We start from the raw sequence: 56,880 nt of genomic DNA, 5'->3' as shown, positions 1-56,880 counted from the left end.
GACAATTGCTTGGCGGAAAGGAATACTGATATTTTTGTATTTGGAAATAACAATATATTCGAAAAAGGAGAGTGAAGAATGAAACGGATGTTCCTCATTTTAACTGCCTGCCTCATCACTAGCGCCGGGGTTCTGACGCTCAGACATTCTCATGTGTTAACCGGCGGCACAGCCGGCCTTTCTCTAAGCCTGACATACGTGTTTCATTCCTCGTTTGCTATGATCTTCTTTCTGATTAATATCCCGTTTTATGTCTTCTCTTTTATCAGAATGGGTGCCAGCTTCACTTTATCCACGTTATTTGCAGTAACAGCACTGACTCTTTTTACAAGCGCTGATCACTGGCTTCCGCCCGTCTCTTTTTCCCCGTTTGCCGGCGCGATTTGCGGCGGAGCATTGATCGGGTTCGGCCTGTCGCTCATGTTTTATCACCAGGCATCCCTTGGCGGCGCCAATATTATCGCTTTATTTATGCAAAAGCGATACGGGTGGAATCCGGGGACGGTTAATTTCGCCTTCGATTTCGCCGTTGTGCTGGCCGGCATTTTTTCCGTCGGTTTGCAAAAAGGCCTCTGCTCCATTCTGTCCATTGCCATCACGGGATTGGCTGTCGGCTTCTTTAAACATAAAATCAAAAGCAGCTACTCGCTGAAGCCAGATTTGCTCAAGAACTTTACTTCCGGCCAATCACAGGAAGCCTCCTCGTAAGCCTTTCCGCCCCGCGCGCGGAGAGGCTTTTTTCATAGAAAGGTTTAACGGTTAGAAATAAGAGGAAATACGAAGGTAATCGGATCGGATTGGAGAGGGGACAAATGCTGAAAAGGAGACTGGAGTTTTTCTTTTTATATATCATGCTCATCGGGGCATACGTCATATGGGTTTTTCCGGTTTCCAGGCTTGAGTTTTACGGAGGATTGCTTTGCTATGCCGGCATTATTTTGTTCAGCATTTATTCGTTAATCCTTGAAAATCGAACGTCACAGCACACGCTGTTATGGATACATATTCTAGTCTTTTTTCCGATCGCGGGCTACATGTTTTATCTGTTTTCCGGACAGCTGTATGTAAAAGGAAAGCTGTTTAAAACAAAACGAATGTACAACAGGGAGAAGCTTCGAAAGCAGTTTGACATGGAGGAAACGCCTGAAGTGACCGGATTGAAGGACAATCAGGAAAGGTTCTTTACCTATTCCATCAGGGCTTCACATATGAATATCAACACGAAAAGCAAGGTGAAGGTTTTGAAAAACGGGGAACAAACCTTTCCTGATATTTTCAAAGCGATGCGGAAAGCGGAATCTTATCTGCATATCGAATACTACATGTTCAAATCGGACATGCTTGGCCGCGGCATGATGGAGATTATGATGGAAAAGGCGCGTCAGGGTGTCGAGGTGCGGTTTTTATATGACGCTGCGGGCAGCATCAAATTGGCAGGAAGAGATATTATGAAAATGAAAAAAGCGGGCGTGGACATTGTTCCTTTTTCTCCGCTGAAATACGGGTTCTTCAATCAGAAATTGAATTTTCGAAATCACCGTAAAATCGTGATCATAGACGGGAAAATCGGCTTTGTCGGCGGATTGAATGTCGGGAAGGAATATATCAGCCGAGACCCGATTATCGGTTTTTGGAGGGACACTCATCTGCGGCTGGAAGGAGAAATTGTGCAAACGCTTCACGCCATCTTTATGCTGGATTGGGAATATGTCTCTAATGAAGTGTTAATTGATCAAAAAGAATACAATACGCCAGTCCCCGTGGAGGGCGGAGGCATTTATCAAATTGTTGCGACAGGGCCTGACATGAAGGAAAGCATGAGTGACCTCTACTATGAAATGATTTCTACAGCGCAGAAATCTGTGTGGATCGCCACGCCTTATTTTGTCCCGAATGAATCCATCCGCACGGCTTTGAAAGCCGCCGCGACAAAAGGGGTTCAGGTGCGGATTATGGTGCCGGAGACGAATGACAGCTTTTTAACGCAATACGCGTCGAGATCGTATTTCCCTGAGCTGCTTCTAGAAGGGATTGAGGTGTATTCCTATCAAAAAGGCTTCATGCATCAAAAAGTAATAATCATTGACGGCGATCTCGCCTCAGTCGGAACCGCAAACATGGATATGCGCAGCTTTCAGCTCAATTTTGAAGTGAACGTTTTCTTCACGGATGCCGAAGCGATCCGCACCCTGGAAGACCATTTCGAAGAGGATATGCTGGAAAGTGAGAAACTTAGCCCTGTCGGCTTTTATAAAAGAGGAATGGCCGACCGGACAAAGGAATCTGTTGCCCGTCTCTTTTCAAGTGTTCTGTAAGAAAAAAGAAATACTGTCTTTCAAAACAGCCAGTGTATAGTATAATTGAGAAATCTTATCAGTTATTAATGCATTGGGGGAAGATAGGGTGCTGCGGCAATTTTTTGCGTATTATAAACCATATAAAACATTGTTCTTTCTCGACTTTTTCTCGGCGATCGCAGGAGGCTTAATGGAGCTGAGTTTTCCTTTAATCGTCAATTATTTTATTGATACCCTGCTTCCGGGGAGAGACTGGGGCCTGATCATCGCGACCTCAATCGGATTGTTCGCGGTTTACGCGCTCAGCTCGGCTCTTCAATATGTCGTCACGTATTGGGGGCATATGCTCGGAATCAATATTGAAACCGATATGAGAAAGTCGCTATTTGACCATCTGCAAAAGCTGTCCTTCAAATTTTACGACAACAACAAGACGGGAACGTTAATGTCGAAGCTGACGAACGACTTAATGTACATCGGCGAAGTCGCCCATCACGGTCCAGAAGATTTGTTCATCGCCATTATGACGATTCTCGGGGCGTTCGGGGTTATGCTGTTTATCAACTGGCAGCTGGCATTGCTGACGTTTATGATCATGCCGATTGTCATTTGGCTTGCGCTTTACTTCAATAAAAAAATGACCAAAGCGTTTACGACGCTGAACAAGGATATCGGAGACTTCAGTGCGCGGGTAGAAAATAATATCGGCGGCATCCGGCTCGTTCAGGCGTTCGGCAATGAATCGTTTGAAAAAGAGCGCTTTGCTGTCAACAATCAGCGATTCCGCATCACTAAGCTGTCATCATATAAAATCATGGCGAAAAACGGCTCCATCAGCTATATGCTGACACGGTTTGTCACGCTGTTTGTCCTCTTGTGCGGTACGTGGTTTGTCATCCGAGGCTCCCTGTCATACGGAGAATTTGTGGCGTTTGTGCTATTAACGAATGTCCTGTTTCGGCCGATTGACAAAATTAACGCCATTATTGAAATGTATCCGCGGGGAATTGCCGGCTTTAAAAGCTACATGGAACTGATGGAGACAGAGCCGGATATTCAGGATTCCCCTGAGGCGAGAGACGTTTCCGGGCTGAAAGGTGATATCCGCTATCAGCATGTTTCGTTTGGCTATGATGAGAATCAACATGTTCTTCATGACATTAACCTGACCATTCGGGCAGGGGAAACGGTAGCGTTTGTCGGTCCGTCCGGAGCGGGGAAATCAACACTTTGCAGTCTGCTTCCGCGCTTTTATGAAGCGTCAGAAGGCGACATTGCCATTGACGGCATCAGCACTAAAGACATGACGCTGTCTTCCTTGCGCGGGCAGATTGGCGTTGTGCAGCAGGACGTTTTCTTATTCTCGGGCACACTGAGAGAGAATATTGCATATGGCCGTTTGGATGCATCGGAAGAGGAAATCTGGCAGGCTGTGAAGCAGGCTCACTTAGAAGAACTCGTCAATCACATGCCGGATGGATTGGACACTGTCATCGGAGAACGCGGCGTAAAACTTTCCGGCGGGCAAAAGCAGCGCCTTTCCATTGCGAGGATGTTCTTGAAAAATCCATCTATCCTGATTCTGGACGAGGCAACTTCCGCCCTTGATACAGAAACAGAAGCGGCGATCCAAAAGGCGCTTCAAGAATTGTCGGAGGGGCGCACGACGCTGGTGATCGCCCACAGACTGGCGACGATCAAACACGCGGACAGAATTGTCGTCGTGACAAAAAACGGTATCGAGGAACAAGGGCGGCATCAGGAACTGATCGAAGCCGGCGGTATTTACAGCAGACTGCATCATGCACAGTTCGGAGAGATGGTGCAGCAATAGGAGGAGAGTATGGATAGAAAAAATGTGCTGTACATAGCTGTTTCGTTAGACGGGATGATCGCGAGAGAGGATGGGAGCGTCGACTGGCTGGATGAATTTGAAGGCGAGGGTGATAACGGGTACAGTGAATTTTATCAGACTGTTGATACCGTCATATTAGGGCGGAGCACATACGAACACACCAAAATTCTCACACCCGATTTTCCGTATCAGGATAAAACATGCTACGTGTTTACGGAAACGCCCGACAGCTATCATGATAAACACGTGACGTTTATCGATGAAGACATCAAAGCGTTCACCGGCCGCTTAAAACAGCAAAAAGGCGTAAATATCTGGATCGCGGGCGGGGCAGAGCTGGTGAATACCTTTATGAAAGAGGATGCAGTCGACGAATTCATCATCACTGTCATTCCGGTTGTATTAGGGTGCGGCATTCCGCTGTTTCATGAGCAAAATACCGAAACAAAGCTGCGTTTAACCGATATAAAACGATTTGGACAGGCGGCGCAGCTGCATTATAAACGAGCATAAGAAAAAGGATAGACATCACTGTCTATCCTTTTTTATGTAAGTTAGAGCGCTTCTCTCTCAGCGGGCTCAATCATATTCTGAAACTTTTCAACCAGCTGAGACGCTTTTGTTCCTTCAACCACAATCAGATATTCTTTTTCGTTATGAGCCATACGGAACGTTTCCAGCTCGATTAAGCTTTTGATTTTGCACATCGTTTTCTTTGAGTAAATATAAACCTCGTGGCTTCCGGAATGGCACATTTTATATAGGTGAATCAAATTTCTTAAAGTAAATGCCTGTGCGGCTACTTTTAGAGACTTGATGTTTTTCATGTTCTTTCTCCTCCATTGATTCTTGTCTTATATAGCGTATGTTCCCAATGTGTACAAACTGTAAACCTGTTTTTGCACACTTATGATTTCCATTGCAGAGTGCCGCCGCCAATCCGTTTCACGCCGCGGATTGAGCTCAGTTCATCCATCAGCCGGAGAAGCGCCTTGTCCTTCTGTTTCGCCTCGATCATAAAATCAATATTGGTTCCCCATTGTCTGAAGCGCTCCAAAAGCGGCAGCAAGAAGTTGGCGTCTACATATTCCGCATGGCTGCGCACCGCTTGCTCCGATTTTGGAGAGGAAAGATGGACCTTCGGCTGCAATCCGATCCGCTGCCATGTGTTGATCATCCGGGGCAGTGCTTCATTCAGGTCTGCATGATCATCCGAGTTTGCGTAAAAATGATGAAAATCAAAGACAAACGGAACATTCTCTTGTTCACAGACCTGAAGCGTCTCTTCCGTGGTGTACGTTTTATCGTCATTTTCCAGCGTCATCCGCTGTTTGATCTCTTTCGGAAGCATTTTCATGTTTTGATGAAATTGTTTCAGAGCGTTTTCTTTGTTTCCGTAAGCGCCGCCGATATGGATGTTGATAACTGAGCGGTCTGCAATCCCCATCGCTTCAAGCATGCGGTAGTGATAAGCCATATCGGTTACTGCATTTGCTGTAATGGATTCCTTAGGGCTCGTAAACAGGGTAAACTGGTTAGGATGAAAGCTTGTGCGCAGATTGTATCTTTTCACGAGTTCTCCAATCTCACGGAACTCCTTGCGAAACGGCGTCACAAAGTCCCACATCACGTCAGGATGAGTGGCCAGCGGCACAATTGAGCTGGAAAAACGGTACAATGGAATATCGTGGCCGATGATATAGTGAAGGGTTCTCATGGTATTGCGCAAGTTGGCTTTCGTCACAGCCAAAAGGGCTTCTTTTCTCTCATTCTCGGGCAGCTTTGAATAACGGGCGAATGTCAGTGTTTTGGCGGGAGACGCATCCCAAAGGCTCATCGCATTTGAGACGAACCCGAATCTGAAAATCATAGGAACTCTCCTTTATAGAAAATAAGATAATGCTTTACCGAACCATTCCGCCGGTCGCTGCCTGAACGTGCGTTTTTTGAAATTTTCTTTTGTCAGCAGCTCCGACTTTTTAATATCCTCTTCAATCGTGGCATAGACTTCTTTTGTAAATGCAACATCATCAATTTCAACGTTTACCTCTTCATTTAAAAACAGGCTGCGCTGATCAAAATTGGCTGTGCCGATCATGCTGAAGTGATCGTCAATGATCAAGGCTTTCACATGATAAAATCCTTGGTAAAAACGGTAGATGAGACAGCCGGCATCCAGCAGGTCCGAATAATATGTAAAAGCAGCTTCTCTGACCAGCGGGTGATCTGATTTCATCGGCACAATCAATGTAACGTCTACACCGTTTTTTCTTGCTTTGACCAAAGCCTGCTGAAGCGGTTTAGTCGGAATATAATATGGCGTGCAAATCGTAATGCGCTCTTTCGCCTGTGCGATATTTGCCAAATACGTTTTTTCAAGAGAATAGCCGTCAGTCGCATAAATCTTATGAGGGATATTCCCTTGGGGAAGCTCAGGCCAAACATCCGGACCCAGTTCGGCTGATCCGGTATTTCGTTTCAGGTCGGCTGTAAAAAGCGTTTGAAGATCGCGGACACCTTCTCCCGTCATACGCAGATGATAATCCTCCCAATTGCCGAACTTCGCCTTTTTTCCAAGGTATTCCTCACCAATGTTAAACCCGCCGACATAGCCGACTTTTCCATCCATCACAGCAATTTTCCGGTGATTTCGTTTTTGTATATGAAAAAAGAAATAAGGGAAACGGGGCCGGTTTAAAAAATGAACGTGAACGCCGGCGTTTTTCATTGTCTCCAGCGCCGGTTTTTTAATTTTTTGGCTGCCCGACCAATCCAGAAGCAAATAAACCGATACGCCGGCCTGGGCTTTTGTTTTCAGCAGTGTGAACATATTGTGGCTGACCTCATCGTTTTTCATAATGAAAAACATCACGTGAACGGAAGAGACGGCATCGCGTATATCCTCCATCATCCGTTCAACAAGATCAGCGCCGCAGTGAATCAATTCGATATCACTTTTCTTTTTTGAAAAAACAGGCTCATACGCTTTCTTTCTGTATGCGGCGCGGCCCATAAAGATATCCAGCAGGATTAAAGCCAATAGTATGATGACAACGATGAGAATCACGAAAAATACCTTCATCCCGGCACTCCTTTCCGTAGTTGTAGGTAGTGTGCCCGAACAGCAGGAATTTAATTATTGACTGAACACTCATTCATTATTTATCATAAAGATAATCTAATACAGATTTTGGGGCAGGGGATCACGGTCTTCATCAGTAAAAAGGGGGAATTGGAATGAGCGGCTTTCTCATTGTCAATGCATTATTATTTCTGATTGTAACCGCTTACGCTGTTTATTTGTTTGTCTATTTGGTCAAAACAAGGCTTGCTTACATCAGGCTCGGCCAAAAGGAACAGTTCGATAAACGGATCAAGGAACGGCTTCAGGCCATATGGGTGAATGTATTCGGGCAGAAAAAACTGCTCAAGGATAAGAAAAGCGGCATCATTCACGTCATGTTTTTCTACGGCTTTATATTGGTTCAGTTCGGAGCGATTGACTTTATCATCAAAGGGCTGGTCCCGGATCGAAATCTGCCGCTTGGCCCGATCTATCCCGCCTTCACTTTTTTTCAGGAAATCGTTACGTTTCTGATCTTAATTGCGGTTGGCTGGGCATTTTACAGACGCTATATCGAAAAGCTCGTCAGGCTGAAACGAGGCTTTAAATCTGGACTTGTTCTCATTTTTATCGGCGGTTTAATGCTGACGGTTTTATTGGGGAACGCAATGAATCTGATCTGGCATAATCACGGGCTTTCTTGGAGCGAGCCGATCGCTTCAGGCATCGCGTTTTTGCTTGGCGGCGTCGGGGAGACGGGCGCCGCGGTGATTTTCTATATCGCATGGTGGGTGCACCTGCTGTTTTTACTGAGCTTTTTAGTGTATGTGCCGCAGTCAAAGCACGCTCATTTAATTGCCGGTCCTGCCAACGTCTTTTTCAACAGGCTTGAAGCGCCCGGAAAGCTCGAAAAAATTGATTTCACAGACGAAACGAAAGAAAGCTACGGAGCGGGAAAAATTGAGGATTTCAGGCAGTCCCAGTTGATTGATCTGTATGCGTGTGTCGAGTGCGGCCGCTGCACCAATATGTGCCCTGCGACTGGCACCGGAAAAATGCTGTCGCCGATGGATTTAATTTTACGCCTCAGGGACCACCTCACAGAAAAAGGCGCTGCCGTCACTTCGCGCTCGCCATGGGTGCCGGCTGCAGCATTCCGGCATACGAAAGGGAACCAGCTGGCTGCGGCAGCCTCAGGGAGCGGATCACAGGAAGCCGCCGCCGCGCTAGATTACAGTCCGAGCTTAATCGGCGATGTCATTACCGAAGAAGAAATTTGGGCCTGCACCACTTGCCGGAACTGTGAAGATCAGTGCCCCGTCATGAACGAGCATGTTGATAAAATCATTGATCTTCGCCGCTATCTCGTGCTGACTGAAGGAAAAATGGACAGTGACGCACAGCGGGCGATGACGAGTATTGAGCGGCAGGGAAATCCGTGGGGCCTCAACCGCAAGGAACGTGAAAATTGGCGCGACGCAGCCCCAGATGCCGATATTCCGACAGTAAAAGAATTAAAAAAAGAGGAAAAAGAATTCGAATATCTTTTCTGGGTCGGTTCCATGGGGTCGTACGACAACAGAAGCCAAAAGATCGCCATCTCCTTTGCAAGACTGCTGAACCAAGCAGGTGCGACCTTTGCGATCCTCGGCAACAAAGAAAAAAATTCAGGGGACACCCCGCGCCGCCTTGGAAATGAGTTTTTATTTCAAGAACTGGCCGAAAAGAATATCTCGGAATTTGAAAAAAATAATGTGAAAAAAATCGTTACGATTGATCCGCACGCATACAATTTATTTAAAAACGAATATCCTGATTTCGGCTTTGAAGGCGAAGTGTATCATCATACGGAAGTGCTGGCCGATCTGGTGAAGAGCGGGAAACTAAAACCGCAGCACCCAGTTCATGAAACGATCACCTTCCACGACTCATGCTACTTGGGACGGTACAACGAAGTCTATGATCCGCCGAGAGAGATTTTAAAAGCCATTCCGGGTGTGCGGCTTATTGAAATGGAGAGAAACCGGGAAACCGGCATGTGCTGCGGAGCTGGCGGAGGCTTAATGTGGATGGAGGAAGAGTCAGGCAACAGGATTAATGTCGCCAGAACAGAGCAAGCGCTGGCAGTCAATCCGTCGGTAATCAGCTCCGGCTGTCCGTACTGCCTCACGATGCTTGGGGACGGCACAAAGGCAAAAGAAGCGGAAGATCGAGTCAAAACGTATGACGTCGCGGAGCTTCTGGCTCAATCTGTCTTGGGCGCTGATATGACAATGGGGGAAAAGCGATGAATTTTTCATTAACAGAAGAACACGAAATGATTCGTAAATTGGTTCGTGATTTTGCGAAGCATGAGGTTGCACCCACAGCGGCAGAACGTGACGAACAAGAACGCTTCGATCGTGACCTGTTTCGGGAAATGGCGGACTTAGGATTAACAGGGATTCCGTGGCCTGAAGCTTACGGCGGAATCGGAAGTGACTACCTGGCTTATGTCATAGCGGTGGAGGAACTGTCAAAAGTCTGCGCCTCCACCGGCGTGACGCTTTCAGCCCATATCTCGCTTTGCGGCTGGCCGCTGTTTGCATTTGGCACAGAAGAACAAAAGGCAGCGTACTTAACACAGCTGGCCCTTGGGCAGAAAATCGGGGCTTTCGCTTTGACTGAAGCGGGCTCCGGTTCAGACGCCGGCGGGATGAAAACAACCGCTGAGCGAATCGGTGATGACTATGTATTAAACGGATCAAAAGTGTTTATTACAAACGGCGGCGCCGCTGATATTTATATTGTGTTTGCAGTCACTGACGCTGAGAAAAAGAAAAAAGGCATTTCCGCTTTTATTGTAGAAAAGGATTTCGAAGGATTTTTGACAGGCAAGAAAGAAAAGAAACTAGGCATCCGTTCTTCTCCGACAACAGAGATCATCTTCGAAGACTGTGTCGTTCCCGCAGAAAATCGTCTCGGTGAAGAAGGGGAAGGCTTCAAAATCGCGATGAAGACGCTTGACGGAGGAAGAAACGGCATTGCGGCGCAGGCTGTTGGCATCGCCCAGGGAGCGCTTGATGCGGCGCTTCAATACGCAAAAGAAAGAAAACAGTTCGGCAAATCGATCGCCGAGCAGCAGGGCATTGCTTTTAAACTTGCAGATATGGCGACAATGATAGAAGCTTCAAGGCTACTGACCTATCAGGCGGCATGGCTGGAATCGTCAGGCCTTCCATATGGAAAAGCCTCCGCTATGTCCAAACTGCTGGCGGGGGATACGGCGATGAAGGTGACGACCGAAGCTGTGCAGATTTTCGGCGGCTACGGATATACGAAGGATTATCCTGTTGAACGCTATATGCGCGACGCGAAAATTACGCAAATCTACGAAGGCACCCAAGAAATTCAAAGGCTGGTTATCTCCAGAATGCTCGCAGAATAAGGCAAAACATCTATCAGTCGGATCACTCTTGTAAAATTATTTAAATTAACGCTGTTAAGGGTAGCATATTCTGTTTTATTTTGTTTATAATGAGAGGTATGGTTTGTATAAGAACGATACAATATCGCTTTCATTATTGATAAAACAGATACATATAAGTAATAGAAAGGGAGTGTCCGACCTTGGGTATCAAACAATATTCACAGGAACAGCTAAAGGAAATGGCTTTAGTTGAAATCGCTCACGAATTATTTGAAGATCATAAAAAACCAGTTCCTTTTCAGGAGCTTTTAAATGAAATTGCATCATTGCTCGGCGTAAAAAAAGAAGAGCTTGGAGACCGCGTCGCACAATTTTATACAGATTTAAACATTGACGGCCGCTTCTTGGCGCTCTCTGACCAGACTTGGGGCCTTCGCAGCTGGTATCCGTACGATCAGCTTGATGAAGAAACACAGCCGACAGTTAAGGCGAAAAAGAAAAAAGCGAAAAAAGCTGTTGAAGAAGATCTTGATCTTGATGAATTTGAAGAGGTTGACGAAGACGACCTCGATTTGGCTGAGGTTGAGGAAGAACTTGATCTCGATGCGGATGAGTTTGACGATATCGATGAAGACGACGAAGACGAAGACGAGCTCGAAATTGATGATGATCTCATTGATGACGATGAGGAAGAAGAAGAAGATGATGACTATGATGAAGGCGATGAGGATAAAAAATAGTAAAAGAATTTCATCCTCAAATCGATCTTGACTTTCATAGTCGAACTATGTAGTATGTATTTTGGGCTCTTCAAAAACGAAGAGAGAACATAGAACGTTATGCTCCCTTTCAAGAAATTGAAAGGGAGCTTTCTTATTTTCACCCCTCATTTTTCTTATAAATCATTTAAAAGGCTAAATGATTTCCTATAAAACGGTACATTTTAAGAAATGTAGCTTAGAGCGAAGAGAGGAGCAAACGAAATGACGAAATATATTTTTGTAACCGGGGGAGTCGTATCCTCACTTGGAAAGGGTATTGTAGCAGCTTCATTAGGGCGTTTGCTGAAAAACCGCGGACTGAACGTCACCATTCAAAAATTCGATCCATACATCAACGTCGATCCGGGAACAATGAGCCCTTACCAGCACGGTGAAGTATTCGTAACAGATGACGGCGCTGAAACAGACTTAGACCTGGGCCACTATGAACGTTTTATCGACATCAACCTGAATAAATTCAGCAACGTAACAACAGGTAAAATCTATTCAACGGTTCTTAAAAAAGAACGCCGCGGAGATTACCTCGGTGGAACAGTGCAGGTTATTCCGCACATCACAAATGAATTGAAAGACCGCGTATACCGCGCGGGTAAAGAAACAAACGCGGATGTCGTAATTACAGAAATCGGCGGTACTGTCGGAGACATCGAATCCTTGCCATTCCTTGAAGCGATCCGCCAAATGAAGAGTGACATCGGCCGTGAAAACGTGATGTACATCCACTGTACACTTGTGCCTTACATTAAAGCTGCCGGCGAACTGAAAACAAAACCGACACAGCACAGCGTAAAAGAATTAAGAAGCCTGGGCATTCAGCCAAACATTATCGTTGTTCGTACAGAAATGCCGATTTCTCAAGATATGAAGGACAAAATCGCATTATTCTGCGACATTGATACAAAAGCGGTTATTGAATGTGAAGATGCGGACAACCTCTATTCCATCCCGCTTGAGCTTCAAAAACAAGGACTTGATAAGCTTGTTTGCCAGCACATGCAGCTGGAATGCAAAGAAGCGGAAATGTCCGAGTGGAAAGAGCTTGTAAACAAAGTCAGCAACCTGTCTCAAACGACCACAATCGGACTTGTCGGAAAATATGTTGAGCTGCCTGACGCTTACATCTCTGTCGTTGAATCACTTCGCCACGCGGGCTACGCGTTTGACACAGATGTAAAAGTGAAATGGATTAACGCTGAGGAAGTAACAGAAAGCAACATCGGAGAGCTTACTAGCGGCACAGACGGTATTATCGTACCGGGCGGCTTCGGTGACCGCGGTGTTGAAGGTAAAATCATTGCGACAAAACATGCGCGCGAAAACAACATTCCGTTCTTGGGCATTTGCTTAGGCATGCAGGTTGCATCTATTGAGTATGCCCGAAACGTATTAGGCTTAAAAGGCGCTCACTCTGCGGAAATTGATCCGTCAACTCAATACCCGATCATCGACCTTCTTCCTGAACAGAAGGATGTTGAAGATCTTGGGGGAACACTTCGTCTCGGCCTTTACCCTTGTAAGCTTGAAGAGGGCACGAAAGCATTTGAAGTGTATCAGGATGAAGTGGTGTACGAGCGTCACCGCCATCGTTATGAATTCAACAACGAATTCAGACAGCAAATGGAAGACCAAGGCTTCGTATTCTCAGGCACCAGCCCGGACGGACGCCTTGTTGAAATTATCGAGCTGAAAGACCATCCTTGGTTCGTGGCTTCTCAGTTCCACCCAGAGTTCAAGTCAAGACCGACAAGACCTCAGCCATTATTCAAAGGCTTTATCGGAGCGTCTGTTGAAGCTGCAAATCAGAAGTAATAAAAAAAGACTTGCCGTTTGTCAAAAGCGGACAAGTCTTTTTTATTTGTTTCCGGCAAGATACAGCATGTACAATAAGTGATTATGCATACTCTTGCAGAATTTCTTTTAATGTAAATGATAGAGCATGGTAGACATACAATGCTGTCATTAATGAAGGGAAGCCGTAACGGGTGCCGTCTTCATCGGGAACGAGCGGCATTTTCAGCTTCGAATCAATATGCACATCGCAATATTGTTCGATTCCGGCGCTGTCTTTGGCTGCCGGCGATACGCAAACGACTCCCGCGCCTTTTTCATAAAGCTCTTTCGCGAGCGCCTGTTCTTCATCTGTACCTGTCCCTGTGCAAAACATCAGCACCCTGTCGCTTTCTGTCACTTCATCGGCGTTGGCGGGAAACGCTTTGACAGAAGGAAGCGGCTCTTTGCCTTCGGTAGCCTCATATAAGACGCCCTGAAGCTCATTTGCCCCGTATATATATATGGAATGCCCGCTGACCACCGCTTGAGCAAGCAATCGCGCCCCATCTTCAATCGCGTCAGGTTCCTTATCCTGAATGCGGGAAAAAATACCTGTTAACTGTGTCGTAAATATTTTCAACATAAGTGAATCCTCCTTTATAACGTACAATAACAGTATACAACAAAAGAGAAAATGCTCAGAAAATGTCGTAAAGTAGACTATTATAATTAAAGGAAATAGGAAAATCAAACAGAATACATAAACTACTGCTTACTTTTGACGAAAATCATAATATTGGGGTGTAAAATGATGAATGAAAAAATTTTAATCGTTGATGATCAATACGGAATACGTATTTTGCTTAACGAAGTGTTCAATAAAGAGGGCTATCAGACATTTCAGGCTGCGAACGGCCTTCAAGCGCTTGATATTGTGACAAAAGAACGTCCGGACCTTGTCCTTCTGGATATGAAAATTCCCGGCATGGACGGAATTGAAATCTTAAAACGGATGAAAGTCATTGACGAAAACATCCGCGTGATCATCATGACGGCTTACGGAGAACTCGATATGATCCAGGAATCAAAGGAATTGGGCGCATTGACGCACTTTGCGAAGCCGTTTGACATCGACGAAATCAGAGACGCCGTCAAAAAATATCTGCCCCTGAAGTCTAACTGACAAAAAGAAGAAACAATTGAATGAGCTCATTGTGTTGCCGATTTGTCGAAAAGTTGGTATTCTAGTTATGGAGAAAAAGCGATCTGAGGATTTACATATGACAGCAAATTATGGGTCATGCTAGGGTGGAAAGCTTTTTTCGCTAGAAGACAATCAGGCTACATAAGGAGGACATTCGACATGCCTTTAGTTTCAATGACGGAAATGTTGAATACAGCTAAAGAAAAAGGTTATGCTGTAGGACAATTTAACTTAAACAACCTTGAGTTTACTCAAGCGATTTTACAAGCAGCTGAAGAAGAAAAATCTCCAGTGATCCTTGGTGTTTCCGAAGGTGCGGGACGCTACATGGGCGGCTTCAAAACAGTCGTAGCTATGGTAAAAGCACTAATGGAAGAGTACAAAGTGACAGTTCCTGTTGCGATCCACTTAGACCACGGTTCAAGCTTTGAATCTTGTGCGAAAGCGATTCATGCAGGTTTCACATCTGTAATGATCGACGCTTCTCACCATCCATTTGAAGAAAACGTAGCAACAACTTCTAAAGTTGTTGAGCTTGCTCATTTCCACGGAGTATCTGTAGAAGCTGAGCTAGGAACAGTCGGCGGACAAGAGGACGACGTTATCGCTGAAGGCGTAATCTACGCTGATCCTAAAGAGTGCCAAGAGCTTGTTGAGCGCACTGGCATCGACTGCCTTGCACCTGCATTAGGTTCTGTTCACGGTCCTTACAAAGGTGAGCCAAACCTTGGCTTCAAAGAAATGGAAGAGATCGGAAATTCAACTGGTCTTCCGCTCGTTCTTCACGGCGGTACTGGAATTCCGACTGCTGACATCAAAAAATCAATCTCACTTGGTACAGCTAAAATCAACGTAAATACTGAAAACCAAATTTCTTCTGCAAAAGCTGTTCGCGAAACGCTGGCAGCTAAGCCTGACGAGTACGATCCTCGTAAATACCTTGGACCTGCTCGCGAAGCGATTAAAGAAACTGTTATCGGTAAAATGCGTGAATTTGGTTCTTCAAACCAAGCTTAATTCAATTGGAACTTTTTATAACCGCCTGACAGCTTGACAGGCGGTTTTCCGTCTATCTTTAGAAAGCGCAATCATATTCACAGTTCTGAAAATTCTTACTCAGGGAGGCTTTTGTAAATGTTATTTTTTATTGATACAGCCAATATCGATGAGATTAAAGAAGCGTATGAATTGGGAGTTCTTGCCGGTGTAACAACGAATCCTAGTTTAGTAGCAAAAGAAGCTAACGTATCATTCCATGACCGCCTTCGTGAAATCACAGAAGTCGTTCCGGGCTCTGTAAGCGCGGAGGTTATTTCTCTGAAAGCTGAGGAAATGATCGAGGAAGGAAAAGAACTGGCGAAAATCGCTCCGAACATCACGGTGAAAATCCCGATGACGGCTGACGGTTTAAAAGCCGTAAAAGCACTTACTGACTTAAACATCAAAACAAATGTCACATTGATCTTCAATGCAAACCAAGCGCTTCTTGCTGCAAGAGCGGGCGCTACATATGTATCTCCATTCTTAGGCCGCTTAGATGATATCGGCCATAACGGGCTTGACCTGATTTCAGAAGTCAAGCAGATTTTTGATATCCACGGGCTTGATACGCAAATCATCGCGGCGTCAATCCGCCATCCTCAGCATGTAACTGAAGCTGCATTAAGAGGTGCTCATATCGGCACAATGCCGCTTAAAGTCATTTATCAGCTGACAAAGCACCCGTTAACAGACAAAGGAATCGAACAATTCCTGGCAGACTGGAACAAGTAATTCAAGCGGCGGCAAACAGAGTGTAGTGTTTGTTTGCCGCGGCCTTTGCTTTTCACCGTCCTGATCCAGCGGACCTTCAGATGCACGCCGCTTACAGAGAAGGAATCATTGGGCTGCAGAAGCTGATATCGGAATGAGGGTTGCGTGCTGCTTTTGCCGGATGACGAAGATGTCTCTTTAGCCGGCGGGTCTCTGACGATTTTTTTGAAACCTATGCCCCCGCAAAGCTTCGCTATTTTCTTCCTGATATTTTACAATGTGTTGTATTCTTTCTCTTCGAATTGGCTAGATTTTGGACATGAGCTTTATTTGCAGAGACAGAATAAAATGCCATTTTATTTAGCTCCGCAGCTATCTTCTTATGGAAGGAGACTATCATGGAAAAGTTGAATATTGCCGGCGGTGACTCGTTAAACGGTACAGTACACATCAGCGGCGCTAAAAACAGTGCTGTTGCATTAATACCAGCAACCATTTTGGCAAATTCCGAGGTGACAATAGAAGGGCTTCCTGAGATTTCAGATATTGAAACGCTGCGTGACCTGTTACAGGAAATCGGCGGCAATGTGCATTTTGAGAATGGGGATATGATTGTAGACCCCACATCAATGATCAGCATGCCGCTTCCTAACGGAAAAGTGAAAAAACTGCGCGCGTCGTATTATTTAATGGGGGCGATGCTCGGCCGCTTTAAACAGGCCGTCATCGGATTGCCTGGCGGCTGCCACCTGGGCCCCCGTCCGATTGACCAGCACATCAAGGGCTTCGAAGCGCTCGGAGCTGAAGTGACCAATGAACAGGGCGCGATTTATTTGCGTGCTGAAAGGCTGAGAGGCGCACGTATATATTTAGATGTCGTAAGCGTCGGGGCAACGATTAACATTATGCTTGCGGCTGTTTTGGCAGAAGGGAAAACCATCATCGAAAACGCTGCGAAAGAGCCGGAGATTATTGATGTCGCGACACTGCTCACCAGCATGGGCGCAAAAATCAAAGGCGCTGGAACCAACGTCATCCGAATCGATGGCGTAAAGGAACTGCACGGCTGCAAACATACGATCATCCCGGACAGAATTGAGGCCGGAACATTTATGATTGCCGGTGCCGCGATGGGCAAAGAGGTCATCATTGATAATGTCATCCCGACTCACCTTGAGTCCTTAACAGCAAAGCTGAGAGAAATGGGCTTTCACATTGAGACAAGCGACGACCAGCTACTCATTGTCGGAGGGCAGAAAAATCTTAAGCCGGTTGATGTAAAAACTCTGGTATACCCGGGCTTTCCGACTGATTTGCAGCAGCCGATGACAGCGCTTTTGACGAGAGCAAAAGGGACAAGCGTCGTGACTGACACCATCTATTCGGCGAGATTCAAGCATATTGATGAGCTGAGACGAATGGGCGCTAATATGAAGGTAGAGGGCAGATCCGCAATCATAACGGGACCTGTCGACCTTCAAGGCGCTAAGGTCAAGGCGAGCGATCTGCGGGCCGGAGCCTGTTTAGTGGTTGCCGGGCTGATGGCCGACGGCGTCACAGAAATTACAGGTCTGGAGCATATTGATCGCGGATACAGCAGCCTTGAGAAAAAACTCGAGGGTCTGGGAGCCACAATCTGGCGCGAGAGAATGACTGATGAAGAGATAGAACAGCTGCAAAATTCTTAATTGGTTATTTGCGAGAGGAGATCGTGTTGAGATGGAAAGAAGTTTATCAATGGAATTGGTTCGTGTGACTGAAGCTGCGGCATTAGCATCTGCAAGATGGATGGGCCGGGGAAAAAAAGACGAGGCTGATGAAGCAGCAACAAGCGCAATGAGAGACGTTTTTGATACAGTTCCGATGAAAGGAACTGTTGTGATCGGAGAAGGGGAAATGGACGAAGCACCGATGCTTTATATCGGGGAAAAACTCGGAAACGGGTACGGTCCGCGTGTCGATGTCGCCGTTGATCCTCTCGAAGGCACAAACATTTTGGCAAGCGGCGGCTGGAATGCGCTGACGGTTATTGCAGTTGCGGACCACGGCACGCTTTTAAACGCTCCAGATATGTATATGCAGAAAATCGCAGTGGGTCCGGAAGCAGTGGGCTGCATTGATATTGAAGCTCCAGTCATTGATAACCTTAAAGCGGTAGCAAAAGCGAAAAACAAAGACGTCGAGGACGTCGTTGCCACCATTTTAAACCGTGATAGACACGAAAAAATCATTTCCGAGCTTCGCGAGGCCGGCGCCAGAATCAAACTGATCAATGACGGGGATGTCGCAGGCGCCATCAACACGGCTTTCGACCACACAGGCGTAGACATCCTGTTCGGATCAGGCGGAGCTCCTGAAGGCGTCCTATCTGCTGTAGCGTTAAAAGCGCTGGGCGGAGAAATTATCGGTAAACTTCTTCCGCAAAGCGAGGAAGAAATCATACGCTGCAACAAAATGGGCCTTGATTTAAGCAAGGTGCTGCGTATGGAAGACCTTGTGAGAGGTGATGACGCGATTTTTGCGGCTACCGGCGTAACTGACGGCGAGCTGTTAAAAGGCGTTCAATTCAAAGGGTCTGTCGGCACGACTGAAAGCTTGGTCATCCGTGCGAAGTCAGGAACTGTCCGTTTCGTTGACGGCAGACACAGCCTGAAGAAAAAACCAAATCTCGTAATCCGTCCATAACAAAGAGAAAAAGCGGGTGTTGACCTGCTTTTCTTTTGCAAAAAAGAGACAACCCTATCAATTGCGTGTCAAAACCTTATTTCAGTTGAATAATTGTTTGAAATAAGGTAAAAATAAAGAGTGCTGCGATTTTTAACTGCGTAATTCCTTCTTTTAAGCACTAGGAAAGTTTCAATTTCTACCGCATACAGACGATATAAGTATTGATCTTCTCATGTTTTTGTCCTCGCTTCCTTCAAAACTCATTAAGACAATCCTTTTAACAAAAGCGCCGATCATGGGTGGAAGTGTTACCGATAGAAGTTCCTTTATGTTAAAAAAAGAATGTGCTTTGGCGGATGTTGTGCAAAAGCAGCAGATTACATGTGTAAAGTAAGATATTGACTATGAAAAGCGTGGTGTTTTTTATGAAAGACGTATCTATTTCCTCTTTGGAAAATATGAAATTGAAAGAGCTATATGAACTTGCAAGACATTATAAAATCTCCTACTACAGCAAACTGACAAAAAAAGAGCTGATTTTCGCCATTCTGAAAGCGAATGCAGAGCAGGAAGATCTTCTGTTTATGGAAGGTGTTCTTGAGATCATCCAATCAGAGGGATTTGGCTTCCTGAGACCGATCAACTATTCTCCAAGCTCTGAAGACATTTACATCTCAGCTTCACAAATCCGCCGTTTCGATTTACGGAACGGAGACAAAGTATCAGGCAAGGTTCGCCCGCCAAAAGAAAATGAGCGCTATTATGGACTTTTGCACGTTGAAGCGGTAAATGGAGATGATCCGGAGTCGGCAAAAGAGCGTGTTCACTTCCCAGCCCTTACCCCGCTTTATCCAGACCGCCATATGGTGCTTGAAACAAAACCGAATTTCTTGTCTACAAGAATTATGGATATGATGGCGCCGGTAGGCTTTGGCCAGCGCGGTTTGATTGTTGCGCCGCCGAAAGCCGGGAAAACGATGCTGCTGAAGGAAATCGCCAACAGCATTACAGCAAACCAGCCTGAAGCAGAGCTGATTGTGCTATTGATCGACGAAAGACCGGAAGAGGTTACAGACATTGAGCGTTCTGTTGCTGGGGATGTCGTCAGCTCAACGTTTGATGAAGTGCCGGAAAACCATATCAAAGTAGCCGAGCTTGTGCTTGAACGCGCTATGCGCCTCGTTGAACACAAGAAAGACGTCATTATCCTGATGGACAGTATCACACGTCTGGCCCGCGCCTACAACTTAGTGATTCCGCCGAGCGGAAGAACACTTTCCGGAGGGATTGACCCGGCAGCGTTCCACCGTCCGAAGCGTTTCTTCGGGGCGGCGAGAAATATCGAAGAGGGCGGAAGCTTAACGATCCTCGCCACTGCTCTTGTTGATACAGGATCCCGTATGGATGATGTAATCTATGAAGAGTTCAAAGGAACGGGCAACATGGAGCTTCATCTTGACCGCTCTCTGGCAGAACGCCGCATCTTCCCTGCCATCGATATTCGCCGTTCTGGAACGCGTAAGGAAGAGCTGCTTGTGCCTAAAGAGCATCTTGACCGTTTATGGTCTATCCGCAAAACGATGTCAGATTCGCCTGATTTCGCGGAAAAATTCATGAGAAAAATGAAAAAGACGAAAACAAACCAGGAATTTTTCGATATTCTCAATCAAGAATGGAAACAGGCAAATCTATCATCAGCCAGACGATAAAATCTATTTGCAAAAGAAGTAAATCACTGATATAATTTTCTCATATGCGTTTCGGACAATGCTCCGAAATAATAACTCTGTTTCCACACGGGATTCAGGGCGGAAGGAGATGGATACAATGAAAGCAGGAATTCATCCTAATTTCAAAAAAGCAACAGTTAAATGCGCTTGCGGAAATGAATTTGAAACAGGCTCAGTAAAAGAAGAGGTACGCGTTGAGATTTGCTCTGAATGCCACCCATTCTACACTGGCCGTCAAAAATTCGCTTCTGCTGATGGTCGTGTTGATCGCTTTAATAAAAAATACGGTCTTAAGTAATAATAGATTTTTCAACAGGCAAGAAGCACTTCTTGCCTGTTTTTTATATTGTCAAAAACACAGCTGGCAGAGAGAGGGGAGCAGAGCCAATGTACATAATGAAGCAAAGCGGGTGGCTGGAGCTGATTTGCGGCAGCATGTTCTCGGGAAAATCTGAAGAGCTGATCAGAAGAGTGAAGAGAGCAACTTATGCCAAGCAGGAGGTCAGGGTCTTTAAACCTGTGATTGACAATCGATACAGCGAGGATGCTGTTGTTTCCCATAATGGAACATCTATGACGAGCTATGCCATTTCTTCGGCTGAGGACATTTGGAATCATATCAGTGAGAGCACGGATGTGATTGCAGTGGACGAGGTTCAATTCTTCGATCGGTCAATCATTGGTGTTTTATCGTCTCTTGCCGATAAAGGCTACCGTGTGATCGCAGCGGGCCTTGATATGGATTTCAGAGGAGAGCCGTTCGGCGTTGTGCCGGATATTATGGCCATCGCTGAAAGTGTGACGAAGCTGCAGGCCGTCTGTTCCGTCTGCGGATCACCGGCAAGCAGAACACAGCGGCTCATTGACGGAAAGCCGGCTTCTTATGATGATCCGGTCATTCTGGTGGGTGCGTCCGAATCCTATGAAGCAAGATGCAGACATCATCACGAAGTCCCGGGAAAATCTAAAAACTAATACAAAACATGGGTAAAAAGATAGAAAGCACCGGCCGAAAAGCTGGTGTTTTTTTATATATTCTGATAACAACCAATTAAAAAATTTAATTAAGTGTATTAAAAAATTAAGTAATTTTCTTCCCTTGAATTTTGATTTTGACAGGCATAAAATAACTAACGTAATGTAAATAGTTTTGAGACATTGTTCGAATAATTGTCACAAAGTCGCATAAAGATCATGATCGGTTATTTTTAGATGAGTTATTACTTAACTTGGTTAACTATTTCAAGAAAGAAGGAGATTTGCTTGAATAACATTAAAAAAACTAAGGAAGGCCATTTAGAAACAACATTAAGAGGAAAAGAAGTTTTATCTATTCCTACTTTAAATAAAGGTGTTGCTTTTACATTAGAAGAAAGACAAGAACTTGGCTTAGAAGGACTTCTTCCGCCAACTGTACTTTCTCTTGATCAACAAGCAAAACGCGCATACGAGCAATTTAAAGCTCAGCCAGACCGCCTTCGTCAAAATGTTTACTTAAATGATCTTGCTAACCGCAATGAAGTTCTTTTCTATAAATTGCTGCAAAATCACCTTCGTGAAATGCTTCCTGTTGTGTACACACCAACAGTTGGTGAAGCAATTCAAGAATACAGCCATGAATACAGAAGACCTCAAGGTATCTACTTGTCAATCGACAACATTGACGGTATTGAAAAGGCTTTTGAAAACCTTCATGCGACAGCAGGCGATATTGATCTTATCGTTGCAACTGACTCTGAAAGTATCCTTGGTATCGGTGACTGGGGTGTAGGCGGTATTAACATCGCTATCGGTAAATTGGCTGTTTACACTGCTGCAGCTGGTATTGACCCTAGCCGTGTTATCCCTGTAGTGCTTGATGTCGGTACAAACAACGAAAAACTTTTAAATGATCCTTTATACATCGGTAACCATCATGAACGTATTTCAGATGAACGTTATGAAGAATTCGTTGATGCGTATGTAAAAGCTGCGCTTAAATTCTTCCCTAAAGCGCTTCTTCACTGGGAAGACTTTGGCAACAAAAACGCGCGCAATATCATGAAAAAATACAACAACGAAATCCTGACATTCAACGATGATATTCAAGGGACAGGCGCAATTACACTTGCTGGTGTGCTTGCTGCTATGAAGAAAACAGGCGCATCTATTAAAGATCAGCGTGTAGTTGTCTTCGGTGCAGGTTCAGCTGGTATCGGTATTGCTGACCAAATCCGTGACACAATGGTGCTTGCTGGATTATCTGAAGAAGAAGCAAACAAAGCGTTCTTCACACTTGATTACAGAGGCCTGTTAACAGACGATATGGAAGGCATCCTTGATTTCCAAAAACCTTACCTTCGCAGTGCAGCAGAAGTGAAAGACTGGAAACGTGATGAAAAAGGCCAAATTTCATTCGATGAAGTGGTTCGCCAAGCGAAACCAACAATCTTAATCGGTACTTCAGGGGTTTCAGGAGCGTTCACAGAGGAAATTGTGAAAGAGATGGCATCTCACGTAGACCGTCCGGTGATCATGCCGATGTCTAACCCGACTCACCTTGCAGAAGCTGTTCCTGAAGATCTGTTCAAATGGACTGACGGAAAAGTGCTTGTAGCAACAGGGAGCCCATTTGACAATGTGGAGTACAATGGCGTTTCTTATGAAATCGGACAATCTAACAACGCATTCGCATTCCCTGGTCTTGGCCTTGGTTCAATCGTAGCTGAAGCGCGTGTTATTACGCCTGCTATGTTTGCTGCAACAGCTGATGCGATTGCTGAAATGGTTGATTTTGAAACACCTGGAGCTGGATTGCTTCCAAGCATCGACAAGCTTCAAGAAGTATCTATCCAAGTTGCCATTGCTGTAGCTGAAGCAGCGATTAAAGACGGCGTAGCAAATCGTCAGCCTGAAGATGTAAAACAAGCTGTTCTTGATGCAATGTGGACACCTGAATACAAAAAAGTCATCGCAAAATAATTGAGCGTGTAATTTTTCTGTCCGAGGGAAAGCTTTGAATAAAGCTAAAGTATACGGACATAGGATTTGGAGGAGAATATTTTGAGCATCTTAGATATCTTAATCCTCCTGGCACCGATCTTCTTTGTTATCGTGCTGGGTTGGTTTGCAGGACATTTCGGAAGTTATGATGCCAAGTCGGCAAAAGGGGTAAGTACGTTAGTAACGAAATACGCACTTCCAGCTCACTTTATCGCTGGTATTTTGACAACTTCCAGAAGTGAATTTTTATCACAAGTTCCGTTAATGGTTTCTTTAATTATTGGTATCGTTGGATTTTATATCGTTATTCTATTGGTTTGCAGATTTGTGTTTAAATATGATTTAACGAATTCATCTGTATTTTCTTTGAACTCTGCACAGCCGACATTCGCATTTATGGGTATTCCTGTATTGGGAAGCTTGTTCGGTGCGCAAGAGGTTGCGATTCCGATCGCTGTAACAGGTATCGTTGTTAACGCGATTCTTGATCCGCTTGCGATCATTATTGCTACAGTGGGTGAGTCTTCTAAGAAAAACGAAGAGAGCGGGGACAGCTTCTGGAAGATGACAGGAAAATCAATCCTGCATGGCCTTTGTGAGCCGCTTGCAGCTGCTCCGTTAATCAGTATGATCTTAGTGCTGGTTTTCAATTTCACTCTTCCTGAGCTGGGTGTTAAAATGCTTGATCAGCTTGGAAGCACAACATCTGGTGTTGCTCTCTTTGCTGTCGGTGTTACCGTTGGTATTCGTAAAATCAAACTCAGCATTCCTGCTTTCGGTATTGCGTTACTCAAAGTTGCGGTTCAGCCTGCGTTAATGTTCCTGATTGCTCTTGCAGTCGGACTTCCAGCTGACCAAACAACAAAAGCGATCCTTCTTGTTGCATTCCCTGGTTCTGCCGTTGCAGCCATGATTGCGACTCGTTTTGAGAAACAAGAGGAAGAAACAGCGTCTGCGTTTGTGATCAGTGCGATTCTGTCATTGATTTCACTTCCAATTATTATTGCGCTTACTGCGTAATCTAAAAAGCTCCCTTTAAGGGGAGCTTTTTTACTTTACGTTTGAAATTTAAACAGTGACAGCAGCGGTTTTTTTCTTGTTTTTATGTTTTCGGAAGAAGCAGCAGTCTCAGGGGTCGGCTGAGCGGTGAATTCTTTCATTTGTGAGGTTAGTGATTGCAGATCAGCAAGAATGTCATCAATTTCTCTTCTGTGCTGCAGAAGCTGATAGGATACGCCTTCATCGGCTTTTTGTTTAAGCTGGCGTTCCAGTTCCTCAATTCTTGCCAGCAACCCGTTTTCATCCTGTTTTTGCTGTAATAAGGTGTCAAGCTTTTGTTCGAGCTGTTCGATTCTTTTCTCTGTGTCACTGTTTGTTTTTTGGACAAGGAAGCCTGTGCGCTTCTTATTGCTTTGCGGCACATTGATATCCTGAAGCGCCGTGCCTTCAGAAATTTGTTTTTGAACAGATTTCAGGACTTGCACATCTTCAGCCGTAAACGAATAGTGTCCGAGCTCGTTCCGTTCAGTCGGAAGGTTCAGCTGTTTCACCCACCGCTGCACTGTTTTTGCGGAGACGCCGAGTTCACTTGCTACCATATTTGTATTCATGATCCCATACCTCCTTTTTAGCTAGGTATTCGACCATGGGGAGCGGTTCCCTTCCTATTAGACAAAACAAGAAAAGATTCGGCAAAGAAAGTGGGCATCTCCCTTATTTCTTCAAAAACCGTTATTGCTCATACAGCTCTAACGGAAGCTGATCGGGATCAAAAAAGAAGGTGAACCGCTTGCCTGTCAGCGGATCTGTCCTGATCGGCTCTGTCTCGATTCCTTTTTCGTGAAGCTCCTGAACAGCCTGTTCTAAGCTGCTGACCGTAAAGGCAAGATGACGGAGCCCTGCACCTTCAGGACGGGTTTGGCGTGCGGGCGGATCAGGGAACGAAAACAGCTCAATGACGTAGGAGCCGTTAAGCGACAAATCCAGCTTGTAGGAGTCGCGCTCTTCTCGGTATGTTTCCTGTATCACCTGAAAACCGAGCTTATGTACGTAGAAAGCTTTCGACTTTTCATAATCTGAGCATATGATTGCAATATGATGTATGGATGTAAGCAATACGATCCCTCCTCTTTTTCAGTATAGCAGAGGAGGCTTTTTTAACTGGGATTGAAATGCTTTTGACTGGCGATAGTCCCTATACTATAATGAGAATGTTACGCACAGGAAAACAGAGGTGAAGACCGTGTTAGACCGTTTAAAGTCAATCGAAGAACGATATGAAAAATTAAATGAGCTTTTAAGCGATCCAGAAGTTGTCAACGATCCGAAAAAGCTTAGAGAATATTCGAAAGAGCAATCTGATATACAAGAAACAGTTGACGTATATAGACAATACAGAGATGCGTCAGAACAGCTGGCTGATGCAAAAGCGATGCTTGAGGATAAGCTTGATGCTGAGATGCGCGACATGGTGAAGGAAGAGATTTCTGAACTCCAGAAAGAAACGGAATCACTGTCAGAACGTCTGAAGGTGCTCCTGATCCCGAAAGACCCTAATGATGATAAAAACGTTATCATGGAGATCCGCGGAGCTGCAGGCGGAGATGAAGCCGCTTTATTTGCAGGCAACCTGTACAGAATGTATTCCCGCTATGCTGAGCTTCAAGGCTGGAAAACCGAGGTCATGGAAGCAAGTGTAACCGGTACGGGCGGCTACAAAGAGATCATCTTTATGATTACGGGCAGCGGCGCATATTCTAAACTCAAATATGAAAACGGCGCTCACCGTGTTCAGCGTGTTCCGGAAACAGAATCAGGCGGCCGTATTCATACTTCTACTGCAACAGTAGCATGTCTTCCTGAGGCCGAAGAGGTAGAGGTTGACATTCATGAGAAGGATATCCGTGTTGATACGTTTGCTTCAAGCGGACCGGGCGGACAAAGCGTGAACACGACAATGTCTGCCGTTCGTCTGACGCATTTGCCGACAGGCGTTGTCGTATCATGCCAGGATGAAAAATCTCAAATCAAAAACAAAGAAAAAGCAATGAAGGTTCTCCGTGCCAGAATCTACGATAAATTTCAGCAGGAAGCACAGGCTGAATATGATCAAACACGGAAATCGGCTGTCGGATCAGGTGACCGCTCTGAGCGTATCCGCACATACAACTTCCCGCAAAACCGTGTGACGGATCACAGAATCGGCCTGACCATTCAAAAGCTTGATCAGATTCTTGAAGGAAAACTTGACGAAGTGGTTGAAACACTGATTGTAGAAGATCAGGCAAGCAAGCTTCAGCAGGCGGATAGTTAAGATGAAGACGATATTTGAAGCCCTGAAATGGGCTTCTTCTTATTTAACGGAAGCGGGAAGAGAAGAAAATGCGGCTGAGCTGCTTTTGCTTTATGATACCGGAATGGATAGAAGCAAGCTGCTCGCCAGCCTGCAGGAACCGATCGGTGAAGATGAGCTGTATCGCTTTAAACGCCACGTCGATATGCACAAAGAAGGCGTACCGGTTCAGTACATTATCGGAATAGAGTTTTTTTACGGACGGGAATTTATGGTGAATGATGATGTACTGATCCCGCGTCCGGAAACGGAAGAGGTTGTCTGCCATCTTCTTGAGAAATATAGAAGTGTCTTTTCTGAACGAGAACAGCTCGAAGTGGTAGATGTCGGCACCGGCAGCGGCGCAATAGCCGTCACGCTTGCACTGGAAAACAACAACTTTTCTGTTTCAGCGATTGATATCTCCAAAGAGGCGCTGGACGTTGCTTCAGCCAATGCGGAAAAGCTCGGAGCGGAGGTGCATTTTCTTCAAGGCGACCTGCTTGAGCCCTTTATTAAGGCAGGAAAAAAAGCGGATATTATCGTCTCAAACCCTCCTTATATTTCTGAAGAAGAAATGGCCGATTTATCTGAGATTGTCCGTTTTCATGAACCTTTGCATGCCCTCACTGACGGCGGAGACGGGCTGAAATTTTATAAGCGGTTTATGGAAGCCATTCCGCTGGTCATGAAGAATACCGCGCTTGTCGTCTTTGAAATCGGGTGGAAGCAGGGCGCAGCTGTAAAAGAGCTGATTCTGCATGCGTTTAAGGATGCGGAAGTTGAAGTCCTGAAGGATATTAACGGAAAAGACAGAACCATATGCGCGGTAATTCATAAGAATAAATAAGCAGCTTGCTGGTGAGTTGAGATAAGAACGGGACCAGCAAGCTGTTTTAACACCAGCAAAGGGGATGTAAAAGATGAAAAAGGCCCTGACAGCAGGAATTTTACTTATTGCCATTGAAAGTATGGTGGGTTCTATTTTTGCGCAAGCCATTTCTTATGAATTCATTTTCGGCATTGCGTCTCTTGTTTTGATCGGGCTTGCCATTGTGACATCGGGTTTAGCTGTAAGCGGAAGCGACCAGCGGGCGAATTATCATTCAGAAACCAAAGAAGGCCGGACAGCCCGTTTGAAAATATCAGCTGCTTTCTTTGTTGCTGCCATACCTTCTATTCTATGTTATCTATTGACCGTTTTGATCTAATGAAAAAGGAAGCCCTTAGGAGGCTTCCTTTTTTTGCAGCAAAACAGAATCCCATATCCAGTAGACAACAGCTGTTAATACAGCGAAGATGTAAAAGGCTGTATTTTGAAGCAGGGATTGCCCGGAAGGCTGCAGCACACCAAAGATGATCGCGTTGGCGATAAACGCCGCGGCAAGATAATACAGCAAGTACAAAGGGCTGAACCGTTTTGGCTTTTTGTTCATCATGATCTGAAGCGGTAGCGCGAATAGTAAATAAGGAAATAAGAAATAAAAGGCCATTGTTACGAGAGCAGCTATAATAAAGGAATGAATGTAAATAATCGAATAAAGAACTGACATCGTGAACGCTGACAGCAGCACTGTGTAATTATATTTCATTTTAAACCTCCTAAAACACTATCGTACCATAAATTAGATTAAAAGCTTGCTAGATTTTTTTGCCGCTGCAGGTTTACTCCATACGTTCCTTGTCCATAATAGGGCTAGATACAAAGCACGGAGAGGAACGGTGGGGACCGATGAAAAAAACAGTTATCATTTGTATATATATGTTTCTTTTATTATCTGGGGCACTCGTAGGATTGGCGAAAGAAGAGACGGCACAGCAATCTGAAAATGAGCCGGTTGTCATTCCGGACGAGGCGATTCGCCTGAGAATATTGGCAAACAGCGATCGTGACGAGGACCAAGAATTAAAGCGTCATATCAGAGACGCCGTCAATAAAGAAATCACAACATGGGTCAAGGATATTACTTCTATTGAAGAAGCGCGGCGTTTGATCCGCTCAAAGCTGCCCGAGATCAAGGAAATTGCAAAAGAAACCATGGAAAAAGAAGACGCCAGTCAATCAATATCTGTTGATTTTGACAAAATCTCATTTCCGACAAAACTTTATGGCAGCATGGTATATCCTGCTGGAGAATACGAAGCCATTCTGATTACGCTTGGGAACGGTGAAGGCGCCAATTGGTGGTGCGTGTTATTCCCGCCGCTCTGCTTTCTTGATTTTTCGAATGGGGAAGCCGTAAAAGAACAAGAAGATCAAGAAGCCTCAAAAAAACAAACGGAAAAAGCGCTTGAGGACTTAACAGCCAAAGCGGAGAAAGCTGAAAAAGAAGATGAGAAAGAGAAAGAAGACAATACAGAAGTGAAATTCTTCGTTGTAGAATGGTTTTCCGATCTTTTTTCTTAATCACCAGGTCTAAAAATAGATTTGCCTCATAGATTGGAAGAAAGAACGCTGAAAACGGGGTGAACGAATGTTTTATCAACTGCGGGTGGCAAGGGAAAAGGACGGAGACATACTTGAGGAATTTTTAAAACAGGCCAAAACGAATCATGAGGGCGTAAAGGAAGGGTTCACCCAGTTTCTGATGCTGGAGGACAGCGAGAAAAACATAGCCGGCTGTCTGGGGATCGAAAAAATCAGCTGCGATCAAGCCCTGCTTCGCTCACTTGTGATATCGGACAAGCTTCACCAAGGTCATATTGTATCGCTCTTTCAAAGCATGGAGGTGCTTTGTGAAAAGCATGAGATTAAAACGGTATACTTGGTAGCCAATCAGCATTCTTCGGCTGATTTCCTGGGGGCCATAGGCTTTGAACGGGCGGAGAGTGTGCCGGAAGAGCTGTTTGCCTCGGATCACTTCTGTGAATCAAGGCAAGCGGAAGGGGCCGTCTTAATGAAAAAAACATCCGGATAAGTGAGATTTATACACAAACTTATCCACTTCTTTATATGCGTTGTCCACAATTTGTGGATAACGCTTGTTTTATTACAGGACATCTTTTATACTTTCAAAAGGATTACACGCGTAAAACGATCGTTTTATTGTTGTGAATAAGGAGTTTGGTCAGAAATGAAAACGAAAAGATGGTTTGTGGATGTAATGGACGAGTTATCCACAAATGATCCACAAATTGCACAAGCAGCTGCTTTGCTCCGGGGAAATGAGGTTGTCGCGTTTCCGACAGAAACTGTATATGGTCTCGGCGCAAATGCGAAAAGCACAGATGCTGTCAAAAAAATATATGAGGCGAAAGGGCGGCCGAGTGATAATCCACTGATTGTCCACATTGCGGATATCAGCCAGCTTGATGGTTTAACAGGCCCGGCGCCAGACAAGGCGAAAATATTAATGAAGCGCTTTTGGCCAGGGGCGCTTACACTGATTTTGCCTTGTAAACCTGGTGCGCTGTCACCCCGTGTAACAGCAGGGTTGGATACAGTGGCCGTCAGAATGCCTGATCATCCGCTGGCTCTGGCACTCATCCGTGCCGCGGGTCTCCCGATTGCAGCGCCGAGTGCTAATTTATCGGGCAAACCAAGCCCGACAAAGGCTGAACACGTGGCTCACGACTTGGATGGCCGCATAGCGGGATTGATGGATGGGGGATCTACGGGAATCGGTGTCGAATCAACCGTACTTTCATGTGCAGGAGAAACACCTGTGCTCCTTCGGCCGGGCGGCATTACAAAAGAACAAATAGAAGCCGAAATCGGACCGATTCTTGTGGATAAAGGGCTTGCCGATCAAAATGAGAAGCCGATTTCTCCGGGAATGAAATATACACATTACGCGCCGTCAGCGCCGCTTGTTATTTCTGAAGGAAGCCCTGAGCGCATTCAAACGCTTATTCAAGAATATCAGCAGGGCGGAAAACGGGTCGGCGTCCTGACGACAGAAGAAAATGCGGATTTTTATTCGGCTGACTATGTGAAGAGCTGCGGCAGAAGAGATCAGCTTGAAACAGTAGCGGCAGCCCTTTATGATGCATTGCGCAGTTTTGATGAAGAAAAGGTTGATTTTATTATTGCAGAATCGTTTCCTGACACAGGCGTCGGACTTGCTATTATGAACAGGCTGATGAAAGCAGCCGGAGGAAGAGTGATTCGCTGACACAGTCAGAAGTTCTAACCCCTTTTGGACACGCATAGGCTAAAAAAGCGGGCGTGTCCAAGGGGGTTATGTATGTGATGTCGGAGATGTTTATAGGCGAACTGATTACCTTAAGCATCATGGCGTTTGCTTTAGGTATGGATGCTTTTTCTGTCGGCCTCGGAATGGGCATGGTCAAACTCAGAAAAAAGCAGATCATCTATATTGGATTCATTATCGGTCTCTTTCACGTCATCATGCCTCTCGGAGGGATGGCGGCGGGAAATATGCTGTCAGGGCTCCTCGGCATGGTAGCCGTATATATCGGGGGTTCGCTGCTGTTTGTTCTCGGTGTTCAAATGGTGATCGCATCTTTTAAACAGTCAGAAGAACGTTTGATGTCACCGGCTGGGCCTGGCTTATTGTTATTTGCAGTCGGCGTCAGCCTCGATAGTTTCTCCGTCGGTCTGAGCCTTGGAATATACGGCTCGCATCCGCTTCTCACCGTTACCCTGTTTGGGCTTTTCAGCATGATTTTGACTTGGCTGGGCCTGCTGATCGGAAAGCAAGTGCAGTCCTGGCTCGGCTCATACAGTGAGGCGCTTGGGGGGACCATATTAATCGTATTTGGCCTTAAGCTGCTTTTGCCAATTTAATATCCCAATAAAAGAAACGCTGTCGCCGTTTCTTTTTTCTTCATATATAATAGAAAAAATAAGGGGTGACTGACATGAACATCATTTTTGTCTGTACTGGAAATACGTGCCGCAGTCCAATGGCTGAGGCGCTTTTTAAATCAATTGCAGAAGCGGAAGGGCTAGATGTCAGCGTCCGCTCGGCAGGCGTATTTGCCTCACCTAACGGGAAAGCGTCGCCTCACGCGGTCGAAGCGCTTTTTGAAAAGCGCATTGCCCTTAATCATGTTTCTTCGCCATTAACTGAAGAACATATGGAATCGGCAGATTTGGTTCTGGCAATGACCCACCAGCACAAACAGGTTATCGTCAGCCAATTCGAACGTTATCGTGATAAAGTGTTTACGCTAAAAGAATATGTGACAGGCAGCCGGGGCGATATTATAGACCCGTTTGGCGGCTCTGTTGAAATTTACAAAAAAACGAGAGATGAGCTTGAAGAGCTTCTTCGGCAGCTGGCAGAACGATTGAAAAATGACGGCAAATAACTTGTCAGAGAATCTGAAAACAGGTCATTTGCAAATCCTGCGTGAAGGAGTAGAATATAGTGAAAAGCACATCGATATGGTGTGAATCAATGAGCGGACAGGCTGCGCGGTCAACAAAGCGGGCGGGCCGCATCACACACGCTGGGAGGATAAGCTGATGAAAGTAGCCATAGCATCGGATCATGGCGGCGTTCACATTCGAAACGAAATCAAGGATCTAATGGACGAATTGCAAGTTGAATATATTGATATGGGCTGTGACTGCGGCGGCGGATCTGTCGATTATCCGGACTATGCTTTTCCGGTGGCCGAGAAAGTAGTAAACGGTGAAGTGGACAGAGGCATTTTAATTTGCGGGACAGGCATTGGCATGAGCATTTCCGCCAATAAAGTCAAAGGCATCCGCTGTGCGCTGGCACATGATACATTCAGTGCAAAGGCGACGAGAGAACATAACGATACTAATATCCTCGCAATGGGCGAACGGGTGATTGGACCCGGTTTGGCACGTGAAATTGCGAAAATCTGGCTGACCACTGAATTTACTGGCGGAAGACATCAAACCCGCATCGGAAAAATCTCGGACTATGAAGAGAAAAACCTGTAGGGGTGCTGCTCAATGAGTGAGATCACACAAACGTGGAAGACGATGCTGTCAGAGTTTCAGGACAAAGCGGGATTGAAAGAAAATCAGCTCTTTGTCCTTGGCTGCAGCACAAGCGAAGTGGCCGGCAGCCATATCGGCACATCGGGCAGTACAGACATCGCGGAAAGCATCTACAGCGGACTTGCAGAGCTGAAGGGAAAAACGGGAATCCATCTGGCGTTTCAATGCTGCGAGCATTTAAACAGAGCGCTTGTAGTGGAGGAAGAAACGGCCGAGCTGTTCAGGCTTCCGGCCGTTTCCGCTGTACCTGTTCCAAAAGCGGGCGGGGCGATGGCTTCTTATGCGTTTAAGCAAATGAAGTCTCCTGTTCTGGTAGAAACCATTCAGGCAGATGCCGGAATAGATATAGGCGACACGTTTATCGGCATGCACTTAAAGCCGGTTGCTGTTCCTGTACGCATTTCTCAGAACAGTCTCGGTGCTGCCCATGTGACATTGGCGCGCACAAGGCCAAAGCTGATCGGCGGAATGCGGGCAGTTTATGAGTGTGAATGAGAAAGGACTGCATGGGCCAGTCTTTTCTTTAATTTTCGCTGCTGAAATAAATTCCGAACTTTAAATTAAATTTAAGTTATAAATATTCGTTTTTGCCAATAAAATTTTCGTTTTTTTGAAAATAATCTTTTACATTGGCCTAAAAAACCATGTACAATAGTGGTGGTAAAAACAAAGAACAGGATACGGATAGGAGAGGATCTCGCTGATGAAACATTTACCTGCGCAAGACGAACAGGTGTTTAACGCCATTAAAAATGAGCGTGAACGCCAACAGACTAAGATCGAATTGATTGCTTCTGAAAACTTTGTAAGTGAAGCGGTTATGGAAGCACAAGGTTCTGTTTTAACAAACAAATATGCTGAAGGATATCCTGGCAAACGCTATTATGGCGGATGTGAGCACGTCGATGTCGTTGAAGATATCGCTCGTGACCGCGCGAAGGAAATCTTTGGAGCGGAGCATGTAAACGTTCAGCCTCATTCAGGCGCACAAGCAAACATGGCTGTCTATTTCACGATTTTGGAACAAGGCGATACTGTACTTGGGATGAACCTCTCCCACGGCGGTCATTTAACACACGGAAGTCCAGTTAACTTCAGCGGTGTTCAATATAACTTTGTTGAGTACGGCGTAGATAAAGAAACTCAACATATTGATTACGATGACGTGCGTGAAAAAGCCCTCGCTCACAAGCCTAAGCTAATCGTGGCAGGAGCAAGTGCGTATCCTCGTACAATCGACTTCAAGAAATTCCGTGAAATTGCTGATGAAGTCGGCGCTTACTTTATGGTGGATATGGCGCATATCGCAGGACTTGTTGCGGCAGGCCTTCATCCAAACCCGGTTCCTTACGCTGATTTCGTGACAACAACGACACATAAAACACTTCGCGGACCTCGCGGCGGTATGATCCTTTGCCGTGAAGAGTTCGGCAAGAAAATAGATAAGTCCATCTTCCCTGGCATTCAAGGCGGACCGCTGATGCACGTAATTGCCGCAAAAGCTGTTTCATTCGGCGAAGTATTGCGCGATGATTTCAAAACATACGCACAAAATGTGATTTCAAACGCGAAGCGTCTTGCAGAATCATTAACAAAAGAGGGCATTCAGCTCGTTTCCGGCGGAACTGACAACCACCTCATCCTGGTTGATCTTCGTTCTCTCGGACTGACAGGTAAGGTTGCAGAGCATGTGCTTGATGAAATCGGGATTACATCAAACAAAAACGCGATTCCATACGATCCTGAAAAACCGTTCGTAACAAGCGGTATCCGTCTCGGAACAGCTGCTGTGACAAGCCGCGGTTTTGACGGAGAGGCATTGGATGAAGTCGGTGCCATTATTGCGCTTGCATTGAAAAACCACGAAGATGAAGGAAAACTTGAAGAAGCAAGACAGCGCGTAGCTGCTCTGACTGGCAAGTTCCCTCTATATAAAGAATTAGATTACTAAGATTGAAAAACCCGCTCGGCCTTATGCCCGGCGGGTTTTTTGACGATGTCCTTGAAACTCAATGTCTTTTTTTGTAGAATCAATAGAAGTGTGAAATTGTCGATGGGACAATAAAAAAGGAGCTGAAACACAGTATGGGAAAGGTTTATGTATTTGATCATCCTTTAATTCAGCACAAGCTGACATATATTCGGAATGTAGAGACAGGCACGAAGGATTTTAGAGAGCTTGTAGACGAAGTAGCCACACTTATGGCGTTTGAAATTACCCGTGATCTCCCTCTAGAGGAAGTGGATATCAACACACCGGTTCAGACTGCGAAATCAAAAGTCATCTCAGGGAAAAAACTCGGGGTTGTTCCTATTCTCAGAGCAGGTTTAGGAATGGTTGAAGGCATCTTGAAACTGATCCCTGCGGCAAAAGTGGGACATGTCGGTCTGTACCGTGATCCTGAAACCTTAAAACCCGTGGAATACTATGTGAAGCTTCCTTCTGATGTGGAAGAGCGTGAATTCATCGTGGTTGACCCGATGCTGGCCACAGGCGGTTCCGCAGTTGAAGCGATTAACAGCCTGAAAAAACGCGGTGCGAAAAACATTCGTTTCATGTGTCTTGTAGCTGCGCCTGAAGGTGTGGAAGAATTGCAGAAGCATCATTCTGACGTGGATATTTACATAGCGGCGCTTGATGAAAAACTAAATGAAAAAGGTTATATCGTTCCGGGTCTCGGAGACGCAGGAGACCGTATGTTCGGAACAAAATAAAAAAGAAAACCCGCCAACGGGTTTTCTTTTTTGTTATCCAGTTATTTGCTATTCGGTGAATCTCTATACAATTATAGGTGAAAATGTGAACATTCTGTGGAGGCTTACAGTATAAAAAGTTTTTTAACTTTAAACAGATTGACACATGTTAGGGGCTATTGTATGCTAAACGAGGGTATTATGAGAAGGTTTTCATAGCTTTCATTATAGTCCTCATCCCCAATGTAAATCCTCCCAGAAAACCCGTTTTATGAGGATTTATTCAAGCGAATGAAACAGCATCCCTGCAAGGCTTGCGGATGAATGATTTTTTCGAACAGGCCCGTTTTGCCGGACAAAAAAGGTCTTCTACTAGGGTTAACCGCTGATTTTGCCGTATCCAAGAAATATATTATTTTTTCATCAGGAGACAGATAGTTGATGGACGATCCCAAGCTACAATTTAGCAGACAACGAAAATATCTATTGTTCATTTTGGCAGCGTATGTACTGGGTTATGGTTTAACAGCGTATAAAACCGTTTTTTTAGGCCTTATTCTGGGAACTGTTTTCAGTTTGTTTAATTTTTTACTGCTCGTCAGAAGAATGAATGCTTTTGACAGGGCCGTTGCGAAAGGCAAGTCCATACGATCCCTTGGGAGCGCAGCGCGGTGGTGCAATGCGATTCTTGCTGCGGCTGTCGCCTATAAATATCCCGAGCATTTTCATATGGCAAGTACAGTTATTGGATTAATGACAATTTATCCTGTCATTATGATAGATTCCTTTATCCAGCTTAAACGTTCATCAATGGAAGAGAGGTGAAAACCCTTTGAATCATGAATACAGAACTATTGAATTTCTAGGACTTACTTTTAATCTGACAAACATTCTGATGATTACTGTGGCGAGTGTGATCGTGTTATTGATTGCCATCCTTACCACAAGAACGCTTTCGATCCGTCCCGGAAAAGCCCAGAACTTTATGGAATGGATTGTTGATTTTGTCCGCAATATTATCGGCAGTACAATGGATTTGAAAACAGGGGCTAACTTCTTGGCACTTGGTGTCACATTGCTGATGTACATATTTGTGTCGAATATGCTGGGGCTGCCGTTCTCTGTCACAATCGGACATGAGCTCTGGTGGAAATCTCCGACAGCCGATCCTGCCATTACATTAACGCTTGCCGTAATGGTCGTCGCTTTAACCCATTATTATGGTGTAAAGATGAAAGGGCTCAAGGAATATTCCAAGGAGTATTTAAGACCTGTTCCGTTCATGCTCCCGATGAAAATCATAGAAGAGTTTGCGAATACGCTGACTCTCGGTTTGCGGCTTTACGGTAACATCTTCGCCGGTGAGATTCTTCTCGGCCTGCTTGCGGGATTAGCGACAAGCTTCTATTCGCAAAGCGTGGTTCTCGGACTTGTCGGTACAATCGGTGCCATTCTGCCGATGCTGGCATGGCAGGCATTCAGTTTATTTATAGGTGCCATCCAGGCGTTTATTTTTACGATGCTGACGATGGTGTACATGTCTCATAAAATCAGTAATGATCATTAAAACATTATATCCAAACGGATAACATTTTAAAGGAGGAACTTTTTCATGAATTTAATAGCAGCTGCGATTGCAATTGGTTTAGGCGCACTTGGTGCAGGTATTGGTAACGGTTTGATTGTTTCACGTACGGTAGAGGGGATCGCCCGTCAGCCGGAGGCAGGTAAAGAACTTAGAACGCTTATGTTCATGGGTATCGCATTAGTTGAGGCCCTTCCTATTATCGCTGTCGTTATCGCATTCTTAGCGTTCTTTGGCTAAGCATAAAAGCCTTATATGAACTAAAAATGGCGAAGATCATTCCAAGAGAACCTTCGCCATTGCTTTATGTCTGATAAGCATCCCGCCTTGCCGGCTGAAAAGAGACAAGTGCGGCTGCTGGATCAGCAAAGAAAAACCTGCAGAAGGGAGTTGCCGTAGTAGATGTCTCAATTACCACTTGAACTAGGACTGTCGTTTAACGGCGGAGATATCCTGTTCCAACTGTTAGCTATGTTAATTTTATTAGCGCTTCTGAAGAAATACGCTTTAGGGCCGCTATTAAACATAATGAAACAGCGTGAAGATCATATCGCTGGAGAAATTACGTCTGCTGAAGAAAAAAATAAAGAAGCGCAGCAGCTTATTGACGAGCAGCGCGCTATGTTAAAAGAAGCAAGACAGGAATCCCAAACGCTTATCGAAAACGCGAAGAAACTGGGAGAGAACCAAAAAGAAGAGATTATTCAGGCTGCGCGTGCAGAATCTGAACGTCTGAAAGAAGCAGCCAGAACTGAAATCGTGAAGGAAAAAGAACAGGCGGTTTCTGCTCTCCGTGAGCAAGTAGCGTCTCTTTCTGTCATGATTGCGTCGAAAGTGATCGAAAAAGAACTGGATGAACAGGCTCAAGAGAAATTGATCCAGGACTATCTTAAAGAGGTAGGAGAAAGCCGATGAGTGGATCAGCTGTCTCTAAACGATATGCATCAGCTCTTTTCGATATTGCCAATGAGTCCTCTCAGCTCAACCAGGTAGAAGAAGAGCTAAAAGTTGTAAAAGAAGTATTTCAAAATGAAAAAGCGCTAAATGATGTGTTAAACCATCCGAAGGTGCCGGGCGCAAAGAAAAAAGAACTCATCCAAAACGCTTTTGGATCTTTATCACAGTCCGTGCTCCATACGATTTTTCTTTTGATTGACCGTCACCGGGCATCAATTGTGCCTGATCTCACAGATGAGTTTGTGAAACTCGCAAACGAGGCCCGTCAAACAGAAGACGCGATTGTATATTCAGTTAAACCGCTGACGGATGCGGAAATTTCATCATTATCACAAGTGTTTGCAAAAAAAGCCGGAGTCGCTTCACTGAGAATCAGAAATGAAGTGCAGACGGATTTAATAGGCGGCATTAAAGTCCGCATTGGAAACCGGATTTTTGACGGCAGCGTAAGCGGAAAGCTTCAGCGCATTGAACGTCAACTTGCCGGGGAAAATCGATAGAAGGGGTGAAACCTAAGTGAGCATCAAAGCTGAAGAGATTAGCACGCTGATAAAACAGCAAATACAAAATTATCAATCTGAAATTGAAGTTCATGACGTAGGTACAGTCATCCAAGTCGGTGACGGTATCGCTCGTGTACACGGTCTTGACAACTGTATGGCCGGTGAACTTGTTGAATTTTCAAACGGCGTTTTGGGTATGGCTCAAAACCTTGAAGAATCAAACGTAGGTATCGTTATCTTAGGACCTTACACAGAGATCCGTGAAGGGGACGAAGTAAAAAGAACAGGCCGCATCATGGAGGTTCCTGTCGGTGAAGAATTAATCGGTCGTATTGTGAACCCGTTAGGTCAGCCGGTGGACGGACTTGGCCCGATCCTCACAAGCAAAACACGTCCGATCGAAAGCCAGGCACCTGGTGTTATGGACCGTAAATCCGTTCATGAACCGCTTCAAACTGGTATTAAAGCAATTGATGCACTGATTCCGATCGGCCGCGGCCAGCGTGAGCTGATCATCGGTGACCGTCAAACAGGTAAAACATCTGTTGCGATCGATTCGATCTTAAACCAAAAAGACCAAGACATGATCTGCGTATATGTAGCGATCGGTCAAAAAGAATCTACAGTCCGCGGCGTAGTAGAAACATTGCGTAAGCACGGCGCGCTTGATTATACAATTGTTGTAACGGCGTCTGCGTCACAGCCGGCACCGCTTCTGTACCTTGCTCCGTATGCAGGGGTTACAATGGCAGAAGAATTTATGTACAATGGCAAGCACGTTCTTGTTGTATACGATGATCTTTCTAAACAAGCGGCTGCTTACCGTGAGCTGTCCTTGCTTCTTCGCCGTCCGCCAGGCCGTGAAGCGTTCCCGGGGGATGTATTCTATCTTCATTCCCGTCTGCTTGAGCGTGCAGCAAAGCTTAGCGACGCGAAAGGCGCAGGATCAATTACAGCTCTGCCGTTCGTAGAAACTCAAGCTGGAGATATCTCAGCGTATATCCCGACAAACGTCATTTCCATCACCGACGGACAGATCTTCCTGCAATCTGATTTGTTCTTCTCAGGCGTACGCCCAGCGATCAACGCCGGATTGTCTGTATCACGTGTCGGCGGTTCCGCGCAAATCAAAGCGATGAAAAAAGTATCAGGAACATTGCGTCTTGATCTTGCATCATACCGTGAGCTGGAAGCATTCGCTCAATTCGGATCTGACCTCGACCAAGCGACTCAGGCGAAACTGAACCGCGGTGCGCGTACAGTTGAAGTGCTGAAGCAGGATCTGAATAAGCCGCTTCCGGTTGAAAAACAGGTAGCCATTCTTTATGCGCTGACAAAAGGATATCTTGATGATATTCCTGTAGCGGACATCAGACGTTTTGAAGAAGAGTACTACATGTACCTTGACCAAAACCATAAAGAGCTGCTTGACGGAATTGCAAAAACAGGGAACCTTCCTGCTGATGAAGACTTCGCTGCTGCAATCGAAGGCTTCAAACGCACATTTGCACCAAGCAACTAACTCGAATGCTGATGAGAGAAAAAGGTTCTCTTTTTCTCTCTTTTTACGCAAATGAAGAGAAAAGGTGGTGAAATCTTTGGCCTCATTACGCGATATTAAGTCAAGGATCACGTCAACGAAAAAAACGAGCCAGATTACAAAAGCCATGCAGATGGTATCTGCAGCTAAGCTGAATCGTGCTGAAAACAATGCAAAATCATTTGTGCCTTATATGGATAAGATCCAAGAGGTTGTATCAAATGTCGGAAAAGTATCCGGCAGCGCGAAACATCCGATGCTTCTCAGCAGAGAAGTGAAAAAGACGGCATACCTCGTCATTACATCTGACCGCGGTCTTGCTGGCGCTTTTAACAGTTCGGTTTTACGAAGTGCTTATCAGGCCATTCAAGAACGTCATCAGTCTAAGGAAGAGTATGCAGTGATCGTTATCGGACGAGTGGGCCGTGATTTCTTTAAAAAACGCGACATTCCGATCATTTCCGAGTTAACAGGACTTGGAGACGAAGTGTCGTTTTCAGAAATCAAGGACCTTGCCCGTCAAACGATTCAAATGTTTATAGACGGTGCATTTGATGAATTGCACCTTGTATATAACCATTATGTCAGCGCCATTTCTCAAGAAGTGACGGAGAAAAAACTTCTGCCGCTATCTGATTTGGGCGGCGGCGGAAAAAGAACGGCGTCTTATGAATTTGAACCGTCTGAAGAGGAGGTTCTGGAGGTTTTGCTTCCTCAATACGCAGAAAGCTTAATCTTCGGTGCGCTTCTTGACAGTAAAGCAAGTGAACATGCTGCAAGAATGACGGCGATGAAAAACGCGACAGACAATGCGAAGGATCTTATCGATTCACTTTCGCTTTCTTACAACCGCGCTCGCCAAGCAGCGATCACACAAGAAATTACGGAAATTGTCGGCGGAGCAGCCGCTTTAGAATAGAAAGATTTTGTCAGGAGGGATAGCGATGAAGAAAGGACGCGTTAGCCAGGTATTAGGACCAGTTGTCGACGTACGTTTTGAAGACGGTCACTTACCTGAAATATATAATGCGATTAAAATTTCACAGCCGGCTGGAAGTGAAAACGAAGTAGGTATTGATTTAACGCTTGAGGTCGCTCTTCATTTAGGCGATGACACAGTCCGTACAATCGCAATGGCATCTACGGATGGTGTTCAGCGCGGAATGGAAGCTGTCGATATGGGAGCGCCGATTTCAGTTCCGGTTGGTAATGTGACACTGGGCCGTGTATTTAACGTACTCGGAGAAAATATTGATTTAAATGAGCCGGTTCCTGCAGATGCGAAGAAGGACCCGATTCACAGACAGGCTCCTTCATTTGATCAGCTTTCAACAGAAGTTGAAATCCTTGAAACAGGAATTAAAGTTGTTGACTTGCTTGCTCCATATATCAAGGGCGGTAAGATCGGATTGTTCGGCGGTGCCGGTGTAGGTAAAACCGTATTAATCCAGGAATTGATCAACAACATCGCGCAAGAGCACGGCGGTATCTCTGTATTCGCCGGCGTAGGAGAGCGTACTCGTGAAGGGAACGACCTTTTCTACGAGATGAGCGACTCTGGCGTAATCAACAAAACAGCCATGGTATTCGGACAAATGAACGAGCCGCCGGGCGCACGTATGCGTGTTGCACTGACAGGTCTTACAATGGCTGAGCATTTCCGTGATGAGCAAGGACAGGACGTACTGTTCTTCATCGATAACATCTTCCGTTTCACACAAGCGGGTTCAGAGGTTTCTGCCCTTCTCGGCCGTATGCCTTCTGCGGTTGGTTATCAGCCGACGCTTGCAACTGAAATGGGTCAGCTTCAAGAGCGTATCACGTCTACAAACGTTGGATCCGTTACATCTATCCAGGCGATCTACGTGCCTGCCGATGACTACACTGACCCGGCGCCGGCAACGACGTTCGCTCACTTGGATGCGACAACAAACCTTGAGCGTAAGTTAACTGAGATGGGTATCTACCCTGCGGTTGATCCGTTGGCTTCTACATCACGCGCCCTCGCTCCAGAAATTGTCGGAGAAGAGCATTATGCGGTAGCCCGTGAAGTTCAATCAACGCTTCAGCGATACAAAGAGCTTCAGGATATCATTGCGATTCTCGGTATGGATGAATTGAGTGACGAAGATAAACTTGTCGTTCAACGCGCACGCCGCATTCAGTTCTTCCTTTCTCAAAACTTCCACGTGGCTGAACAGTTCACTGGACAAAAAGGTTCTTACGTGCCTGTAAAAGAAACGGTTCAAGGTTTCAAAGAAATCTTAGCCGGCAAATACGACCATCTTCCTGAAGATGCGTTCCGTCTTGTAGGCCGTATCGAAGAAGTTATTGAGAAAGCAAAAGAAATGGGTGTAGAAGTTTAAACTGGTCCTAGGAGGGTAAAAGCATGAAGACCGTTCAAGTCAATATCGTTACTCCCGACGGCCCAGTATACGATGCGAATATCGAAATGGTGAGTGTGAGAGCCGAAAGCGGCGATCTCGGTATTTTGCCAGGTCATATTCCAACCGTGGCTCCTCTTAAAATCGGCGCTGTTCGTCTGAAAAAAGACGGACAGACTGAATTGGTTGCCGTCAGCGGCGGATTTATAGAAGTACGTCCTGATCAGGTGACCATCCTTGCCCAAACTGCTGAGACAGCGGAAGGCATCGATAAAGAGCGCGCTGAAGCTGCACGTCAGCGGGCGCAGGAGCGTTTGAATTCTCAATCAGATGATACTGACATTCGTCGGGCTGAGCTTGCATTACAGCGGGCTTTGAACAGATTGGATGTAGCAGGGAAATAATAAAAAAATCCTTCTCATTAAGAGAAGGATTTTTTTATGACTGCACAAGAGAATCAAACAGTGACAGCAGCGGCTGACTCTCTTTTTGACGCAAGTATAAACGGTCACAGCAATTCACGGTATGCCATGATTTACGGTGCCTTCTAAAGCCCATTGTATAAGCCCCGTCTGTATACGGATAAGGCTTTACGATCCATTCGGCATCTTCGTGATGGGCAATCACACAATCTATAAGATAAACACTGATCATCTTCTCGAATTCTTCAATAGGAAGATTCCAATCAGCAAGCAAAAGCTCTTGTATGCTTTGAAAATAAAGATGTTCAAGTTCTTCGAGGCTTTCTCTCGTTTGGGTGAGAGAAATGTTATAAAACTGACACAATTCATTCAGTTCTTCAATCTGTGACTGTCTATAATCATAATAGAATGCAATTGCTTCCCATTCCTGCTCAAATACAGGCAAGTCCTCACCATATTGCTTTTCAGGCTGAAAAAATGAATGATTCATAATTGCCAGCTCCTTTCCAAAAAAGTATACCATGCAAAAGAGCCGCTGTTTAAGCGGGGATTAGCCCTAGTTTTGGATGAATATTCCGTTCTGTATAAAATGTATCATCTTTATCTCTTCTTCTTATATAATAAGAAAGGGTATAAAGCGGAGAATGGATGAAAGGAGTGCGTATAGATGAGTGTATTGGGACAGCAGGCTGCAATTGGCATTATCGTTCACTTGATTTTTATCGCGGTCACTTGGTGGGCGCTGCAAGCCGTCAATATTGATCCGTTAATCAGAAAAGGCAAAGTCCTGCAGGCAAGACTTCTAATGATTTTGCTGACCATTGCAATCGGAACGACTGTCGGAAACTTCTTTTTGGATTACCTTAATTATTCACAGCAGCTTCCCTATTTATTTTGATAGGTTATGATTGCCGAAAACATGGGAATGGCTGGGGAAGCGGGTTAAATCGCTTCCTGTAATCACGCGAGTTTTGACGAAGAATTCCACGTATGGCACCCCTTGCCTCCGGTAAAACTGGAGATTAGGGGGAGAGATCATAATGAAGAAAAAACAAGTAAGCTATGCTATTATAGTATCTGTTGTATTAAGTTTCGTCATTGCTGTTTTCCATACGATTCATGCGAGTGAGTTAACGCCATTAGCACAAATTGCAGAGGGAATGGAACGCCAGAATGTGTCAATTGATAAGTGGACTTTGCATGCAAAACAAAATATGTCTCTGACCGAAAAAGAATTTTATCAAAAAGTGCAACGTTTAAAATCAGAGTATCGTCAATATAATTGGGCACTTGCACAGGAAGACCAAATAGTAAAGGCCATTGGCACGTATACTGACAAAAAAAATCATACTTCTTTTAAACTGCAGCTTGTCACAACCCTCAAAAAACACAACCCAACTTCGTATTTATTATATGAGCAAATGAGTCTTGAGACACCGATTAGCTGGAATGATACATATGAACAGTTTGAACGGCAGGCACTCGGGATATTCCAAGAAAAAGTAGTTATTTTTACTTGTCTAAATGGTCATTTAGATGATAATATGGATATTGTTTTGCAAAAAAAAGCAAATCAGTTATTAAATGAATTTCAAGCAAGATCTGTTGAACATGTAGTTGAGCCAAGTTTCGTTTCTATTTCTGCGTATACAGATGAGTGGAAAGAGTCTATCATGACCTCAGAACATAAAATGAATTTGCAAATTGCACTTAGAAGTGCAGGAATGGGCGGAAAACATATCGTTACGGTTGGCACACCAATCGTTACGACTGAATATTAATATAGAGAATTTAGGGACGCGGAGGGGAATACCTTGGAAAAAATCATCGTCCGCGGCGGTCAAAAGTTAAACGGCACAGTCAAAGTTGAAGGCGCTAAAAATGCCGTTTTACCAGTTATCGCTGCATCTTTATTAGCAAGTGAAGAAAAAAGCGTAATTTGTGATGTACCTACGCTCTCCGATGTATATACAATTAATGAAGTGTTGCGTCATTTAGGAGCAGATGTGCATTTTGAGAATAATGAAGTCACTGTAAATGCTTCATACGCTTTGCAAACTGAAGCACCTTTTGAATATGTGCGTAAAATGCGTGCATCTGTGCTTGTCATGGGGCCGCTTCTTGCGCGTACAGGTCATGCAAGAGTAGCGCTTCCAGGCGGATGTGCAATTGGATCTAGACCAATAGACCAGCATTTAAAAGGCTTTGAAGCAATGGGCGCAGAAATTAAAGTCGGTAATGGCTTCATTGAAGCTGAAGTAAAAGGCCGTCTGCAAGGCGCAAAAATCTATCTGGATTTCCCAAGTGTGGGAGCAACAGAAAACCTGATTATGGCAGCTGCTTTAGCTGAAGGAACAACAACGCTTGAGAACGTGGCGAAAGAGCCTGAAATCGTTGATTTAGCAAACTATATCAACGGCATGGGCGGAAAAATCCGCGGAGCGGGCACCGGCACCATTAAAATTGAAGGAGTCGACAAGCTTCACGGCGTAAGACACCATATTATACCTGACCGTATTGAAGCGGGCACATTCATGGTTGCCGCTGCAATCACTGAAGGAAATGTTTTAGTTAAAGGAGCGGTTCCTGAACACCTCACTTCTTTAATCGCAAAAATGGAAGAGATGGGTGTTACGATTAAGGATGAAGGAGAAGGCCTTCGTGTGATCGGTCCGAAAGAACTGAAACCGATCGACATTAAAACAATGCCTCACCCTGGATTCCCGACTGATATGCAGTCACAAATGATGGCGCTTCTGCTTCGTGCAAGCGGCACAAGCATGATTACGGAAACTGTTTTTGAAAACCGTTTTATGCATGCGGAAGAATTCCGCCGTATGAATGGTGATATCAAGATTGAAGGTCGTTCTGTGATTATTAACGGCCCTGTACAGCTTCAAGGAGCTGAAGTTGCAGCTACTGACTTGCGTGCAGGCGCAGCGTTGATTCTTGCGGGGTTAGTGGCTGAAGGTCATACACGTGTTACTGAACTGAAACACTTAGACCGCGGTTATGTTGATTTCCATCAGAAGCTTGCCGGTCTTGGCGCAGACATCGAACGTGTAAACGATGAGTCTGCTTCTGAGCAAGAAAGCAAAGAAGTTGTCTCAGACTTAAACGCATAAAGGATTGAAAATCAGTATGTCATTCTGGCATACTGGTTTTTTATTTTTAGTGTATTATCATCATTATGCGCAAAATAGCAAAAAAGAATACGTAAATGACAAATAAAGTTTCTGTCCAAAAGGAGAGTCATATTAGCTTGTCCCTGCCCATAGACTAGACTAGAGTCGAATCCCGAGCAGGAGGCAGCTGAATATGAAACAATTCGCAATCACACTATCCGTACTATGTGCATTGATTCTCTTGGTCCCCACACTCTTAGTGATCCCGTTTCAGCATAATAAAGAAGCTGGGGCCAGAGGAGAATCAGGAAAGACAGCAGTCAACACGATACAAGAATCAAAAGGAGCGGAAACATTGAAAGCATCGCCTGTTTCTATTCCAGTCTATCGAACCGCCAATCAATCCGTAGAAGATATTCCGCTTGAAGAGTATGTCATCGGAGTCGTCGCCTCCGAAATGCCGGCTACCTTTGAACCTGAAGCGCTGAAGGCTCAGGCTCTCGCCGCAAGAACGTTTATTGTCAGACTAATGGTCTCAAATTCTGCAGTAGAGGCCCCTAAAGGCTCGCTGGTGGATGATACTCAGATGTTCCAGGTGTACAAAAGCAAAGCGGAGCTGAAGAAACAGTGGGGCGCAGATTATGAAGCAAATCTGAAAAAAATCACAGATGCGGTTGCCAGTACGCAAGGAAAAATCTTAACGTACAACAACCAGCCGATTGAAGCCTCCTTTTTCTCTACAAGCAACGGCTATACAGAAAATGCGGAAGCATATTGGACAAGTGCCATTCCTTATTTAAAAAGCGTCAAAAGCTCTTGGGATAAAAAGTCTCCGAAGTATAAGGCCACCAGAACCTTTACAGTGGCGCAATTTGAACAAAAGCTTGGCGTCCAGCTGAATGGGTCAAATACAATCGGAAAAATTACCGGAGAGACACCGGGCCATCAGGTGGCAACAGCCGTCATTAACGGCAAGACGCTGAAAGGAAGGGACATACGCGAAAAGCTTGGCCTCAATTCAGCTGATTTTGAATGGAAACGAAACGGAGACACCATTACCATCACCACAAAAGGCTTTGGCCACGGTGTGGGAATGAGCCAGTATGGAGCCAATTTTATGGCGAAAGAGGGCAAAACAGTTGATGAGATTGTGAAGTACTATTATCAAGGAACACAGGTTTCAACCGCCGATTCGTTTTTAAATAAATATATGGCGAAGAAATAAAAAGACGCTTCATAAAGCGTCTTTTTTGCCGTTTTTAAGCGTATATTCTGTTCCTTAGTCTATTTTTATGTAAGAGCGGTTAAAGACCTTCTAAAGGCCGCCTGCGTATTTTACAGCCTATATGATGATGAGGGAATCAGTTCCTTTTTCGTATTTGCTGACACTGAGATTGTGGTAAAGTAATCCACATTGATCGACAGACTTCGACAGACTCATATAACGAAAGGCGAAAGGCGGACAATCATGATTTTTCATCCTGCTGTTAGGCGGAAATCACTAATAAAAACAAAGGTTTCTATGCAAAAGTAAACAGCGGCAATGGGGAAGCCCGCCCTATTTATTTCTCTGTTTTTGTCGATTACGATTAGTTATGTTCAGCGTTGAACATCTGCACGCAGAAACAAACTTGAAAAGGGGCACGAACATGAAGAAAAGATTTTCACTGATCATGATGACAGGATTGCTATTTGGACTGACGTCACCTGCTTTTGCTGCTGAAAAAACAGAACCGAAGGCTGAAGCTCCGGCAAACGTGGCGGTTTTGCTAGATGCTAGCGGAAGCATGGCGAAAAGAATAGACGGTGTATCTAAATTTAATTCAGCCAAAAAAGAAATTTCAAAGTTTGCAAGCTCACTGCCTGCGGACACTCAAGTGAAAATGAGTGTGTTTGGTTCAGAAGGAAACAATAAGAATTCCGGAAAAGTTCAATCATGCGAAGCCATTCGCAACGTATACGGCTTCCAAAGCTTTAACGAACAGAGCTTCCTCAATTCTCTTAACACAATCGGGCCGACTGGCTGGACACCGATCGCAAAAGCGCTGAACGAGGCAAAATCTTCTTTCAATCAGCTTGATGCAAAAGGAGAAAAAGTCGTTTACCTGCTAACAGACGGGGAGGAAACATGCGGCGGCAACCCGATCAAAACAGCAAAAGAACTTCATAAAGACAACATCACAGTAAATGTCATTGGATTTGACTATAAAGAAGGGTATAAAGGCCAGCTGAACGCAATTGCTAAAGTCGGCGGCGGAGAATATTTCCCTGCTTATACGCAAAAAGATGTTGAGAAAATTTTCACTCAGCAATCACTGATGTTATCTAAATAAGAAAAAAGAGGCTGAAAGGTCAGCCTCTTTTTTGTTTTTAACAAAACGTTCAAAAGTAAGCAGCTGCCGGCCTGTAGCATAGTAGCAGATTTCAGCTTTTCTCTCCTGATCACGGAGAAGAAAGAATGAATGCTGTCACATTCTTTCTATATTTTTTGGGCGGAAATGGCTAAAAAGTATTGAGGTTTCCAGCGATTTTGAATAGAGAGCGAAAGGGAGATAAAAGGCAGCTTGCCCTATATCATTTTGTGGTTTCATATTCTAGCATAAAGAAGTATCCAACAAATGGTTGGAAAATATGATAAAGAAAGGAAGTTGAACATGAAAAAATTACTGACTGCCGGTATTATTGGACTGTTGACTGTCTCCATTGCGTCACCGTCTTTTGCCGCTGAGAAAAAAGCCGACACAAATGTAGCTGTCCTGTTTGATGGAAGCGGAAGTATGGTTCAAAAAACAGGAGGAGAACGAAAAATAGACATTGCCAAAAAATCTGTAAAGTCTTTTGCCGAGCTGCTTCCTGAGGATACAAATCTGATGCTTCGCGTCTTTGGGCATGCGGGAAACAATAAACTTTCCGGAAAGGCTCTTTCATGCAGCACAACAGAAACGATTTACGGCCTCCATCCATATGAAGGAACGCTCTTTGACCATTCATTAAGCGGCGTCAAACCGACCGGCTGGACGCCAATTGCCAAAGCGCTTTCAGATACCAGAAAAGAATTTGAAGCGTTTGATGCAGACGGGAAAAACGTGGTGTATTTAATCACTGACGGTGAAGAAACATGCGGCGGAAATCCTGCTGATGAAATTGAAAAGCTTCGTGAAGCGAATGTAGATACGATTGTAAATATCATCGGCTTCAACTTTGATGTGAAAGGGAACGCGGAAATGAAACAGGCGGCTGTTGCTGGCGGCGGAGAATATATTTCAGCTGACAGCGCGGAAGAATTTGAGCAGGCCTGGGAAAAAGAAGCACAAAAATTTACTGAGTAACCGAATGAAAAGGCGCTCCCCCAGGCGCCTTTTTCTATTGGTTTAAAAACAGGGCCGGCGGGAATGATACCCGTAAAAGGGGTGGAAAACATGAGATTGTTAGGACTGATATTCCTTATAGCCGCCGTGGCCTTTATATTGCTCGGTGTTTTTCTGAAACTGGCAGCTTTCTTTTTTGTCAGCATGCTCACTTTGATCGCAGCTCTTGTGCTGTTTATGATCCTGAAAAAGAATCAGCATAACCAAACGTAGAGTCCTTTAGAATGGGCTCTTTTTTTTATAACAGGATTCGACAAAATCTGAGGAGTGTGAAAAAATATAAAGGCAGGAACATTGCGGAGGGGAAGAGACATTGAACGATAAAGTAACTGCGGTCAGGGAGATATGGCGTTATGAACAAGGGGAAATGAGCAGGCAAACCGACCGGATGGTGACAGAATATCCGTTGACGGTGATGGTGAACGGCAGTGAGTTTGTCACGCTCGTTTGCACGCCGGAGCATATCAAAGAGCTCGTCATCGGATTTCTCGCATCTGAGGGCGTTATTCGATTTCAAAAAGAGATTAAAAGGTTTACAATAGATGAAAGTCTCGGTTTTGTGTATGTCGATCTCATTCATCCTGAGACATTGGATCAACAGGAATATACAAAACGGGTAATCGGCTCGTGCTGCGGAAAGGGCCGCCATTTTTATTTTCAGCAGGATGTCAAAACCGCCAAGACGGCTGTCAGCCAAATGAAGATTTCGCCTGAATCTTGTCTGGCGCTCATGAAAGACATGCAAAAAGGGAGCGGGACATTTCTGGAGACGGGAGGCGTGCATAATGCGGCGCTTTGCGATACGGAGAAAGTGCTTTTGATGCGCACAGATATCGGCCGTCACAACGCGCTTGATAAATTATACGGACATTGTCTGCTGAATGGGATGTCCGTCCGCGATAAACTGATTGTCTTCAGCGGAAGAATCTCATCAGAAGTGCTGTTAAAAGCGGCAAAAATCGGCGTGTCGATTGTGATTTCAAAATCGGCCCCGACAGAGCTTGCGATTCAAATGGCAGAAGAATTAAATATTACAGCGATCGGTTTTGTGAGAGACGGATCTTTTAATGTGTATACACATCCCGAGAGAATTGAGGGACAGGAGGGGCTGCAGCAATGAATACAGAATCTCGCCAGATGTTAGATAAAAGGAACAGACCGCTCAGAGACCTTCGCATTTCTGTTACAGACCGCTGCAACTTCCGATGCACGTACTGTATGCCAGCCGAGTTATTCGGCCCGGATTATCCTTTTTTAAAGAAAGAGGAGCTGCTTTCATTTGAGGAATTGGAACGGCTTGCGACGCTGTTTGTCACCAGGTTCGGAGTGGAGAAAATCCGCTTGACCGGCGGAGAGCCGCTCATGAGAAAGGACATGCCCGAATTAATCAAAAAATTGGCCCGCATTCCGGGTCTCCGTGATATTGCGATGACGACAAACGGGTCGCTGCTGCCTGTTTATGCCGAGAAGCTCAAAGAAGCCGGCTTGAAACGGGTGACCATCAGCCTTGATTCATTAGAGGACGAGCGCTTTAAAATGATCAACGGGCGAGGGGTTTCTGTCAGCAAGGTGCTTGAAGGCATTGAAGCGGCGAAACAAGCAGGGCTCGGCGTTAAAATCAACATGGTCGTCCAAAGGGGCGTCAATGAAAAAGATATCCTGCCTATGGCGCGGTATTTTAAAGAAAAAGGGCATATCTTGAGATTCATCGAATTTATGGACGTCGGCAACACCAACCAATGGGAAAAGAAAGACGTCATGACAAAGGCGGAAATCATTGATGTAATCAATGAACACATGCCTGTTGAGCCGATCGCGCCTAACTATAAAGGGGAAGTTGCTTCAAGGTTTCGCTACTTGGACGGATCTGGCGAAATCGGCGTGATTTCTTCTGTATCTGATGCGTTCTGCGGCTCGTGTAACAGGGCCCGCCTGTCTGCGCGCGGTGAGTTGTTTACTTGCCTGTTTGCTTCAAGCGGATATGACCTCAGAGCGCCGGTTCGGCAGGGATTAAGTGATGGCGAGCTGACAGCGATGATCGGCACAGTGTGGAAGAATCGGATAGACCAATATTCAGTTGACCGGACTCTTTCAAAAACTGCGGGCAAAAAGAAAGTGGAAATGTCTTATATTGGCGGTTAATATGATAAAAGCTTATCGGCTAAGTCCGGTAAGCTTTTTTGTGTAAAAAACTGTAATGCGAAAAAAGTGCAAAAAATCCAATCAGAAACCGAAAAATATAAGGATAGGCAAAAAGAAGGAATCACTGGAAGAAATTTTAATTCCAAAGCCATACAATATGATAAAATATAACCACTAGTTCATAGAAAGGGTTGGAGAGGCATGGCCGCTTACGAGATCCCGTCATCTCAAGTAGGAGTAAAAATCAATCAGTGGTATAAGCACATTTTAGCATTTCAAGTGGCTGATGCCGTTCAGCTGAAGGAAGAGATTGATCATGATATAGAACATATGGAAGAGGATCAGCTGCTTTTGTTGTACTATCAGCTGATCAGCTACCGTCATCAAATTATGCTTGATTATGTAAAGCCCGACCTGCACGAGGAATCTCAGCTCCAATATCGCGAATTGATCGAGAGGCTGGAAAGCAGCAAGGACAGCATCTCGGGATTATCTGAGTATTATTTTCATTTGTTCAGAGGGATGTATGAATTTGAACAGAACAATTATATCTCAGCCATATCTTTCTATCGGAAAGCTGAGAAAATGCTTGCGTTTGTAGAGGATGATATTGAAAGAGCGGAATTTCATTTTAAAGTAGCGGAAGTATTTTATATTATGAAGCAGACCCACTTTTCCATGAATCATGCGATACAGGCGCTTGAGACCTACAAGGCTCATGATTTTTACAGGGTCAGAAGAATTCAATGTCATTTTGTCATATCAGGGAACTATATAGACTACAGAAATTATGAAAAAGCGCTCGAGCATCTCGATGACGCTTATCGTTTGGCTTTACTGGAAGGACAGCCCCGCTTGATCGGATCAGCCCTCTACAACATGGGGAACTGTTATGATGAAAAAGGAGAACTGGACCAGGCGGCTGCATACTTTGAAAAAGCGCTTCCTGTCTTTGAGGAACACCAGCTGGAGCAGCTCCCGAAAGCGCTGTTCAGCTTAACGCGTGTACTCTTCAAAAAACAGGCTGAACAGGCGGCTATGCATTATTATGAAAAAGGGATTGCCATCGCCCGAAAACGAAACGACAGCTTCAGTCTGGAAAAATATAAATTTCTGCAGGCTCTATATGTGGAATCCGTTAATATGGATATGATACAAGAGGTATTTGATTATATGGAAGCCAAGTCCCTGTATGTGTATATTGAGGAATTTGCTCTGGATGCGGCTGCATATTCCAGCCTTCATGAAAACTATAAAGATGCGGTGTTTTTCTATGAAAAAGCGGTCAGCATGAGAGCGCTGATCCTGAAGGAAGACTGTTTATATCAAGTGTAAGACGAAACCATCTGATGCCGGATGGTTTTTTTATACAAAAAAAGGGGAGCATCGGGACGTTTATTTCCGTGGAGAACAGGAAAAATCGCTACATACTGTTTTTGAACACAAACGAATGGAAAGCCGCGATTTTGTGAAACAGAGAAATGGCGGAGTGCATATGTGTTGTTGTTTATGACAAGCGTGAGGGGGAATTCAATGTTTGGATTTGATGATATGGTGAAGTTTCTATGGTCTTTCCTCATCGTTCTGCCGCTTGTATCTATTATACATGTTGCCGGGCACAGCTTTATGGCTTTTGTTTTTGGCGGGAAGGGTTCATTGGATATCGGGATGGGCAAAAAACTGTTTAAGATTGGGCCGATACAGGTCAGAACCATTTATTTTATGGATTCGTTTTGCCGGTACGGTGAGCTGAAGATCGACAACCGATTCTCACACGCACTTGTTTATGCCGGAGGCTGCCTGTTTAACTTAATAACCATTTTCGCAGTGAATTTGCTCATTATACACAGTGTATTGGAGCCGAATGTGTTTTTCTATCAGTTTGTCTACTTTTCTACGTATTATGTGTTTTTTGCCCTGCTGCCGGTCCGTTACTCAGAAAATAAATCATCTGACGGGCTGGCGCTCTACAAGGTGCTCCGTTACGGAGAGCGTTATGAAATCGATAAATAATATTCAAATGTTTACTGTTGCTCAGATCGGGAAAGTAACAAGTACACACTTAAATGAAGGGAGAGAATGACACATGGGTAACGATAGTGTAAAAGATAAAATGAAAGGCGGCTTAAATAAAGCCAAGGGAGAAGTGAAGGATAAAGTCGGAGATATGACTGACAAAACGGACATGCAGGCTGAAGGCAAAAAAGATAAGGCAAAAGGCGAGGTCCAAAAGGGTATCGGTGAAGCGAAGGATAAATTCACAGATAAAGATTAATCAGATCGGCAAGGCAAGAAACTTTGTTTCTTGCCTTTTTTTATGTGAATAAATATAACAAAAAAGACAATCGATTTAGTTAAAGTATCTAAATTTTTTAAATATTCTTTAAAGTAATGCGCCTGTTCTATATAATAAATGACATAAGTTGTTAACTTTTGTAACATCAGTTGGCGGAATCAAAAAAAGGAGGTTCTGAATGAAAAGCAAAGGGGTTAGAATACAGGCTGTCTTTCTGATGTTTCTTATTACGATTCTGATCACGGGATGTACGGCGCCGAAGAAAGTGTCGGAAGCCAGCGGAGATGCGAAAAAAACAGTTGATATTGACACAAGCGGGGATTCAGTGAAGGTTGGGATTCTTCACTCATTAAGCGGGACAATGGCAATCAGCGAGGTATCCGTCCGTGATGCAGAGCTGCTGGCTATTCACGAAATCAACCAAAAAGGCGGCGTTCTCGGCAAAAAGCTTGAACCCGTCGTGGAGGACGGGGCTTCTGACTGGCCTACATATGCCGAAAAAATGAGAAAGCTGCTTCAGCAGGACAAAGCGGCGGCTGTATTCGGAGGATGGACATCAGCGAGCCGCAAAGCGATGCTCCCGGTTGTGGAGCAAAATAACGGGCTGCTGTTCTATCCGGTGCAATACGAAGGCATGGAGTCATCTCCTCATATTTTTTATACCGGAGCAACGACGAATCAGCAAATCGTGCCGGCTGTCGATTGGCTGCTGAAGAATAAAGGCAAGACATTCTTTCTGATCGGCTCGGATTATGTGTTCCCGAGAACAGCCAATAAAATCATTAAAGCACAAGTGAAAGCTGCTGGGGGAGAAGTTGCCGGTGAAGAGTATACGCCGCTCGGCCACACGAATTACAGTACGCTGGTCAGCAAAATCAAAGAAAAGCAGCCGGATGTGATTTTTAACACATTAAACGGCGACAGCAACGTGGCATTTTTCAAACAGCTGAAAGATGCGGGCGTGACAGCTGATGATATTCCTGTCATGTCGGCGAGTGTCGCAGAGGAAGAAATTCGGGGGATCGGGACAGATGCACTAAAAGGGCATTATGCGGTGTGGAATTACTTCCAAACAACAAATACAGCAGAAAATCAGACATTCGTGAAGAATTATAAAAAGCAGAACGGAGATAAGAGGGTGACCAGTGATCCGATTGAAGCCGGCTATAATGCGGTGTATCTCTGGGCGGCAGCCGTTGAAAAAGCCAAGTCCTTTGAGATCGATAAAGTGAAGAAAGCGGCTGACGGGATTACATTTAAGGCCCCGGGCGGCACAGTGAAAATCGATGGGGATACACAGCATCTTTACAAAACAGTTAGAATCGGGCAAATCACGGGGGATGGACAGTTTAAAGAAGTATGGAACTCAGGTGATCCGGTAAAACCTGATCCGTATTTAAAAACGTACGACTGGGCAAAGGGGTTATCTAAATAAATCAAAGCCATTTGCGGGAGAGGAGGCGGAACATGTCTGTTGTCGTGACTCAATTATTTAACGGGATCAGTCTCGGTTCTATTTTGATTCTCATTGCGATTGGATTGGCCGTTACATTCGGTTTGATGAACATTATGAATATGGCGCACGGTGAGCTGATGATGGCGGGAGCCTACACGACATATGTTATTCAGCAGCTGTTTTTAAGCTATTTGCCGGCTTCTCTCTTTTCCTATTACTTTTTTATTGCGGTCATCATGTCGTTTACAGTTGCGGCATTGCTTGGCATTGTCATTGAAAAAGTGATTATCAGGCGATTATATGACCGTCCGCTCGACAGCCTTTTGGCAACATGGGGGGTAAGCTTGATCCTTCAGCAGGCGGCCAGATCGATTTTTGGCGCGCCGAATGTCGCTGTTCAGTCTCCTGAGTGGCTGTCGGGAGGAGTGACGCTGTTTTCGGTCACCTTTCCATATAAAAGGCTGTTTATTTTGGCGCTTGTTCTTTTTACGCTTGCGCTGCTGGGATTCTATTTGTTTAAAACTCCGGCGGGGCGGAGGATGCAGGCTGTTACACTGAACCGGAGTATGGCATCCTGTCTTGGTGTATCTGTGAGAAAAACAGATACATTGGCTTTTGCGCTCGGAAGCGGGCTGGCCGGTATTGCGGGGAGCTCACTCACATTGCTCGGGTCAATCGGGCCTACTCTCGGTTCGTCTTATCTGGTCGATGCTTTTATGATCGTCATTTTAGGCGGGATCGGAAAATTAAAAGGAACGATTATCGGAGCTGTGATGGTCGGATTACTCAGCACATTTGTAGAGTATTCGACAAGCGCTACCATAGCTAAGATTGTGGTGTTTGCGTTTATTATTCTCTTTCTGCAATGGCGGCCTTCGGGTCTTGCAAGCGTCAGAACGAGATTACTTGATTAGGGGGGCGCCGGATGAAGCGGTTTTCGCAATTCAGTCCGTATGTTGTGATGTTTGCCCTTTTTATCGCTGCTCCGTTCTTTCTTCAGGAGTTTCGATTGGGGCTGTTGGCGAAGTTTTTATGCTTTGCGATTGTGGCGGTCGGCATTTGCCTGATTTGGGGATATACAGGCATTTTGAGCTTGGGGCACGGCGTCTTTTTCGGATTGGGCGCCTACTGCATGGCGATGTATTTAAAAATAGAAGCCTCACCGTCCGGCATTCCTGATTTTATGGAGTGGGCGGGTGTCAGCGAACTGCCGTGGATCTGGGCTTTGTTCAGGCACCCTTTCGCTGCAATTGCGGCGGCTGTCGCTGTGCCTGTGCTACTGGCGTTTCTGCTCGGCTATTTTACGTTTCGCAACAATATAAAGGGAGTTTATTTCTCTTTGATATCACAGGCTGTCGTCGTTGTGGCGGTCACACTGTTCATCGGGAGCCAGGAAATCACCGGCGGCACCAATGGACTTACCAGCTTCTATACGATTTTTCAATATTCTCTGGCTGATCCTGCCTTGAAGCAGATCCTGTATTTTGCCACAGTCTTTTTTCTCGGCCTTACTGTTGTGTTCGCTTTGTTTCTTACGAGAAGCCGCTTTGGCCGGCTTTTGCAGGCGGTTCGCGACGGAGAGAACAGGGTGCGCTTTTTCGGTTATCATTCCACCGTTTTT

63 protein-coding genes (1 of these 63 only partly in view) are annotated in these 56,880 nt (G+C 45.0%); 55 read left to right on the top strand and 8 right to left on the bottom strand.

The genetic code is table 11. From position 1 onward, the window contains the following. The first annotated feature begins 78 nt into the window (after positions 1 to 78). The 4 genes from LNN34_RS19165 to LNN34_RS19150 all read left to right on the top strand — a co-directional run bounded on the left by LNN34_RS19165 (position 79) and on the right by LNN34_RS19150 (position 4,665). Positions 79 to 708 (top strand): YitT family protein, encoded by a 630-nt coding sequence (locus tag LNN34_RS19165; RefSeq protein ID WP_229044195.1) that lies wholly within the window; start codon positions 79 to 81, stop codon positions 706 to 708. 104 nt (positions 709 to 812) lie between these two features. Beyond that, positions 813 to 2,315, top strand: a complete 1,503-nt coding sequence (gene cls, locus LNN34_RS19160; RefSeq protein WP_044159783.1) for a cardiolipin synthase — start codon at positions 813 to 815, stop codon at positions 2,313 to 2,315. An 88-nt stretch (positions 2,316 to 2,403) separates the two neighbouring features. Beyond that, the gene (locus LNN34_RS19155; protein ID WP_229044193.1) at positions 2,404 to 4,131 is read left to right on the top strand and encodes an ABC transporter ATP-binding protein; all 1,728 of its coding nucleotides are present in this window, start codon (positions 2,404 to 2,406) and stop codon (positions 4,129 to 4,131) included. A 9-nt stretch (positions 4,132 to 4,140) separates the two neighbouring features. Continuing rightward, entirely contained in the window at positions 4,141 to 4,665 is a 525-nt protein-coding gene (locus LNN34_RS19150; RefSeq protein WP_229044191.1) for a dihydrofolate reductase family protein, read from the top strand. Between the two features lie 41 nt (positions 4,666 to 4,706). Here the strand turns inward: LNN34_RS19150 and LNN34_RS19145 are convergent, their stop codons facing one another. From LNN34_RS19145 to cls (LNN34_RS19135), 3 genes are all read right to left on the bottom strand, one after another. After that, on the bottom strand, positions 4,707 to 4,979 hold the full coding sequence (locus LNN34_RS19145) for a hypothetical protein (RefSeq protein ID WP_010332264.1): 273 nt from the start codon (positions 4,977 to 4,979) through the stop codon (positions 4,707 to 4,709). Positions 4,980 to 5,059: 80 nt separating this feature from the next. Beyond that, entirely contained in the window at positions 5,060 to 6,022 is a 963-nt protein-coding gene (gene uvsE, locus LNN34_RS19140) for a UV DNA damage repair endonuclease UvsE (protein WP_229044189.1), read from the bottom strand. Positions 6,023 to 6,034: 12 nt separating this feature from the next. Then, positions 6,035 to 7,234 (bottom strand): cardiolipin synthase, encoded by a 1,200-nt coding sequence (gene cls / locus LNN34_RS19135; RefSeq protein ID WP_229044188.1) that lies wholly within the window; start codon positions 7,232 to 7,234, stop codon positions 6,035 to 6,037. A 155-nt stretch (positions 7,235 to 7,389) separates the two neighbouring features. Between cls (LNN34_RS19135) and LNN34_RS19130 the strand changes: the two genes are divergently transcribed. From LNN34_RS19130 to pyrG, 4 genes are all read left to right on the top strand, one after another. Beyond that, positions 7,390 to 9,507: a heterodisulfide reductase-related iron-sulfur binding cluster gene (locus tag LNN34_RS19130; RefSeq protein ID WP_059292343.1), complete on the top strand. Its 2,118-nt coding sequence runs from the start codon at positions 7,390 to 7,392 to the stop codon at positions 9,505 to 9,507. Continuing rightward, the gene (gene acdA / locus LNN34_RS19125; RefSeq protein WP_059292344.1) at positions 9,504 to 10,643 is read left to right on the top strand and encodes an acyl-CoA dehydrogenase AcdA; all 1,140 of its coding nucleotides are present in this window, start codon (positions 9,504 to 9,506) and stop codon (positions 10,641 to 10,643) included. The genes LNN34_RS19130 and acdA overlap by 4 nt, the downstream gene beginning before the upstream one ends. Before the next feature lie 182 nt (positions 10,644 to 10,825). Then, on the top strand, positions 10,826 to 11,365 hold the full coding sequence (gene rpoE / locus LNN34_RS19120) for a DNA-directed RNA polymerase subunit delta (protein ID WP_059292345.1): 540 nt from the start codon (positions 10,826 to 10,828) through the stop codon (positions 11,363 to 11,365). A gap of 243 nt (positions 11,366 to 11,608) precedes the next feature. After that, positions 11,609 to 13,216, top strand: coding sequence for a glutamine hydrolyzing CTP synthase (gene pyrG, locus LNN34_RS19115; RefSeq protein WP_024123191.1), 1,608 nt, complete (start codon positions 11,609 to 11,611; stop codon positions 13,214 to 13,216). An 82-nt stretch (positions 13,217 to 13,298) separates the two neighbouring features. On the opposite strand, the gene LNN34_RS19110 is transcribed toward pyrG, so the two are convergent. Next, positions 13,299 to 13,820 carry a DUF2529 domain-containing protein gene (locus tag LNN34_RS19110; RefSeq protein ID WP_229044186.1) on the bottom strand — a complete coding sequence of 174 codons (522 nt, stop codon included), beginning with the start codon at positions 13,818 to 13,820 and terminating at the stop codon, positions 13,299 to 13,301. Between the two features lie 165 nt (positions 13,821 to 13,985). On the opposite strand from LNN34_RS19110, the gene spo0F reads away from it, so the two are divergent. From spo0F to LNN34_RS19055, 11 genes are all read left to right on the top strand, one after another. Then, positions 13,986 to 14,360 (top strand): sporulation initiation phosphotransferase Spo0F, encoded by a 375-nt coding sequence (gene spo0F, locus LNN34_RS19105; RefSeq protein WP_003227621.1) that lies wholly within the window; start codon positions 13,986 to 13,988, stop codon positions 14,358 to 14,360. A 180-nt stretch (positions 14,361 to 14,540) separates the two neighbouring features. Then, positions 14,541 to 15,398, top strand: coding sequence for a class II fructose-bisphosphate aldolase (locus tag LNN34_RS19100; protein WP_024123189.1), 858 nt, complete (start codon positions 14,541 to 14,543; stop codon positions 15,396 to 15,398). A 117-nt stretch (positions 15,399 to 15,515) separates the two neighbouring features. Beyond that, positions 15,516 to 16,154 (top strand): fructose-6-phosphate aldolase, encoded by a 639-nt coding sequence (fsa, locus tag LNN34_RS19095; RefSeq protein WP_024123188.1) that lies wholly within the window; start codon positions 15,516 to 15,518, stop codon positions 16,152 to 16,154. A 377-nt stretch (positions 16,155 to 16,531) separates the two neighbouring features. Next, positions 16,532 to 17,821, top strand: coding sequence for a UDP-N-acetylglucosamine 1-carboxyvinyltransferase (locus LNN34_RS19090; RefSeq protein ID WP_024123187.1), 1,290 nt, complete (start codon positions 16,532 to 16,534; stop codon positions 17,819 to 17,821). 31 nt (positions 17,822 to 17,852) lie between these two features. Next, positions 17,853 to 18,818, top strand: a complete 966-nt coding sequence (gene glpX / locus LNN34_RS19085) for a class II fructose-bisphosphatase (RefSeq protein ID WP_044159762.1) — start codon at positions 17,853 to 17,855, stop codon at positions 18,816 to 18,818. 214 nt (positions 18,819 to 19,032) lie between these two features. Beyond that, positions 19,033 to 19,194 (top strand): hypothetical protein, encoded by a 162-nt coding sequence (locus LNN34_RS19080; protein WP_032731180.1) that lies wholly within the window; start codon positions 19,033 to 19,035, stop codon positions 19,192 to 19,194. A gap of 31 nt (positions 19,195 to 19,225) precedes the next feature. After that, positions 19,226 to 20,509 (top strand): transcription termination factor Rho, encoded by a 1,284-nt coding sequence (gene rho, locus LNN34_RS19075; RefSeq protein ID WP_010332253.1) that lies wholly within the window; start codon positions 19,226 to 19,228, stop codon positions 20,507 to 20,509. A 118-nt stretch (positions 20,510 to 20,627) separates the two neighbouring features. Next, a complete protein-coding gene (gene rpmE, locus LNN34_RS19070; protein WP_003151132.1) occupies positions 20,628 to 20,828 on the top strand; it encodes a 50S ribosomal protein L31 in 201 nt (66 codons plus the stop codon). Between the two features lie 89 nt (positions 20,829 to 20,917). Next, positions 20,918 to 21,505: a thymidine kinase gene (locus tag LNN34_RS19065; RefSeq protein WP_024123184.1), complete on the top strand. Its 588-nt coding sequence runs from the start codon at positions 20,918 to 20,920 to the stop codon at positions 21,503 to 21,505. Positions 21,506 to 21,793: 288 nt separating this feature from the next. Then, positions 21,794 to 23,491, top strand: coding sequence for an oxaloacetate-decarboxylating malate dehydrogenase (gene malS / locus LNN34_RS19060; protein ID WP_024123183.1), 1,698 nt, complete (start codon positions 21,794 to 21,796; stop codon positions 23,489 to 23,491). A gap of 81 nt (positions 23,492 to 23,572) precedes the next feature. Further along, positions 23,573 to 24,532, top strand: coding sequence for an AEC family transporter (locus LNN34_RS19055; RefSeq protein ID WP_044159758.1), 960 nt, complete (start codon positions 23,573 to 23,575; stop codon positions 24,530 to 24,532). A 35-nt stretch (positions 24,533 to 24,567) separates the two neighbouring features. On the opposite strand, the gene racA is transcribed toward LNN34_RS19055, so the two are convergent. Further along, positions 24,568 to 25,122 carry a chromosome-anchoring protein RacA gene (racA, locus tag LNN34_RS19050; protein ID WP_229044184.1) on the bottom strand — a complete coding sequence of 185 codons (555 nt, stop codon included), beginning with the start codon at positions 25,120 to 25,122 and terminating at the stop codon, positions 24,568 to 24,570. 121 nt (positions 25,123 to 25,243) lie between these two features. Further along, on the bottom strand, positions 25,244 to 25,633 hold the full coding sequence (locus tag LNN34_RS19045) for a VOC family protein (RefSeq protein WP_176471064.1): 390 nt from the start codon (positions 25,631 to 25,633) through the stop codon (positions 25,244 to 25,246). Between the two features lie 121 nt (positions 25,634 to 25,754). On the opposite strand from LNN34_RS19045, the gene prfA reads away from it, so the two are divergent. The 3 genes from prfA (at position 25,755) to LNN34_RS19030 (ending at position 28,054) form a co-directional block, all read left to right on the top strand. Beyond that, a complete protein-coding gene (prfA, locus tag LNN34_RS19040; protein WP_202646857.1) occupies positions 25,755 to 26,825 on the top strand; it encodes a peptide chain release factor 1 in 1,071 nt (356 codons plus the stop codon). A gap of 1 nt (position 26,826) precedes the next feature. Then, positions 26,827 to 27,693, top strand: a complete 867-nt coding sequence (gene prmC / locus LNN34_RS19035) for a peptide chain release factor N(5)-glutamine methyltransferase (RefSeq protein ID WP_229044182.1) — start codon at positions 26,827 to 26,829, stop codon at positions 27,691 to 27,693. Between the two features lie 73 nt (positions 27,694 to 27,766). After that, positions 27,767 to 28,054: a DUF5316 family protein gene (locus LNN34_RS19030; protein ID WP_024123177.1), complete on the top strand. Its 288-nt coding sequence runs from the start codon at positions 27,767 to 27,769 to the stop codon at positions 28,052 to 28,054. 15 nt (positions 28,055 to 28,069) lie between these two features. Here the strand turns inward: LNN34_RS19030 and LNN34_RS19025 are convergent, their stop codons facing one another. Next, positions 28,070 to 28,435 (bottom strand): UPF0715 family protein, encoded by a 366-nt coding sequence (locus LNN34_RS19025; RefSeq protein ID WP_044159746.1) that lies wholly within the window; start codon positions 28,433 to 28,435, stop codon positions 28,070 to 28,072. Between the two features lie 140 nt (positions 28,436 to 28,575). Here LNN34_RS19025 and spoIIR point away from each other — a divergent pair, with 140 nt between their 5' ends. From spoIIR to LNN34_RS18935, 18 genes are all read left to right on the top strand, one after another. Beyond that, positions 28,576 to 29,250 (top strand): stage II sporulation protein R, encoded by a 675-nt coding sequence (spoIIR, locus tag LNN34_RS19020; RefSeq protein ID WP_217827438.1) that lies wholly within the window; start codon positions 28,576 to 28,578, stop codon positions 29,248 to 29,250. A 67-nt stretch (positions 29,251 to 29,317) separates the two neighbouring features. After that, positions 29,318 to 29,761, top strand: a complete 444-nt coding sequence (locus LNN34_RS19015) for a hypothetical protein (protein WP_044159743.1) — start codon at positions 29,318 to 29,320, stop codon at positions 29,759 to 29,761. A gap of 156 nt (positions 29,762 to 29,917) precedes the next feature. Further along, the gene (locus LNN34_RS19010; protein WP_069486795.1) at positions 29,918 to 30,958 is read left to right on the top strand and encodes an L-threonylcarbamoyladenylate synthase; all 1,041 of its coding nucleotides are present in this window, start codon (positions 29,918 to 29,920) and stop codon (positions 30,956 to 30,958) included. Positions 30,959 to 31,035: 77 nt separating this feature from the next. Further along, positions 31,036 to 31,593: a manganese efflux pump MntP family protein gene (locus LNN34_RS19005; protein ID WP_059292692.1), complete on the top strand. Its 558-nt coding sequence runs from the start codon at positions 31,036 to 31,038 to the stop codon at positions 31,591 to 31,593. A gap of 74 nt (positions 31,594 to 31,667) precedes the next feature. After that, entirely contained in the window at positions 31,668 to 32,120 is a 453-nt protein-coding gene (locus LNN34_RS19000) for a low molecular weight protein arginine phosphatase (RefSeq protein WP_229044181.1), read from the top strand. 157 nt (positions 32,121 to 32,277) lie between these two features. Further along, complete coding sequence (rpiB, locus tag LNN34_RS18995; protein ID WP_199397848.1) at positions 32,278 to 32,727, top strand: ribose 5-phosphate isomerase B; 450 nt, start codon at positions 32,278 to 32,280, stop codon at positions 32,725 to 32,727. A 12-nt stretch (positions 32,728 to 32,739) separates the two neighbouring features. Beyond that, positions 32,740 to 33,282, top strand: a complete 543-nt coding sequence (locus LNN34_RS18990; RefSeq protein WP_059335133.1) for a TIGR01440 family protein — start codon at positions 32,740 to 32,742, stop codon at positions 33,280 to 33,282. A 208-nt stretch (positions 33,283 to 33,490) separates the two neighbouring features. Next, entirely contained in the window at positions 33,491 to 34,738 is a 1,248-nt protein-coding gene (gene glyA / locus LNN34_RS18985) for a serine hydroxymethyltransferase (protein ID WP_044159736.1), read from the top strand. A 134-nt stretch (positions 34,739 to 34,872) separates the two neighbouring features. Then, complete coding sequence (gene upp, locus LNN34_RS18980) at positions 34,873 to 35,502, top strand: uracil phosphoribosyltransferase (RefSeq protein ID WP_003235778.1); 630 nt, start codon at positions 34,873 to 34,875, stop codon at positions 35,500 to 35,502. A 420-nt stretch (positions 35,503 to 35,922) separates the two neighbouring features. Then, on the top strand, positions 35,923 to 36,306 hold the full coding sequence (gene atpI, locus LNN34_RS18975; RefSeq protein ID WP_010332235.1) for an ATP synthase subunit I: 384 nt from the start codon (positions 35,923 to 35,925) through the stop codon (positions 36,304 to 36,306). 7 nt (positions 36,307 to 36,313) lie between these two features. After that, positions 36,314 to 37,048 carry a F0F1 ATP synthase subunit A gene (atpB, locus tag LNN34_RS18970; protein WP_024123167.1) on the top strand — a complete coding sequence of 245 codons (735 nt, stop codon included), beginning with the start codon at positions 36,314 to 36,316 and terminating at the stop codon, positions 37,046 to 37,048. 45 nt (positions 37,049 to 37,093) lie between these two features. Further along, positions 37,094 to 37,306, top strand: a complete 213-nt coding sequence (gene atpE, locus LNN34_RS18965) for a F0F1 ATP synthase subunit C (RefSeq protein WP_003151167.1) — start codon at positions 37,094 to 37,096, stop codon at positions 37,304 to 37,306. Positions 37,307 to 37,468: 162 nt separating this feature from the next. Next, complete coding sequence (gene atpF / locus LNN34_RS18960; RefSeq protein WP_024123166.1) at positions 37,469 to 37,981, top strand: F0F1 ATP synthase subunit B; 513 nt, start codon at positions 37,469 to 37,471, stop codon at positions 37,979 to 37,981. Continuing rightward, complete coding sequence (locus tag LNN34_RS18955; protein ID WP_024123165.1) at positions 37,978 to 38,523, top strand: F0F1 ATP synthase subunit delta; 546 nt, start codon at positions 37,978 to 37,980, stop codon at positions 38,521 to 38,523. Before atpF ends, LNN34_RS18955 begins: the two co-directional genes overlap by 4 nt. Before the next feature lie 16 nt (positions 38,524 to 38,539). Next, complete coding sequence (gene atpA, locus LNN34_RS18950; RefSeq protein WP_044159727.1) at positions 38,540 to 40,048, top strand: F0F1 ATP synthase subunit alpha; 1,509 nt, start codon at positions 38,540 to 38,542, stop codon at positions 40,046 to 40,048. Between the two features lie 76 nt (positions 40,049 to 40,124). Continuing rightward, the gene (atpG, locus tag LNN34_RS18945) at positions 40,125 to 40,985 is read left to right on the top strand and encodes an ATP synthase F1 subunit gamma (RefSeq protein WP_106295288.1); all 861 of its coding nucleotides are present in this window, start codon (positions 40,125 to 40,127) and stop codon (positions 40,983 to 40,985) included. A gap of 25 nt (positions 40,986 to 41,010) precedes the next feature. Next, positions 41,011 to 42,432, top strand: a complete 1,422-nt coding sequence (gene atpD / locus LNN34_RS18940) for a F0F1 ATP synthase subunit beta (RefSeq protein WP_024123162.1) — start codon at positions 41,011 to 41,013, stop codon at positions 42,430 to 42,432. A 23-nt stretch (positions 42,433 to 42,455) separates the two neighbouring features. Further along, positions 42,456 to 42,854 (top strand): F0F1 ATP synthase subunit epsilon, encoded by a 399-nt coding sequence (locus LNN34_RS18935; RefSeq protein WP_010332228.1) that lies wholly within the window; start codon positions 42,456 to 42,458, stop codon positions 42,852 to 42,854. 34 nt (positions 42,855 to 42,888) lie between these two features. On the opposite strand, the gene LNN34_RS18930 is transcribed toward LNN34_RS18935, so the two are convergent. Then, positions 42,889 to 43,362 carry a hypothetical protein gene (locus LNN34_RS18930; RefSeq protein WP_044159725.1) on the bottom strand — a complete coding sequence of 158 codons (474 nt, stop codon included), beginning with the start codon at positions 43,360 to 43,362 and terminating at the stop codon, positions 42,889 to 42,891. Between the two features lie 177 nt (positions 43,363 to 43,539). On the opposite strand from LNN34_RS18930, the gene LNN34_RS18925 reads away from it, so the two are divergent. From LNN34_RS18925 to urtC, 15 genes are all read left to right on the top strand, one after another. Then, on the top strand, positions 43,540 to 43,770 hold the full coding sequence (locus LNN34_RS18925; RefSeq protein WP_024123158.1) for a DUF1146 family protein: 231 nt from the start codon (positions 43,540 to 43,542) through the stop codon (positions 43,768 to 43,770). Between the two features lie 142 nt (positions 43,771 to 43,912). Then, positions 43,913 to 44,653: a YwmB family TATA-box binding protein gene (locus tag LNN34_RS18920; RefSeq protein ID WP_024123157.1), complete on the top strand. Its 741-nt coding sequence runs from the start codon at positions 43,913 to 43,915 to the stop codon at positions 44,651 to 44,653. A gap of 33 nt (positions 44,654 to 44,686) precedes the next feature. Further along, positions 44,687 to 45,997, top strand: coding sequence for a UDP-N-acetylglucosamine 1-carboxyvinyltransferase (gene murA, locus LNN34_RS18915; RefSeq protein ID WP_024123156.1), 1,311 nt, complete (start codon positions 44,687 to 44,689; stop codon positions 45,995 to 45,997). A 193-nt stretch (positions 45,998 to 46,190) separates the two neighbouring features. Beyond that, on the top strand, positions 46,191 to 47,222 hold the full coding sequence (gene spoIID / locus LNN34_RS18910; protein ID WP_229044180.1) for a stage II sporulation protein D: 1,032 nt from the start codon (positions 46,191 to 46,193) through the stop codon (positions 47,220 to 47,222). Between the two features lie 424 nt (positions 47,223 to 47,646). Continuing rightward, complete coding sequence (locus LNN34_RS18905) at positions 47,647 to 48,330, top strand: vWA domain-containing protein (RefSeq protein WP_229044179.1); 684 nt, start codon at positions 47,647 to 47,649, stop codon at positions 48,328 to 48,330. Between the two features lie 321 nt (positions 48,331 to 48,651). Continuing rightward, the gene (locus tag LNN34_RS18900; RefSeq protein ID WP_229044178.1) at positions 48,652 to 49,326 is read left to right on the top strand and encodes a vWA domain-containing protein; all 675 of its coding nucleotides are present in this window, start codon (positions 48,652 to 48,654) and stop codon (positions 49,324 to 49,326) included. A 90-nt stretch (positions 49,327 to 49,416) separates the two neighbouring features. After that, positions 49,417 to 49,578 (top strand): hypothetical protein, encoded by a 162-nt coding sequence (locus LNN34_RS18895; protein ID WP_044159716.1) that lies wholly within the window; start codon positions 49,417 to 49,419, stop codon positions 49,576 to 49,578. 100 nt (positions 49,579 to 49,678) lie between these two features. Continuing rightward, the gene (gene fdhD / locus LNN34_RS18890; RefSeq protein ID WP_229044177.1) at positions 49,679 to 50,485 is read left to right on the top strand and encodes a formate dehydrogenase accessory sulfurtransferase FdhD; all 807 of its coding nucleotides are present in this window, start codon (positions 49,679 to 49,681) and stop codon (positions 50,483 to 50,485) included. After that, positions 50,482 to 51,507: a GTP 3',8-cyclase MoaA gene (moaA, locus tag LNN34_RS18885; RefSeq protein ID WP_059292355.1), complete on the top strand. Its 1,026-nt coding sequence runs from the start codon at positions 50,482 to 50,484 to the stop codon at positions 51,505 to 51,507. Before fdhD ends, moaA begins: the two co-directional genes overlap by 4 nt. 201 nt (positions 51,508 to 51,708) lie before the next feature. Continuing rightward, positions 51,709 to 52,842, top strand: a complete 1,134-nt coding sequence (locus LNN34_RS18880; protein ID WP_059353697.1) for a tetratricopeptide repeat protein — start codon at positions 51,709 to 51,711, stop codon at positions 52,840 to 52,842. 198 nt (positions 52,843 to 53,040) lie between these two features. Next, complete coding sequence (locus LNN34_RS18875) at positions 53,041 to 53,520, top strand: hypothetical protein (protein WP_024123147.1); 480 nt, start codon at positions 53,041 to 53,043, stop codon at positions 53,518 to 53,520. A 73-nt stretch (positions 53,521 to 53,593) separates the two neighbouring features. Further along, complete coding sequence (locus tag LNN34_RS18870; protein ID WP_024123146.1) at positions 53,594 to 53,782, top strand: CsbD family protein; 189 nt, start codon at positions 53,594 to 53,596, stop codon at positions 53,780 to 53,782. 199 nt (positions 53,783 to 53,981) lie between these two features. Next, entirely contained in the window at positions 53,982 to 55,238 is a 1,257-nt protein-coding gene (urtA, locus tag LNN34_RS18865; RefSeq protein ID WP_229044174.1) for an urea ABC transporter substrate-binding protein, read from the top strand. A 32-nt stretch (positions 55,239 to 55,270) separates the two neighbouring features. After that, positions 55,271 to 56,173: an urea ABC transporter permease subunit UrtB gene (gene urtB, locus LNN34_RS18860; RefSeq protein WP_199397853.1), complete on the top strand. Its 903-nt coding sequence runs from the start codon at positions 55,271 to 55,273 to the stop codon at positions 56,171 to 56,173. Positions 56,174 to 56,184: 11 nt separating this feature from the next. Continuing rightward, positions 56,185 to 56,880, top strand: the 5' portion of a protein-coding gene (gene urtC, locus LNN34_RS18855) for an urea ABC transporter permease subunit UrtC (RefSeq protein WP_229044171.1). Its footprint extends 375 nt past the window's final position; 696 of the gene's 1,071 nt are visible here — the first part of the coding sequence; its start codon is at positions 56,185 to 56,187; the stop codon falls past the right edge of the window.

The sequence above is a fragment of the Bacillus sp. AF23 genome, from assembly GCF_020861455.1.
In the GTDB taxonomy this organism is placed as follows: domain Bacteria; phylum Bacillota; class Bacilli; order Bacillales; family Bacillaceae; genus Bacillus; species Bacillus halotolerans.
The sequence above is the reverse complement of the archived record's forward strand: the minus strand, read 5'-3'. Positions and strand labels throughout refer to the sequence as shown.

Bases quoted from the DNA above. Each gene is read 5' to 3' on its own strand.
- LNN34_RS19165 (WP_229044195.1), top strand. From the start codon at position 79: ATGAAACGGATGTTCCTCATTTTAACTGCCTGCCTCATCACTAGCGCC.
- cls (WP_044159783.1), top strand. From the start codon at position 813: ATGCTGAAAAGGAGACTGGAGTTTTTCTTTTTATATATCATGCTCATC.
- LNN34_RS19150 (WP_229044191.1), top strand. From the start codon at position 4,141: ATGGATAGAAAAAATGTGCTGTACATAGCTGTTTCGTTAGACGGGATG.
- LNN34_RS19145 (WP_010332264.1), bottom strand. From the start codon at position 4,979: ATGAAAAACATCAAGTCTCTAAAAGTAGCCGCACAGGCATTTACTTTA.
- uvsE (WP_229044189.1), bottom strand. From the start codon at position 6,022: ATGATTTTCAGATTCGGGTTCGTCTCAAATGCGATGAGCCTTTGGGAT.
- cls (WP_229044188.1), bottom strand. From the start codon at position 7,234: ATGAAGGTATTTTTCGTGATTCTCATCGTTGTCATCATACTATTGGCT.
- LNN34_RS19130 (WP_059292343.1), top strand. From the start codon at position 7,390: ATGAGCGGCTTTCTCATTGTCAATGCATTATTATTTCTGATTGTAACC.
- acdA (WP_059292344.1), top strand. From the start codon at position 9,504: ATGAATTTTTCATTAACAGAAGAACACGAAATGATTCGTAAATTGGTT.
- pyrG (WP_024123191.1), top strand. From the start codon at position 11,609: ATGACGAAATATATTTTTGTAACCGGGGGAGTCGTATCCTCACTTGGA.
- LNN34_RS19110 (WP_229044186.1), bottom strand. From the start codon at position 13,820: ATGTTGAAAATATTTACGACACAGTTAACAGGTATTTTTTCCCGCATT.
- spo0F (WP_003227621.1), top strand. From the start codon at position 13,986: ATGATGAATGAAAAAATTTTAATCGTTGATGATCAATACGGAATACGT.
- LNN34_RS19100 (WP_024123189.1), top strand. From the start codon at position 14,541: ATGCCTTTAGTTTCAATGACGGAAATGTTGAATACAGCTAAAGAAAAA.
- fsa (WP_024123188.1), top strand. From the start codon at position 15,516: ATGTTATTTTTTATTGATACAGCCAATATCGATGAGATTAAAGAAGCG.
- LNN34_RS19090 (WP_024123187.1), top strand. From the start codon at position 16,532: ATGGAAAAGTTGAATATTGCCGGCGGTGACTCGTTAAACGGTACAGTA.
- glpX (WP_044159762.1), top strand. From the start codon at position 17,853: ATGGAAAGAAGTTTATCAATGGAATTGGTTCGTGTGACTGAAGCTGCG.
- LNN34_RS19080 (WP_032731180.1), top strand. From the start codon at position 19,033: ATGTTTTTGTCCTCGCTTCCTTCAAAACTCATTAAGACAATCCTTTTA.
- rho (WP_010332253.1), top strand. From the start codon at position 19,226: ATGAAAGACGTATCTATTTCCTCTTTGGAAAATATGAAATTGAAAGAG.
- rpmE (WP_003151132.1), top strand. From the start codon at position 20,628: ATGAAAGCAGGAATTCATCCTAATTTCAAAAAAGCAACAGTTAAATGC.
- LNN34_RS19065 (WP_024123184.1), top strand. From the start codon at position 20,918: ATGTACATAATGAAGCAAAGCGGGTGGCTGGAGCTGATTTGCGGCAGC.
- racA (WP_229044184.1), bottom strand. From the start codon at position 25,122: ATGAATACAAATATGGTAGCAAGTGAACTCGGCGTCTCCGCAAAAACA.
- prmC (WP_229044182.1), top strand. From the start codon at position 26,827: ATGAAGACGATATTTGAAGCCCTGAAATGGGCTTCTTCTTATTTAACG.
- LNN34_RS19030 (WP_024123177.1), top strand. From the start codon at position 27,767: ATGAAAAAGGCCCTGACAGCAGGAATTTTACTTATTGCCATTGAAAGT.
- LNN34_RS19025 (WP_044159746.1), bottom strand. From the start codon at position 28,435: ATGAAATATAATTACACAGTGCTGCTGTCAGCGTTCACGATGTCAGTT.
- spoIIR (WP_217827438.1), top strand. From the start codon at position 28,576: ATGAAAAAAACAGTTATCATTTGTATATATATGTTTCTTTTATTATCT.
- LNN34_RS19015 (WP_044159743.1), top strand. From the start codon at position 29,318: ATGTTTTATCAACTGCGGGTGGCAAGGGAAAAGGACGGAGACATACTT.
- LNN34_RS19010 (WP_069486795.1), top strand. From the start codon at position 29,918: ATGAAAACGAAAAGATGGTTTGTGGATGTAATGGACGAGTTATCCACA.
- LNN34_RS19005 (WP_059292692.1), top strand. From the start codon at position 31,036: ATGTCGGAGATGTTTATAGGCGAACTGATTACCTTAAGCATCATGGCG.
- LNN34_RS19000 (WP_229044181.1), top strand. From the start codon at position 31,668: ATGAACATCATTTTTGTCTGTACTGGAAATACGTGCCGCAGTCCAATG.
- rpiB (WP_199397848.1), top strand. From the start codon at position 32,278: ATGAAAGTAGCCATAGCATCGGATCATGGCGGCGTTCACATTCGAAAC.
- LNN34_RS18990 (WP_059335133.1), top strand. From the start codon at position 32,740: ATGAGTGAGATCACACAAACGTGGAAGACGATGCTGTCAGAGTTTCAG.
- glyA (WP_044159736.1), top strand. From the start codon at position 33,491: ATGAAACATTTACCTGCGCAAGACGAACAGGTGTTTAACGCCATTAAA.
- upp (WP_003235778.1), top strand. From the start codon at position 34,873: ATGGGAAAGGTTTATGTATTTGATCATCCTTTAATTCAGCACAAGCTG.
- atpI (WP_010332235.1), top strand. From the start codon at position 35,923: ATGGACGATCCCAAGCTACAATTTAGCAGACAACGAAAATATCTATTG.
- atpE (WP_003151167.1), top strand. From the start codon at position 37,094: ATGAATTTAATAGCAGCTGCGATTGCAATTGGTTTAGGCGCACTTGGT.
- atpF (WP_024123166.1), top strand. From the start codon at position 37,469: ATGTCTCAATTACCACTTGAACTAGGACTGTCGTTTAACGGCGGAGAT.
- LNN34_RS18955 (WP_024123165.1), top strand. From the start codon at position 37,978: ATGAGTGGATCAGCTGTCTCTAAACGATATGCATCAGCTCTTTTCGAT.
- atpD (WP_024123162.1), top strand. From the start codon at position 41,011: ATGAAGAAAGGACGCGTTAGCCAGGTATTAGGACCAGTTGTCGACGTA.
- LNN34_RS18935 (WP_010332228.1), top strand. From the start codon at position 42,456: ATGAAGACCGTTCAAGTCAATATCGTTACTCCCGACGGCCCAGTATAC.
- LNN34_RS18930 (WP_044159725.1), bottom strand. From the start codon at position 43,362: ATGAATCATTCATTTTTTCAGCCTGAAAAGCAATATGGTGAGGACTTG.
- LNN34_RS18925 (WP_024123158.1), top strand. From the start codon at position 43,540: ATGAGTGTATTGGGACAGCAGGCTGCAATTGGCATTATCGTTCACTTG.
- LNN34_RS18920 (WP_024123157.1), top strand. From the start codon at position 43,913: ATGAAGAAAAAACAAGTAAGCTATGCTATTATAGTATCTGTTGTATTA.
- spoIID (WP_229044180.1), top strand. From the start codon at position 46,191: ATGAAACAATTCGCAATCACACTATCCGTACTATGTGCATTGATTCTC.
- LNN34_RS18905 (WP_229044179.1), top strand. From the start codon at position 47,647: ATGAAGAAAAGATTTTCACTGATCATGATGACAGGATTGCTATTTGGA.
- LNN34_RS18900 (WP_229044178.1), top strand. From the start codon at position 48,652: ATGAAAAAATTACTGACTGCCGGTATTATTGGACTGTTGACTGTCTCC.
- LNN34_RS18895 (WP_044159716.1), top strand. From the start codon at position 49,417: ATGAGATTGTTAGGACTGATATTCCTTATAGCCGCCGTGGCCTTTATA.
- moaA (WP_059292355.1), top strand. From the start codon at position 50,482: ATGAATACAGAATCTCGCCAGATGTTAGATAAAAGGAACAGACCGCTC.
- LNN34_RS18880 (WP_059353697.1), top strand. From the start codon at position 51,709: ATGGCCGCTTACGAGATCCCGTCATCTCAAGTAGGAGTAAAAATCAAT.
- LNN34_RS18875 (WP_024123147.1), top strand. From the start codon at position 53,041: ATGTTTGGATTTGATGATATGGTGAAGTTTCTATGGTCTTTCCTCATC.
- LNN34_RS18870 (WP_024123146.1), top strand. From the start codon at position 53,594: ATGGGTAACGATAGTGTAAAAGATAAAATGAAAGGCGGCTTAAATAAA.
- urtA (WP_229044174.1), top strand. From the start codon at position 53,982: ATGAAAAGCAAAGGGGTTAGAATACAGGCTGTCTTTCTGATGTTTCTT.
- urtB (WP_199397853.1), top strand. From the start codon at position 55,271: ATGTCTGTTGTCGTGACTCAATTATTTAACGGGATCAGTCTCGGTTCT.